The organism is Cellulomonas triticagri (genome assembly GCF_003696205.1).
GTDB classification, from domain to species: Bacteria; Actinomycetota; Actinomycetes; order Actinomycetales; family Cellulomonadaceae; genus Cellulomonas; species Cellulomonas triticagri.
In genome coordinates this window covers 1-41,710 of the sequence record NZ_RFFI01000021.1, presented here as the reverse complement: position 1 = coordinate 41,710, position 41,710 = coordinate 1, and the positions used below count along the sequence as shown (strand labels likewise).

Below are 41,710 nucleotides of genomic sequence, written 5' to 3'. Positions count from 1 at the left end.
CGCCGCCGCGACCCCGGCGCCCGGCCGCCGAGCCGGCGGACGCCTCGGCGCAGCGTGGGGCTGGGCGTGGCGTGGGTGCTGCTGTGCGGGGCGGCCGCGGTCAGCCCCAGCGTGTTCGGCGTGCTCGTCGCCGTGATCGCGGTCGTCGTGGGCGCGCGGGCGGCCCTGGCCGCGATGGGCTGGTGGTGGTCCGGCACCGGTCGGCAGCGCGTGGGTGCCGCGGGCCGTCGTCCCGGGTGGGTGTGGTGGTGGGCGGACCGCCGCACGAGGCACGAGCGTCGGCGCACGGGCGCGACGGCGGCGCTCGTCGCGACGACCGCGACGGTCTTCCTGTACGGGGGTGCGGTCGGACGCGACGAGGCGGCGACGGCGGCTCTGCGCGACATGCTCGGTTCTGCCGCGGTGCTCGAGGTCGACGGGCCGGACGGAGCCGCCCGGCTCGCCGCGGCCCGCACCCCCGACGGCGCAGGTGCGGCGCTGGTGGTGACCGACCACGACATCGCGCTCCCGCAGTCCGGTTCCTGCGCGGCGGGCTCCGTCTCGGGTGCAGGTCGCCGGGTGGTGGCCGGGGACGTGGCGTCCGTGTTCGCCGGGCGCGTCGTCGCGGGCCGACTGCCCCGGGGCGCCGAGACGGGCGTCGTCGTGACCGCGACGATGGCGACCGGCGACGGCCTGGCGCCGGGGGACAGCGTCTGCGTCGCAGAGGGCGACGGGTGGAGGACGGCCCCGGTCGTCGCGGTCGTCGCCGCGCCCGGTGGGTTGGGCGAGTCGTTCGTCGTGGGTCTGCCCGGTCCGCCAGCCGGGCTCTCCGGCGACGCGACCGCCCTGGCTGTCGCGCGGGATCCGGTCGCCTCCGAGCTCGCGGCCGCGGTCCCGCAGGCGCGCCTGACCGACGGCGGCCGGTGGGTCGACTCACTGCCGTCCGGGAAGGCCTTCTCCGTCAGCGGCGGCAGCGGGGCCGACGAGATGGTGCTGTTCCTGCTCGCCCCCGTCGTCATGGCGGTCACCGCCGCAGGGGCTGCTGCGGCCACCCGGGAGCTGGAACGCCGGGGCACCGCCCGGACGCTGCTGCGCCTCGGCGCTCGTCCTCGGCAGCACGCCCTCACGGCAGCGGCGGCGCAGCTCATCGAGGTCGTCCCGCTCCTGGTCCTCGGTGCCGTCGTCGGCATGACGAGTGCGGCGGTGGGCAACACGGGCCTCTTGCGGGAGATGGGCGGACGACCGCAGGTGGCCGTCCCGGTCGACCAGCTGGCCGCGGTCGGGGCGGGTATGGGTGCCTCCGTCCTCGTCGCCGGGGCTGTCGCCCTCGGCGTGGCCCGACGTCGCGCCCGAGGAGGAGGTGCGTGACCGCCCCCTCGCCGCGGCGCACGTCCGTGAGCTGTGGGGGACTCGGCAGGCCGCCGGGGCCGGCTCGCCGTCGCCGCGGCGCTCGCGGCAGCGGGTGGCGGCGCCGCACTGGCGCAGCCGCTCGTGGTGAACAGGCTCGCCGGCACATGCACGACGATCGTCATCGCCCACCGGTTGTCCACGGTCGTGGACGCGAACCAGATCGTCGTGCTGGACGAGGGGCGGGTCGTCGCGACCGGCAGGCACGACGAGCTGCTGGCCTCGTCCGAGCACGACCGGTCGCTGGCGGCGAGGCAGGTCCTCGCCTCGTGACCGTCCGGGTGCCTGGTCGTCAGGCGGGCACCCGGCGGCGTGGTGAGCGCCCGGTGCTCAGCGCCCGGCGTCGATGCGGTCCAGCCGCCGGTCCACGACCACGCCGGTGAGCAGCAGCCCCGCCGCGACGGCGACGAGCGGCAGCAGCACCGTCAGGTGCCACCCCACGAACGCCAGTGCCGCGAGCGTGACGAGCACGGCCAGCGCGGTGCCGGGCGAGGTGAGCGGGGCGAGCACGAGGAACCGCCACGTGCGCCCGAACGGCTCGTCGTACCGGCGCAGCACCGGCACGAACCACGCGCCGAGGACGAGCACCCCGCCGCCGAGGACGAGCAGCCCGGCGGCCGCGACGGCGGCGAGGTCGGTCGACCCCGTGCCCGCCGCGAGCACGGGCAGGGCGAGGGCGTCCGCGGCGAGCAGCACCGCGGCGACCAGCAGCGGCCAGCCGATCCGGTTGGCCCGGCGGCGCTCGGCCCGGTAGGTCGCCCAGAACGCGCGCCGCACCGACTCGGGCGGGTCGCCTGCGGCGACGGCCGCGAGCACGGTGCCCCCGGCGACGAGCGCGGGCAGGGCGCCGAGCAGCACGGCGCCGCGCAGGGTGCCGAGCAGGACGAGGAGGTTCACCTCGACCAGGCGGACGGCGGCGCGCAGCCAGCGCATCACCGCCCCGGCCCAGCCGCCGACGTCCTCGCCGCCCTCGTGCACCGGCACCCGGGTCGGGCGCACGGACGGTGCCGTCGTCGTCATCGCGCACCTCCCACCGGGGCGGGGACGCCGGTCGGTGCGACCTGCGTCCCGACGCTGACCATCCCGGTCCCGGTGTCGAGCGCCGCGAACGACAGCGCGGCGCGGTGCCGCACCGCGTCCCAGGACGGGAACACGACGACCTCGACCGGCGCCCCGCCCCCGGGCCGGTTCCACGTGAACCGTCCGGCCCCGTGCGCGACCAGCCCGGCGAGGTCGGCGGCGACGACCGCGCGCGGGACCGCGTCGGTGAGCACGTCGCCGCGCGCGAAGGTGACGACCTCCCAGGTCCCGGCGAGCCCGGCGGGCGACGCGGGCCAGGTGGCGTCGTCGTCCTGCTCGACCGCCCCGGCCCACGGCTGCGGCGAGACCAGCGGCCAGCCGTCGGCGGTCCACACGATCCGCCGGACCTGCACCTCGTGCTGGTGCGGGTCGGCGGCATCCCGGACGTGGTGCACAAGGAGGTGGCGCTCGCGGCCGTCGCGCAGGGGTTCGGTGAGCACCGACGCGTGGCCGGGGGCGAGCCGCCCGGGTCCGCCGGCGAACCGGTGCCCGGCGAGCACCGCGGACCCGACGGGGTCGGCGGCGACGTCGGTGGCGGAGCGGCCGAGCAGGTCCCGGTAGGGCCCGACGGGCTGCGGGCCCGCGACGACGCGCAGGTGGTAGGTGTCGAACAGCGAGTCGAACGAGCTGAGCAGCACCCACCCGCCGCCGGGTCGGCGCAGGACGAACGCGCCCTCGACGGCCGCCTCGACCTCGTGCGGGCGCCGGGCCAGCAGCAGCCCGGGCCCGGGGCGCGGGCGGCCGCCGGAGCCGATGACGAACCCGGTGCCGGGGTCGAGCTCGAGGGCGTGGATGCCACCGAAGAACGACCCGTAGACCAGCCAGTGCCGCCCGGCGTCGTCCACCACGGCGTTCGCGTCGATGGCGTTGGGGCCGTCGGCCTCGTGCCGGCTGGTGACGACCAGGCCGCGGTCCTGCCACGGCCCGGCGGGGTGCGGGGCGGTGGCGAGGCCGATCGCCGAGGTCCGGGACCCGAAGCTCGACGCGGAGTAGTACATCCGCCACCGCTCGTCCGCCGGGACGTCGACGTCGTCCGGGACGCGCACGACGTCGGGGGCCCACAGGCCCTCGGCGCCCGCCCATGCGGCGGCGTCGGCGGGGACGCCGTCGAGCGCCCAGCCGTGGAACTCCCACGTCACGAGGTCGGCGGAGCGGCGCACCTGCACCCCGGCGCGGGGGAGCGGGCCGTCGCCGTAGGCGTCGGTGGAGAACAGCCAGTACGTGCCCTCGTCGTCGCGGACGGCGGTGGGGTCGTGCGCGTGCCGCGCACCCCAGGCCCCGGTGTCGACGGGCAGGCGGGAGGCGGCGGGTTCGGTGGTGGTCATCCCTTGGCCCCCGTCAGCGCGACGGACTCGATGATCTGCCGCTGGAAGATGAGGAACACGACGAGGATCGGCAGCAGCGCGACGAACGACGCGGCCATGATCAGCGGGTAGTCCCGCTGCGTGGCGTACTCGACGTTGAGGTTCGCGATGACGACCTGGAGGGTCTGCTTCGACTCGGTGTTCAGGTACAGGATCGGCGCGAGGTAGTCGTTCCAGATCGTCATGAACCAGAGGATGAACTGCGCGGCGATGGCGGGCCGGATCAGCGGGAACACCATCCGCCCGAAGATCTGCAGGTAGGACGCGCCGTCGATCTTCGCGGCCTCGATCATCGAGTCCGGCACGGACGACAGGTACTGCCGCAGGAAGAAGATCATGATGATGTTGCCGAACAGCAGCGGGATGATCAGCGGCAGCAGGGTGTCGACCCAGCCGATCTTCGAGAACATCACGAACTGCGGGATCATCAGCGTCGGGTAGGGGATCATCAGGCCCGACAGCAGCGCGATGAAGATGGCGTTCTTCATCGGCAGGCGCATCTTCGCCAGGGCGAACGCGGCGAGCGAGGACGTGACCGACCCGACGATGGTCACGGTGCCCGCGACGATGATCGAGTTCTTGAAGCCCGACAGGATCGGGGCCTCGGTCCACATGCGGGAGAACGTCTCCCACTGCGGCGGGTCCGGGATCCAGACCGGCGGCAGCGCGAACACGTCGGCCTTGGTCTTCAGGGCGGTGGTGATCATCCACAGCAGCGGGGCGATCATGACGATCGCGCCGAGGGCGAGGACGACGAACAGGACGGTGTTGACCACCCGGTTCTGGGAGGTGGCGCTCATCGGCGTCTTGCGGCTCATGGTTCTCCTGCCCCCTCAGTCGATGCTGAACGAGTTGCGCCGGTTGAGGCGGAACTGGATGAGGGTGACGACGAAGACGATCAGGCCGAGCACCACGGACATCGCGGTGGCGTAGCCCATCTGCTGGTACCGGAACGCCTGCCGGACGATGTAGTAGACGATCGACGCGGAGCTGAACTCGGGTCCGCCGGTCGGCGTCATGATGTTGATCTCGGTGAAGATCTGGGACCCCGCGATGACGTTCGTGACGACGAGGAAGAACGTCACGGGCCGCACCATCGGCAGCGTGATGGACCGGAACCGGTGGTACGCGTTGGCGCCGTCGAGCGACGCGGCCTCGTACAGCGACCGGGGCACGGACTGGATGGCCGCCAGGTACAGCAGCATCGAGTACCCGAGGCCCTTCCAGACGGCCATGATGATGATCGCGGGCTTCACGGTGGCGGTGTTCTGCAGCCAGTTGGGGCCGTCGACGCCGAACCAGTCGAGCACCTGGTTCACGAGGCCGAAGTCGCCGTTGTACGCGAACTGCCAGACGATCGCGATGGCGGCGAGCGAGGAGATCACCGGCACGTAGTAGATGGTGCGGAACGCGGTCTGGCCGGGGATCTTCCGGTTGAGCGCGATGGCGAGCAGCAGCGCGAGCACCAGGCCGATGGGGATGCCGATCATGTAGAACGCGGTGTTCCACAGCGTCTGGCGGAAGTACGGGTCGCCGAGCAGCCGGGTGTAGTTCTCGAGGCCGATGAACTGCGGCGCGGTGAGGCCGTTCCACCGGGTCAGCGACGCGTAGAGCGCGTAGCCGAGCGGGTAGAGCGTGAAGACCAGGAACCCGAGCACGGGCGCGGCGATGAACGCGGCGGCCCAGCGGTGCTCGGTGCGGTGCAGGCGCCGCATGGCCTGCTTGGCGCGGTGCGCGTCGGTGGGGCCGGCGCCGCCGGGGGGCGGGACGTCGGCGGCGGCCGCCGGGACGGCGGTCGGTGCGGTGGTCGAGGCGGTGTGGGACATGCCGGTGCTCCTTCGCGGGTGCTCCCCGCCTCGCGCCGGGCCGCCGGAGGAGCGGCGACCCGGCGCGGCGGGGTGGGGGAGGTGGGGTCAGGCCCCGCCGCCCGCCATCTCGGCGTTGGTGTTGGACTCGTCCAGGAGCGCCTGCATCTTGGGCTGCACCTCGGCGAGGTAGTCGGCGGCGGTCTGCTTGCCGTCGAGCACCGGCTGGATGTTCACCCAGAGCTCGTCGTACCACTGGGCGCCGTAGGTGAAGGAGGCGGGCATCGCGCGGCCGTAGTCCTCGACGATGTCCAGGAACTCCTGCCGGTTCGCGGGCTTCGCGTCGGCGGCGGTGGCCCACTCGGTGGCGACGTCCTTGAGGTTGGGGATCTGGATGTTCGCGTCGACGAGCGTCTGCTGGGCCTCGGGGTCGGCGCTCAGGTACGTCGCGAGCTGCACGGCGGCGTCGGGGTTGCCGGAGGTGGCGGAGACGCCGATGCCGAGCGAGCCGACCCAGGTCGCGGACTCGCCGGTGGAGCCGGCGGGCCAGGGGATGAGGTCGTACTCGAAGTCCAGGTCGTTGTAGACGCTGACGTCCCACGGGCCGACGGGGAAGAAGCCGATCTCGCCGGCCATCCACCGCTGGTAGGTGTCGAGGGTCGCGGCCTCGGAGGCGTTCGGGGTGACGCCGTCGACGTTGGTGAGGTCGGCGAAGTACTGCAGCGCCTCGGCGAACTCGGGGGTGTCGACGGTGACCTCGGTGCGGTCCTCGTTGACGAAGTCGCCGCCGTTGCTCCAGACCATCGACTGCAGGTTCCACTGCACGTTGAGGCCGGTGCCCCACTGGTCGAGGGCGCCGTCGCCGTCGGTGTCCTGGGTGAGCTGCTTGGTGATGTCGCGGAACTCGTCGAAGCTCAGCGGCACGTCGGGGTCGGGCAGCGCGATGCCGTTGGCCTCGAGCATCGTCTTGTTGTAGCCGAACGCGAATGGGCCGACGTCCTTGGGCAGGCCGTAGAGGCGGCCCTCGGAGGTGCCCTGGAGGGTGCCGTCGAACCGGTAGGAGTCGACGCCGTACTCCCAGATGTTGTCGAGGTCGACGCCCGCCTCCTCGACCTGGTCGGTGATGTCGAGCAGCACGCCGGAGGCCACGTAGGACTGCAGGTTGGCCTGCTCGATGTAGAACACGTCGGGGACCTTGTTGCCCGACACGGCCGCCTGGAGCTTGGTGGCGTACTGGTCGGCGTCGGTGACGGTCATCTCGACCTTCACGCCGGTGTCCTCGGTGAACTTGTCGATCGCGGCCTGGTACGCGGCCTTCTCGTCCGCGCCGCCGCGGAACATGAACGTCAGGGTGTCGCTGTCGCCGCCGCTCTCGCCGCCGCCGGAGCCGCACGCCGTCAGGGCGAGCGCGCCGGCGAGCGCGAGGGCTGCCAGCCGGGGAAGTCTCGTGGTCATTGCGCCATTGCCTCCACATCGGGGACCGGAGGTCGGGAGGCGCGCGCGGGGCCGCCGTCGCTGGCGGTCCGGGAGGTGCGGTCGACTCTGACCTCGTGGTTCTACATCGTTGATCTACAACGTTGGAGAGAGAGTGGCACGGGTCACGTCGTGCGGTCAAGTAACGGTGTGGTTACGGTCCGGGCGGCGGGTCGGGGGAGGGGGTTGACGCGTCCGGGGCGCGCCGGGCAGGGTGGCGTCTACAACGATGTAGACCCGCGATCAGCGAAGGAGCTGAGCGATGCCGCGCCGCGCCGCGACACCACCGATGGGCTGGAACAGCTGGGACTCGTTCGGCACCACGGTCACCGAGGACGAGGTCCTCGCCAACGCCCGCGTCCTGCACGACCACCTGCTGCCGCACGGCTGGGACCACGTCGTCGTGGACATCGCCTGGTACGACCCGACGGCCCGGTCGCACGGCTACAACGCCGACGCCCCGGTCGTCCTCGACGGGTACGGGCGCCAGCTGCCCGCCCCCAACCGGTTCCCGTCCGCGGCCGACGGCGCCGGGTTCCGGCCGCTCGCCGACGCCGTGCACGCGCTCGGGCTGCGGTTCGGGGTGCACGTCATGCGCGGGATCCCGCGCGCCGCCGTGCACGCCGACCTGCCCGTCCACGGCACCACCTGGACCGCCCGCGACGCCGCCGACACGGCGTCCACCTGCGCGTGGAACCCCGACAACTACGGGCTCGACCACGACCACCCCGCCGCCCAGGCCTACCTGGACGCCCAGGTCGCGCAGCTCGCCGGCTGGGGCGTCGACCTGGTCAAGGTCGACGACATGATCGCCCCGTACCACCACCGCGCGGTCGAGGGCTGGGCCCTCGCCATCGAGCGCAGCGGCCGCGACATCACGCTGTCCCTGTCGCCCGGCACCGCCCTCGCGACCACGCACCTGCCACACCTGCGCGAGCACGCCCAGATGTGGCGGGTCAGCGACGACCTCTGGGACCGCTGGGAGGACGTGCACGCGCAGTTCGCCCGGATGGCCCGGTGGGCACCGCACCAGCGACCCGGTGGCTGGGCGGACGCCGACATGCTGCCGCTGGGTCGCATCGGCATCCGCGCGGAGCGCGGCGAACCCCGGCACAGCCGCCTCACGCCGGACGAGCAGCGGACCCTGCTGACCCTGTGGGTGATGGCCCGCTCGCCCCTCATGGTCGGCGGCGACCTGCCCACCAGCACCCCCGAGACGATCGACCTGCTCGCCACGCCCGCGGTCGGGCACGTGCTGCGCACCCTGACCGCCAGCGGCGAGGCCCTGCGCGAGCCCCTGCCCGACGGACCGGGCGGGCACGACCAGCACGGTGACGTCGTCGTCTGGACCGGCGAGGCGCCCGACGCCCGGTACGCCGCCGTGTTCAGCACCGCCGACGCGCCCCGGCAGGTGCGCGTGCCCGTGTCGTCGCTCGTCCCCGACGCCGTCGTGGCGCGGGACGTCCGGGACCTGTGGGACCACGACGCGCCCGTGCCCCGCGACGGCGCCGACCTGGTGCTCGACGTCCCCGCCCACGGCGTGCGCTGGCTCGCCCTGCCCACCACCTGACCCACCCCGCACTCGATGAGGAGTCCCATGACCACCGTCACCCTGACCATCGACCCGGCCTTCCGGGTCGGACCCGTCCGGCGCCGCACCTTCGGGGCGTTCGTGGAGCACCTGGGCCGGTGCGTCTACACCGGCATCCACGACCCGGAGCACCCGAGCGCCGACGCCGACGGGTTCCGCGGCGACGTGATCGCCCTGACCAAGGAGCTCGGCGTGTCCACCGTCCGCTACCCGGGCGGCAACTTCGTGTCCGGCTACCGGTGGGAGGACGGCATCGGCCCGCGCGACCAGCGGCCCCGCCGCCTCGACCTCGCGTGGCACTCCACCGACCCGAACCTGGTGGGTGTCGACGAGTTCCTGCGCTGGTCGCAGGCGTCGGGCACCGAGCCGATGATGGCCGTCAACCTCGGCACCCGCGGCGTGCAGGAGGCCCTGGACCTGCTGGAGTACTGCAACGTCCGCGGCGGTACCGCCCTGTCCGACCTGCGCCGCGCCAACGGCGCGCCCGACCCGTACGACATCCGCATGTGGTGCCTCGGCAACGAGATGGACGGGCCCTGGCAGATCGGCCACAAGACCGCGCACGAGTACGGCCGGCTCGCCGCCGAGACCGCCCGGGCGATGCGGATGATCGACCCCGACCTCACCCTCGTGGCCTGCGGGTCCTCGGGCGTGCCGATCCCGACGTTCGGGCAGTGGGAGCAGACCGTCCTGTCCGAGACGTACGAGCACGTCGACCTCATCTCGGCGCACGCGTACTACGCCGAGGAGGACGGCGACCTCGGGTCGTTCCTCGCGTCGGCCGTCGACATGGACCACTTCATCGACTCCGTGACCGCCGTCGCCGACGGGGTGCGGGCGCACAAGAAGGTCGCCAAGCGCATCCACATCTCGTTCGACGAGTGGAACGTCTGGTACCAGAAGCGCGCCGAGTCCGTCCCGCCGTCGGGCGACGACTGGCCCGTCGCGCCCGTGCTGCTGGAGGACCGGTACAACGTCGCCGACGCCGTCGTGGTCGGGAACCTGCTGATCTCGCTGCTGCGGCACACCGACCGGGTGCACTCCGCCTCGCTCGCGCAGCTCGTCAACGTCATCGCGCCGATCATGACCGAGCCCGGCGGCCGCATCTGGCGGCAGACGACGTTCCACCCCTTCGCGCAGGCGTCGCAGCACGCCGTGGGCGACGTCCTCCAGGTCGCCATCGAGGCGCCGACCTACGAGACGGCGAAGCACGGGGACGCCCCGCTGGTCGACGCCGTCGCCACCCGCGACCCCGAGACCGGCGCGGTCGCGCTGTTCGCCGTCAACCGCTCGCTCACCGAGACCGTGACCCTCGAGGTCGACACCCGCTCCATGCCCGGGCTGCGCGTGCTCGGCGCGACCAGCCTGTCGAACCCCGACCACACCTGGTCCGCCACCGCCGACGACGACACCTCCGTGCTGCCGCGCGCCAACGACACCGCGGCGCTCGACGGCGGCCGGCTCACCGTCCAGGTGCCGCCGGTGTCCTGGAACGTGGTCCGGCTCGGTGCCTGAGCACCCGCGGACCCGCCGCCGCCTCGCCGTCCTGGCGGGTGCGGCGGTGGTCGCGCTCGTGGCGGCAGGGGGCATCACGATCGCGGCCCTGGGTCGTGCCGGCGACGTCGCCGCCACCGCGCTGCCGGTGGCCGGGGACGTCGCCGTGCACGACCCGGCCCTCGTCGTCGGCGAGGGCGACGACCCCTGGTACGTCTACTCCACCGGCGACGAGCGCGAGAACGCCGGCGCCGTCCAGGTCCGCCGGTCCACCGACCGCGGCGCGACGTGGGAGTACCTCGGCACCGCGTGGGGGCCGTCGGACTCCCCGCGCTGGGCGCAGGAGGCCGTGCCCGGCGTCGTGAACTACTGGGCGCCCGAGCTCTACGAGCACGACGGCACCTGGTACCTCTACTACGCCGCCTCGACCTTCGGCTCCAACCGCTCCGTCATCGGCCTGCGCACCAGCCCCACCCTCGACCCCGAGGACCCCGACTACGCGTGGACCGACCGCGGCGAGGTGTGGCGCTCCGAGCCGACCGACGACTACAACGCCATCGACGCCGGCATCGTCGAGGACGCCGACGGCACCCCCTGGATGGTGTTCGGCTCCTACTGGTCCGGCATCCAGGTGGTCGAGCTGACCTGGCCGTCCGGGATGCCGGCGGACGGGGCGGAGCCGGTCGCGCTCGCCAGCCGGCTCGCGTCCCCGCACGCCATCGAGGCCCCGTACGTCGTACCGCACGACGGCTGGTACTACCTCTTCGTCTCCCAGGACGCGTGCTGCCAGGGCGCGGACTCGACCTACCGGATCGCCGTCGGGCGCTCGCGGGACGTCACCGGGCCCTACCTCACCCGGGACGGCACGGACATGGTCGTCGACGGCGGCGACGTGCTGCTGGAGACCACCGGGGAGATGGTCGGGCCGGGCGGGCAGTCCGCCTCGGGCGGGGTGCTGGGCTTCCACTTCTACGACGCCGCCACGGGAGGGACCCCGACGCTGGCGCTCAGGGAGATCGCCTGGGACGGCGAGGGGTGGCCGGTGCTGACGACCCGGGAGGAGCAGGGCTGACGCCACCTACCTCGCGCATCACGGTCGCGGAACTGGGTGGAGCCCGCCACCTAGGTGGCTGAGCCCGTCCCTAGCGTCGCCCGTGCCGCTCACCCACAGGTGGTGCTGCGGCGACGCACCGGGCTCGCACAACCGTCGACCAGGACCAGCCCGGCCCGCCTGCTCACGGTCCTGGTGGTGCCGAGGGCAGACGGATGGCGGTACGGCGGTTCAGCAGGGTCATCGGGGTCGGGTCGGCGGTGACGGCGATGGCGCTCGCGCTCGTCGGGGCGGTCGGACCACAGACCCCCGCGCCCCGGGCGGTGGAGGTCGCGACGGCGGTCTCGGTCGTGCAGCTGGGCGACTCCTACTCGGCCGGGAACGGTGCGGGGGAGTACTACGGCCCGTCGGGCTGCTACCGGTCGTCGCGGAGCTGGGGCCAGCAGTACGTGGACTGGCTCAACGGGAGGGGCCACCACGCGACGTTCGTGAACCGGGCGTGCAGCGGCGGGGTGCTCGCCGACCTCACGCAACCGCTGGACGCCGGTGACGTCCGGCAGGTGATGGTCGCCCGACCGGACGCCGCGGACGAGGCCGCAGCGGAACGTCTGGCGAAGCAGGACCCGGTGTGCTCCGGACGCGTCGGCAGCGACCAGCGGCTCGACGTCACGGTGACCGGCTCTACCGGGTCGTCGTGGGTGCTGACGTGCACCGTGTCGATGCGCCCGCAGATCGAGGCGGTGGACGCCACGACGGACCTGGTGCTGCTGACCATCGGCGGCAACGACCTGAACTTCAACGAGATCGTCATGCAGTGCTTCGTCATGGGTACACGCGATCCGGGAAGTTGCCGCAAGCACGTCGATGAGGCCGACGCCGGTTTGGGCGATCTCAGCAGCGACATCACGGACATGCTCGATGAGTTGCGGCAGCGCATGCGCCCGGATGCCCGGGTGGTGCTGCTGTCCTACCCGTACCTGTCGACCGCCGAGCCCTACATCCTGAAGTCGCTCTGGGGGCGGCCGTGGTTCTCGAACGACTCCTACGACACGGCTACAGCCGTGCGTGCGCTGGGGGACGCGGGAGACGCGGCTCAGCGGCGTGCGGTCGAGGCGGCCAACGCGGCTGCGGGGACCGAGTTCGTGACCTTCGTGGACACGGTCAAAGAGCACTTCGTCGGTCATGAGCCAAACCCGTCGCCCTATTCCAGGAACCCCGACCGGTGGGTGATGGAAGTGGAGAGCCTGATCCTCGCTGAGAACTACCACCCGAATCTCCGTGGGCACACCGAGGAAGCGCGGCTGCTGCGCGACGTGGCGGCCGTGCCGGGGCGTGACGTGCGCGCCGGGGCAGCGGGGCTGGACCTGGTGTTCGTCGTCGACACGACGGTGTCGATGGACCCCTACGTCGCGCAGGTGCGCGAGTTCGTGCTGGGCATGGCCGCCCAGCTCGGGGAGGTGTCGAGCTCGCACCGGTTCGCCTTGGTGTCCTTCGCCGACGACCCGGCCTGGACGGGGGTGGCGGGCAGCTACGCCTCCCGGGTGGACGTGCCCTTCACCACGGACACCGAGGCGCTGCGGACCGCGCTCGAGGCGCTCGTGCCGATCAGCGGCGGACACGACGGGCCCGAGAGCGTGCTGTCCGGCTTGGAGGAGGCTATCTCGTTGCCCTGGCGGGACGGCGTCAAGAAGGTCGTGATCCCGATCAGCGACAACTCCGGCCGCGATCCCGAGCAGACCTCGGGTCTGACCCGGCAGGCGATCATCGACCACGCGCTGGCCGTCGACCCCGCAGAGATCTACCCGGTCGCGGTCGGAGGCTCGTCCCTGTCGGTGTTCTTGGCCGACGTCGCCGCGCAGACCGGTGGCCTGGCCTCGGTGGCCGGCGGCGACCTCGCCGGCACCCTGACCCGTACGATCACCGATGCCATGGACAAGCCGTTCGCCTGGGTCCAGGGGCCCTGGGTCGCGCAGGTCGGTGCCACGCTGCGCCTGGACGCGCGCGGCTCCTACGCACCGGGTGGACAGCTGGTGAGCTACGAGTGGGACGTCGACGGCGACGGGACCGTCGACTACGTGACCACCGATCCGATGATCGAGCACACCTACGAGACGCTGTTCGACGGGTACGCCACCGTCAGGGTCACCGACCAGGCAGCGCGCTCCAGCATGGGATCGACCCTCGTGACGATCACTCGCGACGGCGACACCATCCCCGACGACGTGGACAACTGCCCCGATCTCGCGAACCCCGGCCAGGAGGACGCCGACAACGACGGCATCGGAGACGCCTGCGACCCCGACCCGTACCCCGCACCCCCGGAAGGCGGCCCGATCGTGTTCGGCCCCGACCAGCAGGAGCAGTACGCCACCGCCTCGATCGACGGCCACGTGTTCACCGACGCCAACGGCGACGGCACATGGGGCGCCGACGAACCCGCCGTCACCGGTGCGGAGGTCCACCTGACGGGAACCGACGCGTTCGGTGATGCGGTCGACCTCACGGCGTCCAGCGCTCCGGATGGGTCCTGGGAGCTGGCAGGACTGCTGCCCGGCACCTACGACCTGCACGTCCCCGGAGCGACTCTCACCCCCGGCGACCTGTCCGAACCCGCAGAGGGCTCGCACCCCGGCATCGTGTCCGGCGACCGGATCACCGGGATCGTGCTTCCCCAGATCGGCGCCACCGCCACTGGCTACCTCGCAGCCCACGCACCCATGCAGCAGCCGGTGGGTGCCGCACCGACATCGACGGCACCGACGGGCGCCACCGCGATCACCGCCGACGACCTCGGTTCGGGCCTCGCGCTCACCGGGCCGGCGATCGCCGCCATCGCTGCACTCACGTTCCTCGCCCTCGCCTCCGGGACGACCCTGCTCATCCGCCGACGGCGCGCCTCGTGGTGACGGAGGAGGCGACGGTGATCATCGGCAGCTTCATCCTGCGGACGTCGGCGCAGGCTTCGTCCAGCCGGGCTCGTCGGAGTCAATGGGCTATCACAATCAGCACTGGGCGGTGTCATCGTGAAACCATTGCTTCTCCCTGGTGTCATCCTGTTCTGGAGCTCCGTTCTGGGCCTCGTCTGCGTCCTCGCCTGGCGGAAGCACTCCGGCAGTGCCGGCAGGACCCCGCGAATGACTCGGATGCAAAAGGGGCTCGCGTTAGCCCTGGGCCTGGTCGTGACCATAGGGGTGCTGCTCGTCATTCTCTGGAGAGTCGCGACCGCGACACCCTGGACCTGAGCGCCTCGATCGCGCGACAACCGCACCGACCTCCGCCGAGTCCTCCGCCGGCACGTCGGACCGTGGAGCCACTGCGCTCATCCGCCGACGACGGACCACGAACGGCCCTCGTGCAGACCCGATCACAGAGCAGGCCACGCGTCGCGAATCGACCCGTCGGCAGTGCCGGCGACCCCACGCTTCATGCGGGCGTGTGATCCCGTGCTCTGGGTCGTCGCGGGGTTCGCCGCCTGCTCGGTGACCCTGATCTCGATGATCGCCTGGTGGCGCGACACCGAGTCGCCTCCCCGTGGTCGGGCTCGCGTCGTCGCCAAGGTCGTGACCGGGGTGACGGCGACGGTGGTGGCACTGGTGGTGGCGGTGGCCACGTGGTTCGTCGCCGTGCTGTGAACGGGTGCTCGGGAGGACTGACGTGATCGTCGAGCTGGTGCAGTTCTTCACCCCGACCCTGCTGGTGGTGGCTGCGACGGTGTGGTGGTTCCGGGTGCGACGGCGACGACTGACCGGCGTGCGGCGGATCGTGCGCCGGGTCATCGGCTCCGTGCTGGCGTTCCTCTGCTCGGTGGTGGTCGCCGGAGCGCTGATCGCCGCCGTCGTCGCAGTCCGGGACCGGTACGTCGACATCGACCACCGCGGCCTCGAGGTCCTGCGGGACGAGCCGATGATGTCCCTGCCGGTCCCCGGGACGACCGAGGGTGCGACGTCGGTGGACAGGGGCGGCAACGGATGGAAGCGGTTCACGACCGCCTCCGCCCGGCGCGAGCTCGCCCTCGACGAGGGGGCGGACTGGGAGTCGGTGCACGCAGCTGCCGTCGACCTCGCACTCGGCGAGGGCTGGGAGCCCGCTCCGCCCGACCGGTTCTGCCACGAGGTCCCGCTGGCGACGACGTGCCTCGTCCGGGTCGAGGTGGTCCACACGTTCAGCCCGGCTGACGGGACCTCGGACGATGTCCCCCGGGTCATGGCGGAGCTGCGGGTGGTGTCCGACGACACGAGCGTGGTCCTGGAGATCGGGCGCTGAGGCACCGTCCGGAAATGGGTCTTGTCGGCCGCTCGCCACCTCGCTAACGTCGCGATGTATCCGGTTACATCCGACACATCGGAGGTGCACCGTGGCGGCAGCGACGCCCCCGGCCCGCCCGACCATCCGCGACATCGCGCGGGAGGCCGGAGTCTCGGTCGCGACCGTCTCGCGCGTCACCCACGACGACCCGCGGGTGGTGCCGGAGACCAAGCGCCGCGTCCAGGAGGTCATCGACCGGCTCGGCTACCGCCCCTCGGCGCTGGGCCGGGCGCTGTCGTACCAGCGCACGCTCACGCTGGGCATCGCCCTGCCCGGTCTGGGCGGGCCGTACTTCGCGCAGCTCATCGAGGGTGCCGAGTCGGTGGCGGTGGAGCGGGGCGTGGTCATCAACGTCGTCGGGACGCACCTGCGTCCGGACGCGGCGGACGCGGTGCGGCAGCTCGCGGAGCGCACCGACGGCCTCATCGTGGCGGGCGGGACGCTGTCCGAGGACGACGTCGCCGACCTCGCCGCGTCGGGCCGCGTGGTTGTCGTCGCGGGGGACCAGCCGGGCGTGCCGTGCGTCGTGACGGACGGCCGGGCGGCGGCGGCCGAGCTGGTCCGGCACCTCGTCGAGGCGCACGGCCACCGGCGGCTCCGGTTCGTCGGGGAGCCCGACGGGTCACCCGACACGGCCTGGCGGTACGCGGGGTTCCGGGACGTCCTCGCCGAGCGCGGGCTGACCGAGGCGGGCGAGCCCCTGCGGCTCGGCCTCGACGTCCGCAGCGGTGCGGTCGCCGCGCGCCTGCTGCACGACGAGGGCGTGCTCCCCGACGCGCTGGTCTGCGGCAACGACGAGCTCGCCACCGGGATGCTGGCGACGCTGCCGGGCCTGGGGCACCGCATCCCGACGGACGTCGCCGTCACCGGGTTCGACGACCAGGCGCTCGCGGAGATCGCGTCGCCCCGGCTGACCACGGTCCACCAGCCGGTGGCCGACCTGGGGGCGCTCGCCGCCGCCGGCGCGCTCGGCGGCGACCTGCCGGCCCGCACCACCCTGCCGACGCGGCTGGTGGTCCGGGAGTCCTGCGGGTGCACGCAGGAGGGTGCCCCGCGCTGACACACCCCGCCGGCGGACGACGAGGTCCGGCGGCGCGACCTGGAACGAGGAGGTTCCGATGAGCAGGTCGAGAAGACCGGCGGCGGTCGCCGTCGCGCTGACGACGACGCTGGCGACCGCCGCGTGCGCGAGCATCGGCTTGGAGCCGGTCCCCGCGGCGCCGGAGGGCTTCATCGCGGAGATCCGGATGCCGTCCGAGGCGGGCGGCACCGTGCAGGGGCTGCTCAACTACAACTGGCTGTCACCCAACGCGGCGGTGCAGTCCTGGCTGTTCGAGCCGCTGATGATCCGGGACCGGCTGACCTGCGAGGCCGTGCCCTACCTGGCCACCGGCTACGCGTGGGACGGCTCCGACCGCCTGGTCCTGCACCTGCGCGAGGGGGTGCGGTGGAACGACGGGGCCCCGTTCACCGCCGCGGACGTCGTCTACACCTTCACGGCGGCCCAGGAGTTCCCCGCCGCTGACCGGTCCGGTCTGTGGGGCGACTACTTCGGTGCCCCGGCGCGGAGCGTCACGGCGTTGGACGACCACACCGTCGAGATCCTGTTCGACGGCCCCGCGGTGCCGAAGACCGACGCGGTGCTGGGCTCGAAGATCCTGCCCGCGCACGTCTACGCCGACCAGGGCGACCCGACGGCGTACATCGACGCCGAGGGCGTGGCCACGGGACCGTTCCAGCCGTCGTCGTACAACGGCCGACGCCTGGTGCTCGAGCGGAACCCGGACTACTGGAACGCCGACGAGGTCCGGATCCAGCAGATCTCCCTGGAGGGCCGGTACGACGCGAACTCGGGTGCGCTGAAGATCCGCAACGGCGACCTCGACCTGTACCGCGGGGACATCCCCAACCCGCGGCGGTCGGTGGTCGCGCCGGACCCGGAGCACGCCGGGTTCTTCTACCCGCCGGACGCCACGACGGTCCTGGTGCTCAACACGGGGCGGCCGGTGCTGGACGACCCCCGGTTCCGGGAGGCGTTCGCGTACGCGCTGGACCGGCAGGCGCTGACCGAGCGGGCCAGCTTCGGGATCATGGAGCCGGCCAGCCAGACCATGCTCCTGCTGCCCTACCAGGAGGCGGAGGTACCGGAGCGCTGGCAGGGCGCCGAGCAGATCCCGTACGACCCGGACCACGCGAACCGGCTGCTCGACGAGGCCGGGTACGAGCGCGGCGCGGACGGGCGCCGGGTGGACGCCGACGGGCAGCCGCTGTCGTTCGTGTTCAGCGTCCAGGCCGGCTGGATGGACGTCATCGCGATGGCCGACGTCGTCTCCCGCAACGCCCGCGAGGTCGGCGTGGGCGTCCGGATGGTCACGACGGACCCGAACGCGATCGAGGCGATGCAGAAGTCCGGGGAGTTCGACATGGTCGTCGACTTCGTCGGCGGCGGCTGCCAGCGGGCCCGGGACCTGGGCGGCCGGTTGCAGACCTCGCAAATCCCGAGCGAGCAGGAGCTGCTGATCAACCGCGCCCGGTACTCGGACCCGGAGATCGACGCGGTGGTCGAGGAGTGGGCGAACACCACCGACCCCGAGCGCGCCGCCGAGCTGCAGGCGCGGGTGATCGACGTGTTCATGACCGAGTTCCCGTACATCGCCCTGCAGTACGCCCCGACGCGGCTGATCTACCGCACGGAGAACGCCGAGGGCTGGCCGAGCGAGGACAACCCCTACGCCGTGGACCAGCTGCTCCGGCTCGCCACGGAGCTGCGGGCCCCCGACGGCGGACGGGAGGGCTGAGCGGTGGCGTACTACCTGCGCAAGACCGGGTACTTCGTGCTGACGCTGTGGGCGGCGGTGACGCTCAACTTCGTCATCCCGCGGCTGCAGCCGGGCGATCCCGCGGAGATCATGGTCCGCCAGCTCAGCGGGCAGGGTGAGATCGACCCGGCCCAGGTCGCGGCGGTCCGGGCGATGCTCGGTTACGGCGACGAGAACGTGCTGGTGGCCTACGGGCAGTACCTGCGGCAGCTCGCATCGGGGGACCTGGGGATCTCGTTCACCTACTTCCCGTTCCCCGTCGTCGACGTCATCGGGAAAGCGCTCCCCTGGACGCTGGTCCTGGTCGGGCTCACCCAGGTGGTGTCGTTCCTGCTCGGCACGCTGCTCGGCGCCCTCGCGGCGTGGCGGCGCAACAGCCGGTTCGACGCGACGATCTCGGTCGGCTCGACGTTCGTCGGCAACCTGCAGTCGGTGTGGATCGGCCTGATCGTGCTGTTCGTGTTCGCCTACACGCTGGGCTGGTTCCCCGCGTCCGGCGGGTACGGCTACACCGACCCCGGGTGGACCGCGTCGCACGTCGCCGACGTCGTGGCGCACGGGTTCCTCCCCGCGCTGACCCTCATGGTCACGGCCCCGATCGGGTTCATCCTGTCGATGCGCAACACGATGGTGCAGGTGCTCGGCGAGGACTACATCCGCCTGGCCGGCGCGGCGGGACTGCGGGAGCGCACGGTCGCGCTCGGGTACGCGGCACGCAACGCCCTGCTGCCCGTCGTCACCGGGTTCGCGCTGTCGCTCGGCGTGCTGATGGGCGGCTCGATCCTCATCGAGAGCGTCTTCGACTACCCCGGCATGGGGCGGCTCATGGGCGAGGCCACCGCGAACCGCGACTTCCCCCTCATGCAGGCGATCCTGCTCGCGACCATCGTGATCGTCCTCACGGCGAACTTCGTGGTCGACCTGATCTACCCGCTCATCGACCCGCGTGCCCGCCGGGCCGCCGCGTGAAGGACAGGTGACCACCGATGTCCGAGAGCTCCGCCGTCCCCCGTCCGCTGCCGTCGCCGCGTCGGGTCCGCGCCGCCCACGACGCCGCGGGCGAGGCCCGTACCGCCCTGCGACCACCCCGCTGGTACGCCGTGATCTGGTCGAGCCGCAAGGCCCGCATCGGCGTCGTCATGCTGAGCGTCTTCCTGCTCGTGGCGGTCTTCGCCGACCTGCTGTCGCCCTACCGGCCGGACGACGCGACCTTCGTGCCGGCGCAGGACCCGAGCGGCGCGCACTGGATGGGCACGAACACCCTCGGCTACGACATCTGGACCCAGCTGGTGCACGGGGCGCGGCTGTCGTTCGCCATCGGGGTGCTCGGCGGCGTCGCCACGATCGTCATCGCGATCGCCATCGGGCTGACCGCCGGGTACCGGGAGGGGAGCGCGGTCGACGACGTGCTGTCCTTCGTCACCAATCTCGCGCTCGTCGTGCCGGTGCTGCCGCTGATGATGGTGATCGTCGCGTACAGCGAGACCCGCGGGCTGGCGCTCCTGGTGTTCGTCATCGCGATCACCAGCTGGGCGGGCGCCTCGCGGGAGATGCGCGCGCTGATCATCTCGATGCGCAACCGCGACTTCGTCACCGCCGCCCGGTTCGGCGGCGACAGCATGCCCCGCATCGTGCTGCGGGAGATCATGCCGAACATGGCCTCCCTGGTCGTCTCGGGGTTCATCGGGGCGGCGACGGGCGCGATCGCCGCGGAGGCGGGCCTGTCGTTCATGGGGTTCGGCGACCCCAACACGGTCAGCTGGGGGCAGATGCTCGCCCAGGCCAACGCCAACGGCGCCCTCGTGCAGGGGCTGTGGGTGTGGCTCGTCGCCCCGGGTCTGATGCTCGCGCTGCTCATGACGTCGCTGACGTTCGTGAACTTCGGCGTGGACCTGCTGAGCAACCCCCACCTGCGCGAGGAGGACGACTGATGCCCACGACACCCGGTCCGGTCCTGACCGTCGAGGACCTGTCGGTGCAGTACCGGCCCGCGCTCGGCCCCGTCGTCGACGCCGTGCGGCACGCGTCCCTGCGGGTCGACCCCGGCGAGCTCGTCGGCCTCGCGGGGGAGTCGGGGTCGGGCAAGACGACGTTCGCCCAGGCCGTGCTCCGGCTGCTGCGCCGACCGGGTCACGTGACCGGCGGGACGATCCGCTGGGGTGACACGGACGTCACCGACCTCGACGACGACGCGCTGCGCCCGCTGCGCTGGTCCGCCGTCGCCACCGTCTTCCAGTCGAGCATGAACGCGCTCAACCCGGTGGTCCGGGTGCGGCGCGTGTTCGAGGACGTCATCGCCGCGCACGACGACCCGGACCGCCCCACCGACGCGCGGGAGCGTGCGGCGGAGCTGTTCGACCTGGTCAGCGTGGACCCGCGGTTCCTCGACCGGTACCCGCACGAGCTGTCCGGGGGGATGCGGCAGCGCGTCAACCTCGCGCTCGCCCTCGCCCTGCGGCCCCGCCTCGTGCTGTTCGACGAGCCGACGACCGGGCTGGACGTCGTGGTGCAGAAGTCGGTGCTGGACAAGATCCGCGAGCTGCAGGCGCGGGAGCGGTTCGGCGCCGTGCTGATCACGCACGACATGGGGACGCTGCTGGACAACGCCGACCGGGTCGCGGTGATGTACGAGGGCGAGGTCGTCGAGGACCTCAACACGGCGCAGGCCGTGACGACCGGCCCGCGGCACCCGTACTCGATCCACCTGGTCGGGTCCTACGCGGAGCTCCTCGGCGAGCGGGTCCCGGGCTACACCGGCCCGGAGATCGCCGAGCCCGCCGAGGTGCCCCGGCCGGTGGCGCACGATCCCGTCGTGCAGGTCGAGGACCTGCGTCGCCGGTTCACCCGGCGGCGCGGCTGGCGCACCGAGCACGTCGACGCGGTCCAGGGCGTGTCCTTCACGCTCCGGGAGGGCGCGGTCACCGCGCTGGTCGGGCAGTCCGGCTCCGGGAAGTCCACGATCGCCCGGGTGCTCACCCGCATCGACGTGCCGACCTCGGGGACCGTCCGGTACCTCGACCAGGAGCAGCACCGGCCGCACGACGTCGCCGCGCTGCGCGGCGCGGTCGCGGCCGAGTACCGCAGGAACGTGCAGTACGTCTTCCAGGACCCGTACTCGGCGCTGAACCCGACCCTCACGGTCGGCTACGCGCTGTCGCGGCCGCTCGCGAACTACCACCACCTCGGGCGGCGGGCGGCGCTGGAGCGCGCGGCCGACCTGCTGGAGCAGGTCGGGCTCACCCCCGCCGGCCGGTACCTGGGCCGGCTGCCGCACCAGCTCTCGGGCGGGCAGCGCCAGCGCGTCGTGATCGCCCGCGCGCTCGCGGCCGAGCCGCGGCTCGTGGTCGCCGACGAGCCGATCGCCAGCCTCGACGTGTCCATCCGGGCGGAGATCCTGGAGGTGCTGCAGTCGCTCGTCGCGGACCACGGCGTCGGGATGCTCTACATCACCCACGACCTGCTGTCGGCGGCCACGCTCGCCGACGACGTGCTCGTGCTCCGCGAGGGCGCCCTCGTGGAGTCCGGTCCCGCGGCCGAGGTCATCGGCGACCCCCAGGCCGACTACACCCGCGAGCTGCTCGACGCCATCCCGCACCCGTTCGCCCGGAGGACCTCCGCATGATCCCCACCACGACCGGTACCCCTCGACCTGGGCGTCCCGAGGCGCCCGCGCTGCCCGACGACATCCGTGCGCTCACCGAGCGCGAGGTCGACGCCTCGATCCGCTGGCTGTGGGAGCACGCCACCGCGGACCCGGGCAGCCCAGGCTGCGGCCTCGTGCTGGACCGGGACGACCGGCCCGACGTCGCCTCGGTCGCCGCGACGGGGTTCGCGCTCGCGGCCTGGTGCGTCGGGGTCGAGCGCGGCGTGCTCGCCCGGGACGCCGTGCACGAGCGGGTCCTGGCCACCCTGCGGACGCTCACGGACTCGGTGCCCCACCGCCACGGGTTCCTCGCGCACTTCGTCGACCCCCGCACCGGCGCGCGCCACGGACGGTCGGAGTACTCCACGATCGACACCGCGCTCGCGCTGTGCGGCGCGGTGGTCGCCTCGCGCTGCTTCGCCGACGACCCGGCGGTCGACCGCGCCACGGAGGACCTGCTGGCGCGCGTCGAGTGGCCCTGGCTCGTGGCGGAGCGCGACGGGCGGACCGTGCTGCGCATGGCGTGGGTGGCGTCCTCGGACGACGCCTACGCCGAGGGCGCGGACGACGAGGGATTCGTCAGCGCCTGGGACATGACGGCCGAGCAGCTCCCGATGTACCTGCTCGCCGCGGGCCACCCGGACGTCCCCGAGCACCTGGCGCGGGACCTGTGGCGCGGGTTCGCCAAGCCGGTCGGGACCTACGGCGGGCACACCTGCGTGCACGAGCCGGCCGGGACGCTGTTCGTCTACCACTTCCCGGTCGCGTTCTACCCCTTCCAGCGCGTGCGCGACCTGGACGGGCGCGACTGGTGGGCCAACGCGCGCGAGGCGTCGCTCGCCTCGCGTGCCTGGTGCGCCGACCAGGCGGGACGGTGGCGCACCTTCGCCGCGGGCCTCTGGGGCCCGGCGGCCGGGCTGGGGCCGAGCGGGTACGTCGTGAACGGCGCTCGCCCGTCCACCCGCGAGCCCCACGCGGACGGCACGGTCCCGCCCGCCTCGCTGTTCGGCGCGCTGCCACTCGCCCCGGAGGCCGTCGCGCCCGCGCTGCGGGTGCTGCGCGACGAGCATCCCGGGGCGTGGAACCGGTGGGGTGCGACCGACGGGGTCAACCTCGAGGGCCCCGGACCCTGGTACGCCGGTCCGCGGTTCGGCCTGAACAAGGGCGTGACCGCCCTGCTCGGTGCCGCCGCGCTGGGGTCGACGCTGGTGTGGGACGCCGTTGCCGGCCACCCCTGGATCGCCCGCGGCGCCGACGCGCTCGGCTTCACCCCCGCCCCCTGACCCGCCCCACCTCTGCCGCCCCCGCGCTCCCTCGGAGGACCCGTGCCTGCTGCCCGTCCCGACACCGCACCGCGCCGTGCTGCCCCGGTCGACCTGCGCCACGACGTCGTCGTGAGCGGTGAGGTCCACTACTTCCGGCTCGACCCCGCCGTGTGGGCCGACCGGCTCGACCAGGCCGTCGCCACCGGCGTGACGGCGGTCGCGACGTACATCCCGTGGGTGGTCCACGAGAAGCCGGACGGCACGTTCGACCTCGGGGAGCGGCACCCGCACCTGGACGTCGGCCGGTTCCTCGACCTGTGCGCGGAGCGCGGGCTGGCGGTCATCGCGCGCCCGGGCCCGTTCGTGATGGTCGAGCTGAAGAACGAGGGCATCGGGTACGCGGTGGTCCGCGAGCACCCGGAGATCCGGCGCACGGGCTGGGACGGCGTCGCAGGACCCGAGGGGGTCGTCGACTACCTGCACCCGGCCTTCCTCGCGGCGGCCCGGCGCTGGTACGAGGCGGTGTTGCCGCTGCTGGCCGCCCGGCTCCCGGCGCGCGGCGGCGCGGTCGTCGGTGTCCAGCTGGACAACGAGGTCGGCATGCTGCCCTGGGTCACCAACACCCCGGACCTGTCCGACGCGGCGGTCGCCGACCTGGTGGCGGACCTGGTGGCCGCGGAGGGCCCCGCCGCCGTCGCCGCGCGCTACGGGCTCGACCCGGCCGGCGCGGCCGCGTGGGGCCCTGCTCTGCGTTCCCCGTCCGAGGACGTCGTGCTCGCGCTGCACCGCGACCTCGGGCGGTGGACCCGCCGTCGCGACGCGCGGTACGTGCGGGTGCTCGCCGGGTGGTGCCGGGAGCTCGGCGTGACCGGCGTCCCGCTCCTGGTCAACGTGCACGGCTCGTCGGGAGGCACCGCCTCGGAGTTCCCGCTCGGCATCTCCCAGCTGTCCGCGACCTGGGCCGGGGCCGACGACGTGATCCCCGGCAGCGACCTGTACGTCGGGGACCTCACCCTCGACAAGCTGCCGGGCTGGTGGGCTGCGCACGCGTTCCTCGCGGCCACCACCGGGCCGCGGCAGCCGTTCGGCGCCCTGGAGCTCGAGGTCGGCTCGGGCGACTACGGGGAGGCGCTGGCCCCCAGCAGCGGTCCGGAGGCCGGGCCGATGAAGCTGCAGATGGCGCTCGCGCAGGGCGCCACGGTGCTCAACTGCTACCTGCTCGCCGGCGGGCGCAACCCGGTGCTGCCCGAGCCGGTCGGTGACGGCAACGACCGCATCGCCCACACCGGGGAGCGACACGGCTTCGCGGCGCCGATCGACCCGGAGGGCCACCTGTCACCGGACCACGCGCCGCTGGCCCGGATCGTGACCGCCGTGCGGGAGCAGGGCGACCTCCTGCGCCGCGTGCGGCCCGAGACGCCGCCCGTGGCGCTGGGGTTCGTGCCCGACCACTACATGACCGAGTTCCGGTACCCGCCGTCGGCCCGCGAGGCCGCGTTCGTCGCCGACCTGGAGCGGTACCGCGGCTCGGGCCCGCGCGAGGTGATGACGCGCGCGCTGGTGACCGGGGGGTACGCCCCGGACGCCGTCGACGTGCAGAACGGCACGCTGCCGACCGGGCGCGTCCTCGCGCTCGCGCCGACGCCCTTTCTCGACGACGGGATCCAGGCGCGGCTGGTCGCCTGGGTGCGGGCCGGGGGCCGGCTGCTGCTGCACGGTCCGCTGCCGCTGCGGGACATGCTGGACCGGCCGGCGACGACCCTGGTCGACGCCCTGGGCCTGACCGTCGGCCGGACCTCGCCGTCCGGTGACCACGAGCCGCTGGTCCGGGCGACGCCGACCTCCCGTCCGTTCGTGGTCCCCGAGCGTCTCCCGGACGGCGCCCCCGTCTGGGACGTCGCCGAGGTCGCGGTCGACGTGGCCCAGCCGCTCACGGTCGGCCCCGGGGCGACGGTCCTGGCCCGGCTCACGCACGGCGGCGCGCCCTGCGCGGTCGACCTCCCGCTCGGCGCCGGGCGGGTCGTCGCGATCACGGCCGATCTGCCCTGCCTCCCGGCGATCTGGACCGATGCCCTTGACCGGCTCGGCGCACGCCCGGCCGTCCAGGTGCAATCCACGGTCCGCGGCGTCGTGGTCGTGCCCGCCGCCGCCGAGGACGGCACCCGCGTGGTGCACGTGATGAACGTGTCGCCCTGGCCCGCGCGGGTGGCCCTGGCCCGCGACGGGCGCGACCTGCTGCGGGAGCCGCTCGCCCTGCCTGGCCGGGTCGGGGCGTGGCTGGTGCAGCGCCCCGACGACCCCGTCGCCGAGGTGGCCCACCTGACCCGGGTCACCCCATGACCCCCCGCCGATCGCACCCCCGGGTGTGACGGCCTCGGAGGGTCGGGGGCGGAGTCAGACCGCGCGGTGCAGCACCAGGTCGTGGTGCCGCTCGGCGCCGACCTGGAACGTCCGGGTGCCCACCTGCGTGAACCCGCTGCGCCGGTAGAACCCCTGCGCCCGCGCGTTCTCGCCGTTGACGCCCAGCCACACCCCGGCGGCGCCCCGCGCGCGGGCGGCGTCGAGGCTCGCGGCCATCAGCGCGTCCGCGACGCCCCGGCCGTGCTGCCCGGGCAGGACGTAGCACTTGCTCAGCTCGACGGTGGGCCGCAGCGGGACCACGGCGGCGACCTCGGGGGCGTACGGCTCGCCCGCGACCAGCAGCGTGTACCCGAGCAGCGCGTCGCCGTCGTCGGCGACCAGCACGTCCCGCGCGGGGTCGGCGAGGTGTGCGGCGAAGTGCGCCAGGGTGAGGTTCGCGGCGATGAACGCCGCGTGGTCCGCCGGGGTGGACGACGGCGGGCAGGCCAGCGGGAACGTCACCGCGGCGAGCGCCGCGACGGCGTCGGCCTCGTCGGCGCGAGCGGGACGGACGGCGACCGCTGCGGTCACGCCCCGCCCCGGAGGCGTCGGCGCACCGCGCGGATGACGAGCCCGAGCACCCACGCGGACCCCGCCACGGTGGCCGCGTCGACGCCGCGCCGGGTGGCGTTGCGGCGGCCGCGGAACTCGCGCACCGGCCAGCCGACCTCGGCGGCGTGCTTGCGCAGCCGACCCTCGGGGTTGATCGCGCACGGGAAGCCGACCTCGGACAGGATCGGGACGTCGTTCTGCGAGTCGCCGTAGGCGAAGGACAGCGACAGGTCCAGGCCCTCCTTGTCGGCGAGCGCGCGCACCGAGGACGCCTTGGCCTTGCCGTGCAGCAGGTCCCCGACGAGGCGACCGGTGTAGAAGCCGTCCTTGTGCTCCGCGACGGTGCCGAGGGCGCCGGTGGTGCCCAGGCGCCGGGCGATGATGTCGGCGATCTCCACCGGGGTGGCCGTGACGAGCCACACCTCGTGACCCGCGCGGATGTGCTGGTCCAGCAGCCGCTGCGTGCCCGGGAAGATCCGCAGCGCCAGGACCTCGTCGTAGATGTCCTCGGCGATGGCGACGACCTCGGCGACGGAGCGGCCCCGCATGATCTCCAGCGCGCGGGACCGGACCTCGTCGATCTGCTCGCGGTTCTCGCCGAACAGCAGGTAACGGATCTGGTGCACCGCGAACCGCACGATGTCGGTCCGCTGGAAGAACCCGCGCCGCCACAGCCCGACGGCGAGGTGGAACGAGCTCGCGCCGCGGATGATCGTGTTGTCGACGTCGAAGAACGCGGCGACGCGCCCGGTGCCCGCCGCGGGAACGGCCGGGGTCGCGACCTCGGCCGCAGCGGCGCCGTCGGCGACGGGGTCCCCGTGCTGGTCGGGGTCCCGCGGCGCGGGTGCGGTCGACTGGGGCACGCCGCCACTGTAGTCATCTGCCTAGGCTCGTGCCGTGCCGACCACCACACCCCCACCGCCCCCGTCGACGGGGCCCGGCGACGCGGACGCGCGGGTCACGCTGTACGTCCGTGCGGGCTGCCACCTGTGCGACCAGGCGCGGGAGGTGGTCGCGCGGGTCGCCGCGGAGCAGGGCGCCGGGTGGCGCGAGGTCGACGTCGACGCGGGCGGGACGGCCCCCGACGGGCGGTCCCTCGCCGCCGCCTACGGGGAGCTGCTGCCGGTCGTGGAGGTCGACGGGGAGCGGGTCGGGTTCTGGGAGATCCACCCGTTCGTGCTCGCCGGGGCCCTGAGGGGCGCGCCGAGCGCCTAGTCTGTGCAGGTGCGAGCCCTGCCGCCGACCACCGTCGCCCGTCTGCCGGGATACCTGCGCTCCCTCGGCGGTCTCGCGTCGGAGGGCGTCCTGACGACCTCCTCGGAGCAGCTCGCCGAGCTCGTGGGAGCCTCGCCCGCGCAGCTGCGCAAGGACCTGTCGTACCTGGGTGCGGGCGGACGCCGCGGCGTCGGCTACGAGGTCGACCACCTGCGCAAGCAGATCGCCCAGGCCCTCGGCATGACCGAGGAGCGCCGGTTCGTCATCATCGGCATCGGCAACCTGGGGCACGCCCTCGCCACCTACACGGGCTTCTCCGACCGCGGGTTCGTGCTGGTCGGCCTGTTCGACGCGGACCCCGAGGTGATCGGCACGACGGTCGGCGGGCACGCGGTGCAGGACGTCGCGCACCTGGAGGACGTCGTCACCGCGGCGGACGCGAGCATCGCGGTCGTCGCGACGCCCGCCTCGGTCGCGCAGGCCACGACGGACCGCCTGGTCGCCGCGGGGGTCACGGGCGTCCTCAACTTCGCCGCGCGCACGGTGCGGGTGCCGGACGGGGTGGACGTCCGGGAGGTCGACCTCGGCTCCGAGCTGCAGATCCTCGGGTTCCACGCCCGGCAGCGTGCCGGGGCGCCGGCCGCTCCCGTCGAGAGCGTCGAGCCCGTCCCCGACCCGACGGCCTGAGGTCGTCGACGCCGCGGTGCCCGGGCACGGAGAAGGGCCCGGTCGCGGCAGGGGGTGCGCGACCGGGCCCTTCGGTCCGGGTGGCGCCCCCGAGGGGGCGCCGGGGAGGTCAGGCCTGCTTGATGGCCGAGACCTCGAGGTTGATGACGACCTTGTCGGACACCAGGACGCCGCCGGCCTCGAGGGCCGCGTTCCAGGTGATGCCGAACTCCTTGCGGGAGATCGTCACCGAGGCGGAGAAGCCCGCGCGCTGGTTGCCGAACGGGTCCACCGCCGCGCCGCCGAACTCGGTGGCCAGCTCGACGGACTTGGTCACGCCGTTGATGGTGAGGTCGCCGGTCACGACGTAGTCCTCGCCGTCCGTGGCGACCGAGGTCGAGGCGAAGGTCCACTCGCCGAACTTCTCCAGGTCGAAGAAGTCGGTGGAGCCCTTGAGGTGGCCGTCGCGGTTCGCGTCGCCGGTGGCGATGGTCGACGGGTCGAGCGCCGCGGTGACGGAGGAGAGGGTCAGGTCCTCGGCGACCGTGATGGTGCCGGAGGTCACCGCGACGGTGCCGCGGACCTTGGAGATGCCCGCGTGACGGACCGTGAAGGACGCCTCGGTGTGCGAGGGGTCGATCGCCCAGGTGCCGGCGGTGAGGGCGGTGGGGAGCGTGGTGGTCGACATGTGGTGCCTCCTGCGAGAAGTTGAAGCGTCAACTGCGGTTAGTTGAGATTTCTACTACAGTGTCCGGAGCGGCGCAAGCGCTGTGGGACGATGAGCGACCGACGTCACAGCCGCAGACCGCGTCGCGACGACGGCTGCCCGGACGGCAGCGCACCGGGAGGAGGACGGCCATGGCCGCCACGACGAGCACCGACGGGCTGCGGGAGCCGCGAGCCCACGACGACGTGCGCTGGCTGTCCGCCGACGAGCAGCGCGCCTGGCGCGCGTGGCGGGACGGCACCGCCCGGCTCCTGGACGTCCTCGCGCACGAGCTCGAGCAGGACTCCGGGCTGTCGCTGGGGGAGTACGAGGTGCTCGTCCGGCTCTCCGAGGCCCCGGGGCGCACGCTGCGGATGTCCGAGCTCGCCGGTGAGCTCGCCCACTCGCGCAGCCGCCTCACCCACACCGTCCGCCGGATGGAGTCCGCGGGCCTGGTCGAGCGCGCCCCCTGCCTGGAGGACGCGCGCGGCGTGAACTGCACCATGACCGAGCACGGCTGGCGCCGGCTCGTGGACGCCGCCCCCGCGCACGTCGAGTCCGTGCGCGCCCACCTGGTCGACGTGCTCACCCCCGTGCAGCTCCAGGCGCTCGGCGAGGCCATGCTCGCCGTCGGCGCCGCGCTGCAGACCGGGTGCGCGGCGGCGGTCGCCGAGGCCGAGGGGCGCTGACCGCCCACCCTGCGACGCCCGTCGCGCAGGTGCTGTGACCCGGTCGTCCCCAGGCGTGGCCCGATCACCCAGCAGGGTTTGCGAGACTGGCCCCATGGTCTCGACCACGATCCACCTGATGCGGCACGGCGAGGTGCACAACCCCGAGGGCGTGCTCTACGGACGGCTGCCCGGCTACCACCTCTCCGACCGCGGCGTGCAGATGGCCGACCGCGTCGCCGCGCACCTGTCGGGGGGCCTCGACGCGCCCCGGCGTGACGTCGTCGCGCTGTTCGCCTCCCCGCTGCAGCGCGCGCAGGAGACGATGGCGCCCATCGCCGCGGCGTTCGACCTGCCCGTCACCACCGACGAGGGCCTGCTCGAGGCCGAGAACCGGTTCCAGGGGCTGACCTTCGGCGTCGGCGACGGCTCCCTGCGGCACCCGCGGCACTGGCCGCTGCTGGTCAACCCGTTCCGTCCGTCCTGGGGCGAGCCGTACCGCCAGCAGGTCGCGCGCGTCCTCGGCGTCGTCGACCGCGCCCGTGACGCCGCGCGCGGCCACGAGGCCGTGCTCGTCGCCCACCAGCTGCCCATCTGGGTCACCCGGCTCGCGCTGGAGGACCGCCGCCTGTGGCACGACCCGCGCCGCCGGCAGTGCTCGCTGGCGTCGCTGACCAGCCTCGTCTACGAGGACGACCGCCTCGTGCGGATCTCCTACACCGAGCCCGCCGCCGACCTGCTCCCCGGCGCGTCCGCCGTGGCGGGCGCGTGACCCGCGACCGGGCGGGGCGACGGGGCCGCCGGTTCGCGGCTGCCGCCGTCGCGCTCGGCGCCGCCCTGGCCCTGACCGCCTGCTCCGACGGCGGCAGCACCACGGGCACCGACGACGTCGCCGACCAGGGCTACGTCTCCGGGGACGGCTCGTTCACCCAGTGGGCCGCCGACGACCGGCAGGGACCCGTCGAGGTCGCCGGTACCGACTACGCGGGCCAGCCCGTCGACGTCGCCGACTGGCGGGGCGACGTCGTCGTCCTCAACACCTGGTACGCGGCGTGCCCGCCGTGCCGGGAGGAGGCGCCCGACCTCGTCGACATCGCGAACGAGTACGCCGACGCGGGCGTGCACCTGCTCGGCATCAACGGGGTGGACGACGCCGGGGCGGCGGAGCCGTTCCAGCAGACGTTCGACGTCCCGTACCCGAGCATCGACGACCGGGACAAGCACGCCATCGCCGCGCTGCAGGGCATCGTGCCGATCCAGGCCACGCCGACCACCGTCGTCCTGGACCGGGACGGCAAGGTCGCCGCCCGCATCGTCGGGCTCGCCGAGGGCTCGACGCTGCGCGCCCTGATCGACGAGGTGCTGGCCGAGGACGGGACGGGCACGGCGGTCGGCGGGGCCGGCGCGTGATGCTCGCCGACGTCGGGGACGCCTTCGCCCGCGCGGCGACCTCCGGGTCGCTGCTCGCGGCCGTCCCCGTCGCCGTGCTCGCCGGGCTGGTGTCGTTCGCGTCGCCCTGCGTGCTGCCGCTCGTGCCCGGGTACGTCGGCTACCTCGGCGGCATGTCCGCCGCCTCGGCCCCGGGTCGCTCGCGCGTGCGCGTGCCCGTGACGGCCGCGCCGGACGGTGCCGCACCCGCGCTGGACCTGGCCGCGCACCTCCCGGCCCAGCCCACGCTGGGCGGCGCCGACGCGGCGGAGCAGCCCGCCCCGCGCGGTCGCGTCGTGCTCGGCGTGCTGCTGTTCGTCGCCGGGTTCACCGCCGTCTTCCTCGCCTACGGCTCGCTCGCGGGCAGCCTCGGGTCGTTCCTGCTGCGCTGGCAGGACCCGGTCACCCGGGTGCTCGGCCTGCTCACCGTCGTCATGGGCCTCGCGTTCCTCGGGCTCGTGCCGTTCCTCCAGCAGGACCGCCGCACCGTCCTGGCCCCCCGCGCGGGGCTGTGGGGCGCGCCCGTGCTCGGCGTGACCTTCGGCATCGGCTGGACGCCCTGCATCGGACCGACCCTCGCGGCGATCCTGCTGCTCTCCCTCGACGGCGGCTCCGCCGGGCGCGGCGCGCTGCTCGCGCTGGCGTTCTGCGTCGGGCTCGGCCTGCCGTTCGTCCTCGTCGCCCTCGGGCTGCAGAGGTCCCGGCGCGCGCTGGACTGGCTGGGCCGGCACCGGCTCGCCGTCATGCGCACCGGCGGTGCGCTGCTGCTCCTGCTCGGCGTCGCCATGGTCACCGGCCTGTGGGCCGACTGGGCCAACTGGCTGCAGGGCCTGCTGACCGACTCCCAGCCCTTCGTCCCGGCGGTGTGACGTGACCCGCGAGTACACCCCCGAGGGGCTCGACAACGCCCTCGCCTCCGGCCAGGCGCCCGACGGCGAGGGCGCCGCGCCCGCGTCGCCCCAGCTGCCCGCGCTCGGCGTCGTCGGCTGGCTGCGCTGGGCGTGGCGGCAGCTCACCTCGATGCGCGTCGCGCTGCTGCTGCTCATGCTGCTCGCCGTCGCGGCCGTCCCCGGCACCGTCTTCCCGCAGCAGTCCCAGCAGCCCGAGCAGGTCGCCACCTACCTGACCGACCACCCGGACCTCGGGCCGCTGCTGCAGCGCCTCGGGTTCTTCGACGTGTACGCGTCGATCTGGTTCTCGGCGATCTACCTGCTGCTGTTCGTCTCGCTGGTCGGGTGCATCCTGCCGCGCAGCCGCACCCACCTGCGGGCAGTGCGCGGTCGCCCGCCGCGCGCGCCGCGCCGCTTCGACCGGTTCCCCGCGAAGGCGTCGCTCGAGGTCCCCGGCACCCCGGAGCAGGTCGCGCGGCGCGCCGCCGACGCGGTGCGCGGGTCGCGGTGGCTGCCCCGGTTCCGGGTCGACGTCCGCGACGAGGGCCGCGGGGTGTGGAGCGTCGCCGCCGAGCGCGGCTACCTGCGCGAGACCGGCAACCTCGTGTTCCACCTCGCGCTCGTGGGGCTGCTCGTGGCCGTCGCCACCGGGCAGCTGCTGCACTACCGCGGGCAGGCCATCGTCGTGGAGGGCCGCGCGTTCGCGAACACCCAGACCGACTACGACACCTTCGAGGCCGGTGCGGGGTTCAGCGCCTCCTCGCTGGTGCCGTTCGCCCTGGGGCTCGACTCCTTCGAGTCTGAGTTCGATCCCGTGACCCTCCAGTCCCGGGACTTCACCGCCCACATCACCCTCACCGAGCCGGGGCAGGACCCGGTCGCATCGCAGATCAAGGTCAACCAGCCCATCGAGACCGGCGGCGCGAAGATCTACCTGCAGGGCAACGGCTACGCCCCGCAGGTCACCGTCCGCGACGCCGACGGGAACGTCACCTTCGCCGGCGCCGTCCCGTTCATCCCGCAGGACACCGTCTACACCTCGCAGGGCGTCATCAAGGTGCCCGACGTGACCAGCGGCCCGCAGATCGGCCTGCAGGGCGTGCTGCTGCCGACCGCCGAGCAGGTGTCCGACCAGATCTGGCGCTCCGTCGACCCGCAGCCCACCGCGCCGCTGCTCGCGCTGGCCGTGTGGACCGGTGACCTCGGGCTCGACGACGGCATCCCGCAGAACGTCTACCAGCTCGACCAGAGCGGGCTCACCCAGGCGCTCGACGCCGACGGCCGACCGGTGACGCTGTACCTGGCGCCGGGGGAGACCGTCGACCTGCCCGACGGCCTGGGGACGCTCACGTTCGACGCGCTGCCGCGGTTCGCGGCGCTCGACCTGCGGCACGACCCGTCGCTGACCTGGGTGCTGGTGTTCGCGCTGCTGGCCTTCGCCGGGCTGGCGACGTCGCTGTTCGTGCCGCGCCGACGGATCTGGCTGCGGCTGCGCCCGGCCGAGGTCGCCGCGGGTGACAGTGCCGAGGATCACCAGGACGAAGGTCCCGGTTCACGCCGTACAGTGGTCACGGCCGCCGCGCTGGCGCGCGGCGACGACGTGGGCCTGCAGGCGGAGCTCGACCGGGCGATGGACCGGGTCCGCGCGGCCGAGTCCGGTGCTGGCACCGGCGGGACCGGAAGGTAGAAGGACATGCCCCTCGGCGACATCAGCACCCTGCTCGTGTGGGGTGCGGCGACGGCGTTCACCATCGCGCTCATCGCGTACTCCGCCGCGCTCGCGCGCGTCGCGGACGCCTCGTCCCGCGCGCACCGCGAGGCCCGCGCGGCGAAGATCGCCGCCGCCAAGCAGGCCCGCGCCGCCGCGCGCGAGACCGTCGGGGCGGGCGGCCCGGGTGGGCTCGTCGTCCCCGCCGACGACGTCGCCGCGACGCCCGACGCGGGCCCCGAGGCGTCGGGCGTGTCCGCCGAGGACGAGCAGGGCGCGGCCGGACCGTCCAAGGCCACCGGCATCGCCCGCTCCACCACCTACCTCGGTGCCGTGCTGCTGCTCGCCGGCATCGTGCTGCGCGGCGTCGCGGCAGGTCGCTGGCCCACCGCCAACATGTACGAGTACACGCTCGTCGGCACGTTCGTCGCCGCCGTCGTGCTCGCCGTCGTGCAGCGCCGCCGCGTGATCCCGTTCCTCGGGGTCGTCGTCATGGGCATCGGCGTGCTCGCGCTCGTCCTCGGCCTCAACGCGTTCTACGTGCAGGCCGACGCCGTCCAGCCCGCCCTGCAGAGCTACTGGCTGGTCATCCACGTGGGCGTCGCCATCGCCGCGACCGGCATCTTCACCGTCGCCTTCGCCACCGCCGTCCTCCAGGTCCTCCAGGACTCCCGCGAGAACGGGCGCTCCCACCTCACCGGGACGTGGCGGACCGCCGACGGCCTGCGCCGCTCGCTCGCCCGCTGGCGGGTCACCGGCCCCGCGTTCGCGTGGCTGCGCACCGTCCCGTCCGCCCGGCGCCTCGAGGCGCTGTCGTTCCGGCTCAACGCCATCGGCTTCGTGCTGTGGACGCTGACCCTCATCGGCGGCGCGATCTGGGCCGAGCAGGCGTGGGGCCGCTACTGGGGCTGGGACCCCAAGGAGGTCGGCACCTTCATCGCCTGGGTCGTGTACGCGGCGTACCTGCACGCGCGCACCACCCGCGGCTGGGCCGGGCGGCGCGCGGCGTACTTCGTGTACGTCGGGTACGCGGCGGTGCTCGCGAACTTCACGGTGGTCAACCTGTTCGTCGACGGGAAGCACTCCTACTCGGGCCTGTGAGTCGTCCGGGACGTGGTGGTGCCCGGAGGAGGCACGTCACGCCGGGCGGCGCCGAAGGACCGCGTCGGTCCGGCTCGTCGCGTCGATCCACCAGCCGAGCCTCGGCTCCACGAGCTCGGCCACGGTGATGATCTGCTCGTGCTCGCTCCCGAGATCGAGGGAGAACACCGGTTCGTGGTGGGCGACACGGTTGCGCAGCGTCCCTGCTCGCAGCAGCCGGTCGCGCAGGTCGGTGCGCCGTGCCCGGGGGAACGCGGCCTTGAGCGCGGGCTGCCAGAGCGTGCGGTTGTACGCGTCCGAGAGCAGCGACGGCCAGAACCCGAAGGTCAGCTCGGCGACGACGTGGCCGTGGGCGACGGGCCTGCCGCCCCGGGCCGCGCGGTCACGCGCGACGGCGATGCGTGCTCGCGTCCCAGGGGCGAGCGGGATCGCGGACGCGGGGTCGAGCCAATCGGTCCCAGGTCCGACCCAGGCGGACAGCGACTCGTCTACGCGGTTGCGCACGGCGACCTCGAGGTAGTGCAACGACTCGAAGAACGCCATCGAGACGTCGAGGTTCCACCGGTACAGGTCGACGGCGCGCGAGACGTCGTCCTCGCACCCCGCCAGGTACGTCGACATCCGCGGCGGCGACAGGAGGCGCACCATCGTGCGCTGGACCGGCGGGTACATCGACATCGGCAGGGTCCTCTGGTGCGGTAGTGTCGAGGCACCAGAGAGCCCCGGGAACCACGGCGACTCGCTTCGGCGAGGAACCCCCCGGGGCCTTGGTGTTTCTCGAGCCTGGCAGGCTGGACCACCACTCACCCGCCCTCTCCAGGCGCTGGGTGCGTACGCAGGTGCGCGGCCGTCGACGTCGTCGAGGGACACTCATGAACGCGTCCAGGCCGCCTTGAGTCGTCACGCCGGAGTCCTGAAGGTCGGGAACGCGCGCGTCGGGCTCGGACCGGCGCACCCACCCCGAACCGGGCCCTCGTGTCGACTCGTCGACGGAGGGCCCGTTCTGGTTCCCGCCACGCTGGTTCCTGCGCTGTCCACGGCTGACATCGAGTACGCCGACCAGACGCACGGACCGCTCAGGCCGCGCCAGCACTCACACCACGGTGCGGCGACCTCAGCCCCGCGCGCCGCCGTCCGGGACGTCGCCGTCCGTGGGCCGGGGGTCCTCGCCCGCGCCCCCGCGGGTCTCGCGCTCGCGCCGGATGCGCTCCTGCTCGAGCCGCCACAGGAACTCGGGGTCGTCGTCCGGTGCGACGGGTCCGCGCGGCCCGGCTGCGGCGGGGCCGCCGTCGGAGCGGCGTCCGGCGCGGCTGGACAGGATCCACACCACGGGTCCGACGACCGGGACGAGCACGATGAGGAGCCACGCGGCCCGGGGGATGCCGTGCCGGGAGCGCTCGTCGCTCGTGGCGACGTCGGCCAGCGCGTACACCGCCAGACCGATGATCACGAGGAAGAGCAGTGCACGACCCATGCGCTCCACCCTAAGCCGGGATCGTGCGGCACTTCGCGCCGGGGCCGGGTGAGAGGCGGCGGTGGCGCGGCTTAGGGTGGTGGCGTGCCTGTCGTCGTCTACTCCCTGCTCCGCCTCGCGCTGTTCGTCGTGTGCCTGGTGGTGCTCGTCGCGGTGGGCACGGGCTGGCTGTTCGGCGTGATCATCGCCGCCGTGCTCGCCGCCCTGCTGTCGTACCTGCTGCTGAAGGGTCCGCGGGACCGGGCGGCGCTGTGGTTGCAGGCGCGCTCCGACGCGCGGGGCGACCGGGTGCGGCTGTCGGGGACGGCGGCCGAGGACGCGGCCGCCGAGGACGCGGTGGTGGACGCGGCGGACGACGACGCCCGCGGCGGTACCCCGGGCAGCCTGTTCTGACGGGGTCGCGCGTGGCCTGAGGACCGCGCCGCGCTCAGAGCGCCAGGCCGAGCCCCAGCAGCACCCCGAACCCGAGCTCGTACATCCCGGTCCCGGCGAGGACCGGCACGAGGGCGATGCCGCGCGCGCCCACGAGGACGGTGAACGCGAGGATCCCGGCGGGCAGGGCGAGCAGCATGACCAGCAGCGCCCACGGGTTCGCGAACGCGCACGCCAGCCCGAGGACCACGGGCAGGACGACCATGGCGGCGTAGGTCACGCGGGCCCGGCGCTCGCCGATGCGGACGGCCAGGGTGCGCTTGCCGACGAGGGCGTCGGTGGGGACGTCGCGCAGGTTGTTGACCATGAGGATCGCGCAGGCGATGAGCCCGACGGCGACGGCCCCGACCCAGGCGGGCCAGGTGAGCCGCCCCGCCTGGGTGTACGTGGTGCCGAGAGTGGCGACGAGCCCGAAGAACACGAAGACGCCGACCTCCCCGAGCCCGAGGTAGCCGTAAGGGCGCTTGCCGCCGGTGTAGTACCAGGCGGCGACGACGCACAGCGCGCCGACGGCGAGCAGCCACCACTGGCCCGTCAGCGCGACGAGGGCGAGGCCGAGCAGCCCGGCGACGCCGAACGCGGCGAACGCGGCGGCCTTGACGGCGCCGGGGCGGGCGAGCCCGGCGGCGGTGATCCGCAGCGGGCCGACGCGCTCGGTGTCGGTGCCGCGCACGCCGTCGGAGTAGTCGTTGGCGTAGTTCACGCCGACCTGGAGGGCGAGCGCCACGCCGAGCGCGAGCAGCGCGTGACCGAGGTGCGCGGCGTCGACCTGCGCGGCGGCACCGGTGCCGACCAGCACGGGCGCGGCGGCGGCGGGCAGGGTGCGGGGGCGGGCGGCGGCGATCCACTCGGACGGGGTGGCCATGATGCTCCTGTCGTGCGGCGGGTCGTGCGGAGGGAACCGGGGTGCCGCGCTGGCGACGGTACCCGGTCCGGCGCGCGGTCCGGTCCGAGGTGGTTCAGTCCCGGCCGAGCGCCCGTGCGGCGAGCGTCGCTGCCCCGGACCGGTCGGGCTTGCCCGGCCCGCGCAGCGGCAGCGCGTCGACGGTGACCAGGTGGCGGGGTGCCGCGGCGCGGCCGAGGGCGGTCGCGGCGGCGTCCCGCAGGTCGCCGAGGTCGGGCGCGGCGGCGGTGCCCGGGACGACGACCGCGACGAGCGCCTGCCCCCACTCGGGGTCGGGGACGCCGACGACGAGCACTTCCCCGACGCCGGGCCGCCCGGCGAGCACGCGCTCGACGGCCGCGGGCGCGACCTTCTCGCCGCCGGTGACCAGGACGTCGTCGGCGCGGCCGAGCACCTCGAGGCGGCCGTCGACCCACCGGCCGAGGTCGCTGGTGCGCAGCCACCGGGTGCCGCCCTCGGTGGTGAACAGGTCGGAGTCCAGGTCGGGCCGGTCGCGGTACCCGGTCGCGAGCACGGGCCCGGCGAGGCGGATCCGCCCGTCGGCGTCGAGGTCGGCGGTGACGCCGTCGAGGGGGACCCCGTCGTAGACGCACCCGCCCGAGGTCTCCGACATCCCGTAGGTGGTGACCACCCGGGCCCCGGTGTCCCGGGCGCGGGCGACGAGCGCGGGCGGGGCGGCCGCGCCGCCGAGCAGCACGGCGTCGTACGCGGCGAGGGCGGCGCGCCCGGCCGGGTCGTCCAGCAGCCGGTGCACCTGGGTGGGGACGAGCGACGTGTAGCGGGGCAGCCCCGCGGCGTCGAGCCGGGCGGTGGCCGCCGCGAAGGCGTCCGGGCGGAACGGCCCGTCCAGCACCTCCGGCACGGTCCCCGCGACGAGCGAGCGCACGAGCACCTGCAGCCCGGCGACGTGCGCGGGCGGCAGGGGCAGCAACCACGCGCCGGGGCCGGACAGCCGCTGGTACGTCGCCCGCGCGGAGGCGGTCAGCGCGGCGGCGGACAGCATCACCTCCCGTGGCGTTCCGGTCGACCCGGAGGTCCGGACCAGCAGCGCGACCTCGTCGGGCACGGCGCCGCCGGCCTCGACCCCGGTCCCGGGCCCGTCGTCGACGGGCAGCACCGCGGGTCCGGTGCCGTCCAGCGCGGCGGCCAGGGCGTCCAGCAGGGCGGGGACGGTCGCGGCGCGGGCCGGCACGACGCGGACGGGGCGGGTCACCGGCCCAGGGTAGGTCCGCCCGTAGAGTGTCGGGGACGCGCGGCTCGAACCGGCGCGCGCACGAGGTCCCGAGGGGTTCTGCGAGATGGTCCACACCACGACCCGGCGCCGCAGCGGCGCCACCGTCCTGGCGCTCGCGGCGACGCTGCTGCTCGCCGCCTGCTCCTCGGGGGCCTCCCCGGCCCCGGACGCGGAGACGGTCGGTCCGACGCTCGACCCGCAGAAGGTCGCCGCCCCGGCTCCGGACGTCCCGCCGGTCTGGCCGCTGACCGGCGTGGCGGGCGAGCCCGAGAACCGCCCGGCGCTCGCGGTGAAGATCGAGAACACCAGCTCGGCCCGCCCGCAGTCCGGCCTGGAGCAGGCGGACGTCGTGTGGGAGACGATCGTCGAGTTCGAGGTGTCCCGGTTCGTCGCGGTGTGGCACTCGCAGGTGCCGGCGGAGCTCGGACCGGTCCGGTCGGTGCGCCCGATGGACCCGGCGATCGTGTCGCCGCTGAACGGCCTGCTGACGTTCTCCGGCGGGCAGCCCGGAATCCTCGCGCTGGTGGACGAGAGCCCCGTGCAGGTGATCAGCCACGACGCCGGGGCAGACGGTCTGTACCGGCTGCGGTCCCGGTCGGCGCCGCACAACGTGTACGCGGACCCGGACGCCCTGTGGGCGCAGGCCGACGCGGAGCACCAGAACAGCCCCGGCGAGCAGTTCGCGTTCGCGCGGACCGCCGAGCAGGCCAGCGCGGTCGTCGCGGGCACCCCGGCGACGACGCTCGCGTTCGACCTGTCGAGCCAGGCCAAGCCGTCCTGGACGTGGAACGGGTCGGTCTGGGAGCGCTCGGAGGGCAGCAGCGCGGCGATGGCGGCGTCGGGCGCGCGGCTGTCGGCGACGAACGTCGTGTCGATCACGGCCTCGCACCCGGGCTCGCCGTTCGGCGCGCAGAACGGTGCGGTCGTGCCGACCTACGTGCTGGAGGGCAGCGGCGAGGGCGTGCTGGCGACCGGCGGGCAGACCGTCCCCGTCACCTGGACCAAGGCGTCCCGCGACGCCCCGATGCAGCTGACCCTGGCGGACGGCACCCCCGCCAGGCTCGCCCCGGGCAACACCTGGGTCGAGCTGGTCCCCGCGGAGTCGGGCTCGCTCGCGATCTCCTGACCGCGCCCGGCCCGACCCGCCCGTCGCGCCTCAGTAGGCGTGCGGGAACCGCGTCCAGTCCGGGTCGCGGCGCTCGAGGAACGCGTCGCGCCCCTCGACGGCCTCGTCCGTCATGTACGCCAGCCGCGTCGCCTCTCCGGCGAACACCTGCTGCCCGGCCAGGCCGTCGTCCGCGAGGTTGAACGCGAACTTCAGCATCCGGATGGCCTGCGGGGACTTGGTCGCGATGATCCGCGCGTACTCCAGCGCGGCGTCCTCCAGGTCCGCGTGGTCCACGACGTCGTTGACGGCGCCCCACTCGTAGGCGTCCTGCGCCGAGTACTCGCGGGCCAGGAAGAAGATCTCCCGCGCCCGCTTCTGGCCGACCTGCCGGGCGAGCAGCGCGGAGCCGTACCCGCCGTCGAACGAGCCGACGTTCGCGTCGGTCTGCATGAACCGGGCGTGCTGCCGGGAGGCGATCGTGAGGTCCGCGACGACGTGCAGGGAATGCCCGCCCCCGGCGGCCCAGCCGTTGACCAGCGCGACGACGACCTTGGGCATCGTCCGGATGAGCCGCTGCACCTCGAGGATGTGCAGGCGGCCCGCGCGGGCGGGGTCGATGGCGTCGGCGGTCTCGGCGTCCGTGGAGCCGGTGTACCGGTAGCCGTCGCGGCCGCGGATGCGCTGGTCGCCGCCGGAGCAGAACGCGTAGCCGCCGTCCTTGGGGCTGGGCCCGTTGCCGGTGAGCAGGACCGTGCCGACGTCGGAGGACATCCGCGCGTGGTCGAGCACCCGGTACAGCTCGTCCACGGTGTGCGGCCGGAACGCGTTGCGCACCTCGGGGCGGTCGAACGCCACCCGCACCACGGGCAGGTCCCGGGGCGACGCGCCGGTGCGGTCCACGCCGCGGTGGTACGTCAGGTCCGTGAGGTCCTCGAACCCGGTGACCGTCCGCCACCGCTCGGGGTCGAAGGTGTCGGACACGCGCGGGGGCAGGGGGCTGGTGGGCTCGCTCACCCCGACAGCGTAGGTCGGTGCAGAGCCTCTAGGCTGACGACGTGCACGTCTACGCGATACCGATGCGGACGCGCTTCCGCCGGATCACGGTGCGCGAGGGCGTGCTGCTGCGCGGGGACGCGGGCTGGGGCGAGTTCAGCCCGTTCTGGGACTACGACGCGGTCGAGTCGGCGGCGTGGTGGCGCGCTGCGCGCGAGGCCGCCGACGAGGTCCTCCCGGCGCCGGTCCGCGACCGCGTCCCGGTGAACGTCACCGTCCCCGCCGTCGACCCGGAAGCGGCACGGCGGATCGTCCTGGCGTCGGGCGGGTGCACGACCGCCAAGGTCAAGGTGGCCGAGCCCGGCCAGGACGTGGCCCAGGAGGCCGACCGCCTCGCCGCCGTGCGGGAGGCGCTGGGCCCCGGCGGCGCGATCCGGGTCGACGCCAACGCCGGGTGGGACGTGGACACGGCCGTGGACCGGCTGGCGGTGCTGGACCGCGCGGCGGGCGGGCTGGAGTACGCGGAGCAGCCGGTGGCCTCGGTCGCGGACCTGGCCCGCGTGCGCCGTCGCGTCCCGGTGCCCATCGCCGCCGACGAGTCGATCCGGCGCGCCGAGGACCCGATGGCGGTCGTCCGGGCGGACGCCGCGGACGTCGTGGTGCTGAAGGTGCAGCCGCTCGGCGGCGTGCGGGCGTGCCTGGCGCTCGCCGCGGAGGTGGGGCTGCCGGTCGTCGTGTCGTCCGCGCTGGAGTCGTCGGTGGGCCTCGCCCAGGGCGTCGCGCTCGCGGCCGCGCTGCCGGACCTGCCGTTCGCGTGCGGGCTGGCGACGGCCCGGCTGCTGACGGACGACGTCGCCGACCCCGCCCTGCTGCCGGTGGACGGGGCCCTGTCCGTCGCGGCGGCGCGCGCGGTCGTCCCGGACCCCGCCCGGCTCGCGGCCACCGCCGCCGACCC

At 74.0% G+C, this 41,710-nt stretch carries 38 protein-coding genes and 1 pseudogene; 26 read left to right on the top strand and 13 right to left on the bottom strand.

The genetic code is table 11. The features are described from left to right. Nucleotides 1–1,347 (top strand): annotated as a pseudogene (locus tag EBM89_RS05735) (hypothetical protein); the annotation flags it as partial. Nucleotides 1,348–1,380: 33 nt separating this feature from the next. Next, the gene (locus tag EBM89_RS05730) at nt 1,381–1,659 is read left to right on the top strand and encodes a hypothetical protein (RefSeq protein ID WP_122148498.1); all 279 of its coding nucleotides are present in this window, start codon (nt 1,381–1,383) and stop codon (nt 1,657–1,659) included. Between the two features lie 57 nt (nt 1,660–1,716). On the opposite strand, the gene EBM89_RS05725 is transcribed toward EBM89_RS05730, so the two are convergent. From EBM89_RS05725 to EBM89_RS05705, 5 genes are all read right to left on the bottom strand, one after another. Beyond that, the gene (locus tag EBM89_RS05725) at nt 1,717–2,406 is read right to left on the bottom strand and encodes a DUF624 domain-containing protein (RefSeq protein WP_122148497.1); all 690 of its coding nucleotides are present in this window, start codon (nt 2,404–2,406) and stop codon (nt 1,717–1,719) included. Then, nucleotides 2,403–3,791: an arabinan endo-1,5-alpha-L-arabinosidase gene (locus tag EBM89_RS05720; protein ID WP_122148496.1), complete on the bottom strand. Its 1,389-nt coding sequence runs from the start codon at nt 3,789–3,791 to the stop codon at nt 2,403–2,405. Before EBM89_RS05720 ends, EBM89_RS05725 begins: the two co-directional genes overlap by 4 nt. Then, on the bottom strand, nt 3,788–4,648 hold the full coding sequence (locus EBM89_RS05715; protein WP_199731986.1) for a carbohydrate ABC transporter permease: 861 nt from the start codon (nt 4,646–4,648) through the stop codon (nt 3,788–3,790). The genes EBM89_RS05720 and EBM89_RS05715 overlap by 4 nt, the downstream gene beginning before the upstream one ends. Nucleotides 4,649–4,663: 15 nt before the next feature. Next, complete coding sequence (locus EBM89_RS05710; RefSeq protein ID WP_122148495.1) at nt 4,664–5,656, bottom strand: carbohydrate ABC transporter permease; 993 nt, start codon at nt 5,654–5,656, stop codon at nt 4,664–4,666. Between the two features lie 87 nt (nt 5,657–5,743). Continuing rightward, entirely contained in the window at nt 5,744–7,090 is a 1,347-nt protein-coding gene (locus EBM89_RS05705) for an ABC transporter substrate-binding protein (protein WP_122148494.1), read from the bottom strand. Between the two features lie 280 nt (nt 7,091–7,370). Here EBM89_RS05705 and EBM89_RS05700 point away from each other — a divergent pair, with 280 nt between their 5' ends. The 13 genes from EBM89_RS05700 to EBM89_RS05625 all read left to right on the top strand — a co-directional run bounded on the left by EBM89_RS05700 (nt 7,371) and on the right by EBM89_RS05625 (nt 25,616). After that, complete coding sequence (locus EBM89_RS05700) at nt 7,371–8,678, top strand: glycoside hydrolase family 27 protein (RefSeq protein ID WP_233571563.1); 1,308 nt, start codon at nt 7,371–7,373, stop codon at nt 8,676–8,678. 27 nt (nt 8,679–8,705) lie between these two features. Then, a complete protein-coding gene (arfA, locus tag EBM89_RS05695; RefSeq protein ID WP_122148492.1) occupies nt 8,706–10,214 on the top strand; it encodes an arabinosylfuranosidase ArfA in 1,509 nt (502 codons plus the stop codon). Further along, nucleotides 10,207–11,265, top strand: coding sequence for an arabinan endo-1,5-alpha-L-arabinosidase (locus EBM89_RS05690; RefSeq protein WP_122148491.1), 1,059 nt, complete (start codon nt 10,207–10,209; stop codon nt 11,263–11,265). The genes arfA and EBM89_RS05690 overlap by 8 nt, the downstream gene beginning before the upstream one ends. 194 nt (nt 11,266–11,459) lie before the next feature. Then, nucleotides 11,460–14,150 (top strand): GDSL-type esterase/lipase family protein, encoded by a 2,691-nt coding sequence (locus EBM89_RS22665; protein ID WP_199731985.1) that lies wholly within the window; start codon nt 11,460–11,462, stop codon nt 14,148–14,150. Nucleotides 14,151–14,687: 537 nt separating this feature from the next. Beyond that, the gene (locus EBM89_RS05665; RefSeq protein ID WP_122148490.1) at nt 14,688–14,876 is read left to right on the top strand and encodes a hypothetical protein; all 189 of its coding nucleotides are present in this window, start codon (nt 14,688–14,690) and stop codon (nt 14,874–14,876) included. Between the two features lie 22 nt (nt 14,877–14,898). Then, nucleotides 14,899–15,507 (top strand): hypothetical protein, encoded by a 609-nt coding sequence (locus tag EBM89_RS05660; RefSeq protein ID WP_122148489.1) that lies wholly within the window; start codon nt 14,899–14,901, stop codon nt 15,505–15,507. Nucleotides 15,508–15,598: 91 nt separating this feature from the next. Next, nucleotides 15,599–16,609: a LacI family DNA-binding transcriptional regulator gene (locus tag EBM89_RS05655; protein WP_158609519.1), complete on the top strand. Its 1,011-nt coding sequence runs from the start codon at nt 15,599–15,601 to the stop codon at nt 16,607–16,609. A gap of 58 nt (nt 16,610–16,667) precedes the next feature. Further along, nucleotides 16,668–18,347, top strand: a complete 1,680-nt coding sequence (locus tag EBM89_RS05650; RefSeq protein WP_122148487.1) for an ABC transporter substrate-binding protein — start codon at nt 16,668–16,670, stop codon at nt 18,345–18,347. A 3-nt stretch (nt 18,348–18,350) separates the two neighbouring features. Further along, entirely contained in the window at nt 18,351–19,337 is a 987-nt protein-coding gene (locus EBM89_RS05645) for an ABC transporter permease (RefSeq protein WP_122148486.1), read from the top strand. A gap of 17 nt (nt 19,338–19,354) precedes the next feature. Beyond that, nucleotides 19,355–20,299, top strand: a complete 945-nt coding sequence (locus EBM89_RS05640) for an ABC transporter permease (protein WP_122148485.1) — start codon at nt 19,355–19,357, stop codon at nt 20,297–20,299. Continuing rightward, nucleotides 20,299–21,990 carry an ABC transporter ATP-binding protein gene (locus EBM89_RS05635; RefSeq protein ID WP_122148484.1) on the top strand — a complete coding sequence of 564 codons (1,692 nt, stop codon included), beginning with the start codon at nt 20,299–20,301 and terminating at the stop codon, nt 21,988–21,990. The genes EBM89_RS05640 and EBM89_RS05635 overlap by 1 nt, the downstream gene beginning before the upstream one ends. Next, nucleotides 21,987–23,294, top strand: a complete 1,308-nt coding sequence (locus tag EBM89_RS05630; protein WP_122148483.1) for a glucoamylase family protein — start codon at nt 21,987–21,989, stop codon at nt 23,292–23,294. The genes EBM89_RS05635 and EBM89_RS05630 overlap by 4 nt, the downstream gene beginning before the upstream one ends. A gap of 111 nt (nt 23,295–23,405) precedes the next feature. Next, entirely contained in the window at nt 23,406–25,616 is a 2,211-nt protein-coding gene (locus EBM89_RS05625) for a beta-galactosidase (protein ID WP_147463462.1), read from the top strand. A gap of 54 nt (nt 25,617–25,670) precedes the next feature. On the opposite strand, the gene EBM89_RS05620 is transcribed toward EBM89_RS05625, so the two are convergent. Continuing rightward, the gene (locus tag EBM89_RS05620; protein WP_122148481.1) at nt 25,671–26,207 is read right to left on the bottom strand and encodes a GNAT family N-acetyltransferase; all 537 of its coding nucleotides are present in this window, start codon (nt 26,205–26,207) and stop codon (nt 25,671–25,673) included. Then, nucleotides 26,204–27,091, bottom strand: a complete 888-nt coding sequence (locus EBM89_RS05615; RefSeq protein ID WP_122148480.1) for an HAD family hydrolase — start codon at nt 27,089–27,091, stop codon at nt 26,204–26,206. The genes EBM89_RS05620 and EBM89_RS05615 overlap by 4 nt, the downstream gene beginning before the upstream one ends. Before the next feature lie 34 nt (nt 27,092–27,125). On the opposite strand from EBM89_RS05615, the gene EBM89_RS05610 reads away from it, so the two are divergent. Together EBM89_RS05610 and EBM89_RS05605 are read left to right on the top strand one after the other, a co-directional pair. Next, nucleotides 27,126–27,443, top strand: a complete 318-nt coding sequence (locus tag EBM89_RS05610; protein WP_122148479.1) for a glutaredoxin family protein — start codon at nt 27,126–27,128, stop codon at nt 27,441–27,443. A 9-nt stretch (nt 27,444–27,452) separates the two neighbouring features. Continuing rightward, nucleotides 27,453–28,130 carry a redox-sensing transcriptional repressor Rex gene (locus tag EBM89_RS05605; RefSeq protein ID WP_369408626.1) on the top strand — a complete coding sequence of 226 codons (678 nt, stop codon included), beginning with the start codon at nt 27,453–27,455 and terminating at the stop codon, nt 28,128–28,130. Nucleotides 28,131–28,239: 109 nt separating this feature from the next. On the opposite strand, the gene EBM89_RS05600 is transcribed toward EBM89_RS05605, so the two are convergent. After that, on the bottom strand, nt 28,240–28,797 hold the full coding sequence (locus EBM89_RS05600; RefSeq protein ID WP_122148477.1) for a YceI family protein: 558 nt from the start codon (nt 28,795–28,797) through the stop codon (nt 28,240–28,242). Nucleotides 28,798–28,967: 170 nt separating this feature from the next. On the opposite strand from EBM89_RS05600, the gene EBM89_RS05595 reads away from it, so the two are divergent. From EBM89_RS05595 to ccsB, 6 genes are all read left to right on the top strand, one after another. Further along, nucleotides 28,968–29,504 carry a MarR family winged helix-turn-helix transcriptional regulator gene (locus EBM89_RS05595; RefSeq protein ID WP_122148476.1) on the top strand — a complete coding sequence of 179 codons (537 nt, stop codon included), beginning with the start codon at nt 28,968–28,970 and terminating at the stop codon, nt 29,502–29,504. A gap of 94 nt (nt 29,505–29,598) precedes the next feature. Further along, the gene (locus EBM89_RS05590; RefSeq protein ID WP_122148475.1) at nt 29,599–30,255 is read left to right on the top strand and encodes a histidine phosphatase family protein; all 657 of its coding nucleotides are present in this window, start codon (nt 29,599–29,601) and stop codon (nt 30,253–30,255) included. Continuing rightward, on the top strand, nt 30,252–30,893 hold the full coding sequence (locus tag EBM89_RS05585; RefSeq protein ID WP_122148474.1) for a TlpA family protein disulfide reductase: 642 nt from the start codon (nt 30,252–30,254) through the stop codon (nt 30,891–30,893). The genes EBM89_RS05590 and EBM89_RS05585 overlap by 4 nt, the downstream gene beginning before the upstream one ends. Beyond that, the gene (locus tag EBM89_RS05580) at nt 30,893–31,780 is read left to right on the top strand and encodes a cytochrome c biogenesis CcdA family protein (RefSeq protein WP_122148502.1); all 888 of its coding nucleotides are present in this window, start codon (nt 30,893–30,895) and stop codon (nt 31,778–31,780) included. The genes EBM89_RS05585 and EBM89_RS05580 overlap by 1 nt, the downstream gene beginning before the upstream one ends. A 1-nt stretch (nt 31,781) precedes the next feature. Beyond that, a complete protein-coding gene (gene resB, locus EBM89_RS05575; RefSeq protein ID WP_233571562.1) occupies nt 31,782–33,488 on the top strand; it encodes a cytochrome c biogenesis protein ResB in 1,707 nt (568 codons plus the stop codon). 6 nt (nt 33,489–33,494) lie between these two features. Further along, the gene (gene ccsB / locus EBM89_RS05570; RefSeq protein ID WP_122148473.1) at nt 33,495–34,610 is read left to right on the top strand and encodes a c-type cytochrome biogenesis protein CcsB; all 1,116 of its coding nucleotides are present in this window, start codon (nt 33,495–33,497) and stop codon (nt 34,608–34,610) included. Between the two features lie 36 nt (nt 34,611–34,646). Here the strand turns inward: ccsB and EBM89_RS05565 are convergent, their stop codons facing one another. After that, complete coding sequence (locus EBM89_RS05565; RefSeq protein WP_122148472.1) at nt 34,647–35,288, bottom strand: hypothetical protein; 642 nt, start codon at nt 35,286–35,288, stop codon at nt 34,647–34,649. 436 nt (nt 35,289–35,724) lie between these two features. After that, the gene (locus EBM89_RS05560) at nt 35,725–36,084 is read right to left on the bottom strand and encodes a PLDc N-terminal domain-containing protein (protein WP_122148471.1); all 360 of its coding nucleotides are present in this window, start codon (nt 36,082–36,084) and stop codon (nt 35,725–35,727) included. An 84-nt stretch (nt 36,085–36,168) separates the two neighbouring features. Between EBM89_RS05560 and EBM89_RS05555 the strand changes: the two genes are divergently transcribed. Beyond that, nucleotides 36,169–36,477, top strand: a complete 309-nt coding sequence (locus EBM89_RS05555) for a DUF4229 domain-containing protein (protein WP_122148470.1) — start codon at nt 36,169–36,171, stop codon at nt 36,475–36,477. A 34-nt stretch (nt 36,478–36,511) separates the two neighbouring features. Here the strand turns inward: EBM89_RS05555 and EBM89_RS05550 are convergent, their stop codons facing one another. Both EBM89_RS05550 and menE read right to left on the bottom strand, forming a co-directional pair. Beyond that, nucleotides 36,512–37,381, bottom strand: a complete 870-nt coding sequence (locus EBM89_RS05550) for a 1,4-dihydroxy-2-naphthoate polyprenyltransferase (protein ID WP_122148469.1) — start codon at nt 37,379–37,381, stop codon at nt 36,512–36,514. 94 nt (nt 37,382–37,475) lie between these two features. Next, a complete protein-coding gene (gene menE / locus EBM89_RS05545) occupies nt 37,476–38,633 on the bottom strand; it encodes an o-succinylbenzoate--CoA ligase (protein ID WP_122148500.1) in 1,158 nt (385 codons plus the stop codon). A gap of 85 nt (nt 38,634–38,718) precedes the next feature. On the opposite strand from menE, the gene EBM89_RS05540 reads away from it, so the two are divergent. Further along, entirely contained in the window at nt 38,719–39,780 is a 1,062-nt protein-coding gene (locus EBM89_RS05540) for a DUF3048 domain-containing protein (protein WP_122148468.1), read from the top strand. A gap of 30 nt (nt 39,781–39,810) precedes the next feature. Here EBM89_RS05540 and EBM89_RS05535 read toward each other — a convergent pair whose 3' ends face one another. Then, nucleotides 39,811–40,776, bottom strand: a complete 966-nt coding sequence (locus EBM89_RS05535) for a 1,4-dihydroxy-2-naphthoyl-CoA synthase (protein WP_122148467.1) — start codon at nt 40,774–40,776, stop codon at nt 39,811–39,813. A gap of 62 nt (nt 40,777–40,838) precedes the next feature. Here EBM89_RS05535 and EBM89_RS05530 point away from each other — a divergent pair. Next, nucleotides 40,839–41,710 (top strand): o-succinylbenzoate synthase (locus EBM89_RS05530; RefSeq protein ID WP_122148466.1); only part of this gene is annotated, 872 nt, incomplete at its 3' end.

Excerpts from the sequence above, each read along its gene's own strand:
- EBM89_RS05725 (WP_122148497.1), bottom strand. The coding sequence starts at position 2,406 with ATGACGACGACGGCACCGTCCGTGCGCCCGACCCGGGTGCCGGTGCAC.
- EBM89_RS05715 (WP_199731986.1), bottom strand. The coding sequence starts at position 4,648 with ATGAGCCGCAAGACGCCGATGAGCGCCACCTCCCAGAACCGGGTGGTC.
- EBM89_RS05720 (WP_122148496.1), bottom strand. The coding sequence starts at position 3,791 with ATGACCACCACCGAACCCGCCGCCTCCCGCCTGCCCGTCGACACCGGG.
- EBM89_RS05640 (WP_122148485.1), top strand. The coding sequence starts at position 19,355 with ATGTCCGAGAGCTCCGCCGTCCCCCGTCCGCTGCCGTCGCCGCGTCGG.
- arfA (WP_122148492.1), top strand. The coding sequence starts at position 8,706 with ATGACCACCGTCACCCTGACCATCGACCCGGCCTTCCGGGTCGGACCC.
- EBM89_RS05560 (WP_122148471.1), bottom strand. The coding sequence starts at position 36,084 with ATGGGTCGTGCACTGCTCTTCCTCGTGATCATCGGTCTGGCGGTGTAC.
- EBM89_RS05595 (WP_122148476.1), top strand. The coding sequence starts at position 28,968 with ATGGCCGCCACGACGAGCACCGACGGGCTGCGGGAGCCGCGAGCCCAC.
- EBM89_RS05705 (WP_122148494.1), bottom strand. The coding sequence starts at position 7,090 with ATGACCACGAGACTTCCCCGGCTGGCAGCCCTCGCGCTCGCCGGCGCG.
- EBM89_RS05550 (WP_122148469.1), bottom strand. The coding sequence starts at position 37,381 with ATGGCCACCCCGTCCGAGTGGATCGCCGCCGCCCGCCCCCGCACCCTG.
- EBM89_RS05630 (WP_122148483.1), top strand. The coding sequence starts at position 21,987 with ATGATCCCCACCACGACCGGTACCCCTCGACCTGGGCGTCCCGAGGCG.
- ccsB (WP_122148473.1), top strand. The coding sequence starts at position 33,495 with ATGCCCCTCGGCGACATCAGCACCCTGCTCGTGTGGGGTGCGGCGACG.
- EBM89_RS22665 (WP_199731985.1), top strand. The coding sequence starts at position 11,460 with ATGGCGGTACGGCGGTTCAGCAGGGTCATCGGGGTCGGGTCGGCGGTG.
- EBM89_RS05540 (WP_122148468.1), top strand. The coding sequence starts at position 38,719 with ATGGTCCACACCACGACCCGGCGCCGCAGCGGCGCCACCGTCCTGGCG.
- EBM89_RS05590 (WP_122148475.1), top strand. The coding sequence starts at position 29,599 with ATGGTCTCGACCACGATCCACCTGATGCGGCACGGCGAGGTGCACAAC.
- EBM89_RS05600 (WP_122148477.1), bottom strand. The coding sequence starts at position 28,797 with ATGTCGACCACCACGCTCCCCACCGCCCTCACCGCCGGCACCTGGGCG.
- EBM89_RS05710 (WP_122148495.1), bottom strand. The coding sequence starts at position 5,656 with ATGTCCCACACCGCCTCGACCACCGCACCGACCGCCGTCCCGGCGGCC.
- EBM89_RS05580 (WP_122148502.1), top strand. The coding sequence starts at position 30,893 with ATGCTCGCCGACGTCGGGGACGCCTTCGCCCGCGCGGCGACCTCCGGG.
- EBM89_RS05635 (WP_122148484.1), top strand. The coding sequence starts at position 20,299 with ATGCCCACGACACCCGGTCCGGTCCTGACCGTCGAGGACCTGTCGGTG.
- EBM89_RS05650 (WP_122148487.1), top strand. The coding sequence starts at position 16,668 with ATGAGCAGGTCGAGAAGACCGGCGGCGGTCGCCGTCGCGCTGACGACG.
- EBM89_RS05700 (WP_233571563.1), top strand. The coding sequence starts at position 7,371 with ATGCCGCGCCGCGCCGCGACACCACCGATGGGCTGGAACAGCTGGGAC.
- EBM89_RS05565 (WP_122148472.1), bottom strand. The coding sequence starts at position 35,288 with ATGTCGATGTACCCGCCGGTCCAGCGCACGATGGTGCGCCTCCTGTCG.